Origin of the sequence: Asticcacaulis sp. AC460 (genome assembly GCF_000495795.1) — a bacterium.
Lineage (GTDB): Bacteria > Pseudomonadota > Alphaproteobacteria > Caulobacterales > Caulobacteraceae > Asticcacaulis.
The window spans coordinates 1-57671 of record NZ_AWGD01000036.1; the positions used below are offsets into that span (position 1 = coordinate 1).

Sequence of the window (57671 nt, forward strand, 5' to 3'; positions counted from 1 at the left end):
CAGGGCGCCGGCGCGTGGGCTAGCCCCGACGCTGAGCAGCGGCGCCTCGCGCGTGGCGCGGACCAGGGCGACAATATAGTCGAGATTGGCCGGGTTCAGCTTGACCGTCGCCACCGTGGCGATGGCCGCCGTAAGATCCTGGCCCGACAACACGGCAGAGACGCCCGCCGTCACCGGATCGGTCGCCGCCGAGGCATTGCCCGAGGAGTCGATGATACGCTTCTCCTCATCGACCGACGGATAGCCGAGGATATGCTTGAACAGAAAACGGTCCAGTTGCGCCTCGGGCAGCGGATAGGTTCCCTGCTGTTCGATCGGGTTCTGGGTGGCGATGACGGTGAAATGGCTGCCCAGGTCGTGGCGCACGCCATCCAGGGTAACATGGCGTTCCTGCATGGCTTCCAGCAGCGCCGCCTGGGTCTTGGGTGGCGTGCGGTTGATTTCGTCGGCCAGCAACAGGTCGCAGAAGATCGGCCCCTTCGACAGGGTGAAGGTCGAGGTCTGGAAGTTGAACAGGTTCGATCCGAGGATATCGCCCGGCAGCATGTCCGGCGTAAACTGGATCCGCCCGAACCGCAGCGACAGCGCCTGGCAGAAGGTCCGCGCCAAAAGCGTCTTGGCGGTGCCCGGAGGCCCTTCCAGCAGGATATGGCCGCCGGAGAACAGGGCGGTCAGCATCAGGTCGACCGTGTCGTGCTGGCCGACGATCACCTTGGCGATCTCGCCCCTCAGGCGCTGGGCCAAATTTTGAATGTCACTTATGAGCACGTTCGATCTCCGTCTTCCAGGCGTGCAATTTGAGCGTCACGTCGATGAGTTGATGGACGTTGGCAACCCGCGCCGCCTTGTCCTTGAGGTTCAGATAACTGTCGGCCGCGCCGTGGGTCACCCCGATCCGTTCGGCCAGATCGTCCAGGCTTTGCGACGGATCGACCTGCATGAAGCCGCGGCCGCGAATGACCTGGTCGCGCACCATGATGGCGTAGGCCGGCCCCAGCCGGCTTTCGTTGAAGGTGACCGCCATCAGGCGCGCGGCATTGTCGGCCAGGGTCTTGACCCCACGACCCAGAGGCGGCCCGGCCGGACTTTCCTGCGCCGGCCCAAAGCGGGCGAAGGCCGCCCACATCAGGGCCAGGCCCAGGATCAGCATGGCCACGGGCACGGCGACGAACGGCGGCCGGCTGAGGGCGTGCAGCAGGTCGCGGTCGAAGGTCAGACCGTTGAAGGTCATATTGAACACGACCTTGTAATTCTTCTTGCCGGCCGGCGTTACCTTGTCCAGCAGATCCAGTGCGGTCACGACCTTCTCCGGCTGGGCCAGGATCTGGTTGTTGAGCAGGTCGGGATCGCTCAGCAGATAGACCGGAACCTTGGTCGCCCCGCCCGGAATCACAACCCGCGACAGCACCGGACGGCCGTCCGCCGTCACCAGAACCGGCTGCAGGTTGGGACCGCTGATGGTCTGCAGGCCCGAAATCTTGCCGGCGCGCAAAGGCGCGACAAAGACAGCCTGGCCCGGCGCCGGATTCAGAACCAAGTCCTGGTCAATCGGCAGGTCCGGATCGGCCCGGTTGCCCAGAGCGACGACCGGATCGTTCTTCGGATTGGGTTTCTGCGGCTTGGCCGGCGCCGGACGGCTGTGGCGTTGGATGTCGTAAGTCACGACGTCAAAGCTGTAGGTCGTGTCCTCGCCGACATGAACCTTACGGCCTTCCACCTCCGCCGGACGGACGATCTTATCATCGTCGTCGTACAGGGTTTCGCTTTCATGGACCGGCGCCAAAACCTGCAGAACCTCGGAAATCGCCTTCGTGTCGCGCAGACTCGGCGCCTGGGCCCAGCGTGGATTTCGGGGATAGGTATGGGCATTCCACTTCGGCGCCACGACCAGGACGGCCTTGCCCAGCGGCTTGTGAAGAATGTGATTGACCCGGTTGGGCTCGGGCACCTCGCCGGTATTGCCGTCCAGGTAACGCGCCATCTGTTCGGGCGTGACGGGTCCGGCCGAGGACTGCGAACCGCCTTCGGAGCCCTCCGCCTCCTCCTCGTCGCGGCGTTCCTGCGCGTCCAGGGCGTCATAATTGCTGAGGAACAATCCCCCGGCGTCGTCCAGCATGATGATTTCCAGGTCCCCGCGCTCCGTCGGCCCGGTGTCCTCATAGCGGTTGATCACGGTGAAATGGCCGTCGCCGTCCAGCAGGCGGCGCAGACCGGCAAAGCCATGGGCGGAGACGGCCGTCGGCACCGCCGACGGTCCGCTTTTGGGATCGGATCCGACCTGGAACAGAACCAGGGCGGCAATCGCAAACATAGACAGGCACAGGAACAGGGCGACGGCCGGAAGCCAGCCCGACATCTTCCCGGGCGTCAGGCGCTCACGTAAAGTCTTTGGCGGAGTTTTCCTGCTGGCCGCCATCAGGTAATCCCTTCCGCGGCAATGAATTCGACATAGGCCTGACGGCAGGCGTCGAAGCCTTCCTTGCCGACCGGAATACCGGCGAAATAGCTGCGTTCGACCCAGGCGACGATCTTGCGGAAGGCCGGACGCGCCCCCTCCGGCAAGAGCGGGTGCGAACAGATGTCGCGCGAGGAATAGTGCTTGCGCACCAGGTCGGGACGGAAATTATTGATATCCGCCACCGAACGGACCAGCAGCAGGTGGACGGCTTCGTCGTATTTTCCCTGGGCGGCCAGGGCGTCGATATCCTGCAGCAAGGCCACGACGGCCTGTTTGGTCGGACGCCACGCAGCGTCGGCCTTCAGGCTGTCGCGCGAGAACAGGCGCTCCCACCGCGAGGTGATGAACATGCGCGCCACAGGCGACAAAAGGAGCAGTATGAGCGCTATCCCCAGGGCGTAAAACAGATAGGGCATGATCGGCGCCAGGGGCTGCAACAGCTCGCCGATACCCTTGAAAAAGTCAGTGATCCCCTGAAAGACCTTGCGCCACATTTCGGCGGTCTTGGGATCGATCTGGACTTCCGGCGCGAACTTGGTTTGCAGGTCATGGGCCTTATTGGCCTGCTCGATCAGGTCGCGGGCATGCTGAAGACTGGCGGCGCTACCTGAAGCCACTTCAGGCGCCACGCCCCTACTGGCGCTGTCAAGGCTGGCTGCGCCGGAATCGGCCACGCGTCGTCACTCCCCCATGAGTAGACGCGAGATTAGGAACGAAAACCGGACAAGGTCAAGCGCCAAAGGCTTTTTTCACTGGATGCGGACGGAGCCCGGGTGTGTTAGGCGTACAACCCAGAACGAGGCCGGCATAACGGCCCGCACCAAATCGGGGAAGACGCCAGTTGATAAGGGAAGCCACATGATCGAATCGAAAACCAAGGGCGTCGGCCGCCGCGCCATGATTGCCGGGGCCGCCGCCGGCATTGCCACCGCCACGACCGGAGCTCAGGCCGGGGCCAAATCCGGCGACAGCCGCAAAGCCTACGCCATTGTCGGCTGCGGCAGCCGCTCGCGCATGTTCCAGGAGGCTTTGTGGGGACCGCATAAGGACCACGGCCGCCTGGTGGCCATGTGCGACACCAATCCTGGCCGCATGGCCTATGTCGCCACCCGCGCCGTCAAGGCTGGCGCGCCCGCGCCTGCGGCCTATGCCCCCGGCGACTTCAGCCGCATGGTACGCGAAACCAAGCCCGACACGGTCATCGTCACCACCCCCGACGCCTATCACGTCGACTATATAATACAGGCGCTGAACGCCGGGCTGAACGTCATTACCGAAAAGCCGATGACCACCGACGCTGTCAAGGCCCAGGCCATCCTCGACGCCGTCAAGCGTACGGGCGGCAAGGTCCGGGTCAGCTTCAACTACCGCTATTCGCCCTTCCGCAGCCAGCTCAAGGAAATTCTGATGTCGGGCGCGATCGGCGACGTCCTGTCGGTCGACTTCCACTGGCTGCTCAATACGGTTCACGGCGCCGACTATTTCCGTCGCTGGCACAGCAACAAGTCCATTTCCGGCGGGTTGATGGTGCACAAGGCAACGCACCATTTCGACCTGGTCAACTGGTGGCTGTCCGACATGCCGGCCACCGTCTCCGCCACCGGCAAGCGCCACTTCTATACCCCGGACATGGCGCGCCGCCTGGGCCTGACCGGCCCGCACGAACGCTGCCACACCTGCCCGGAGAAGGCCGCCTGCACCTTCCATCTCGACCTGGCTGCCGATGCCGGCCTGAAGGCCCTTTACCTCGATAACGAGCAGTTCGACGGTTATTTCCGCGACCGGTGCGTCTTCCGGCCGGACATTTCGATCGAAGACACTATGAACGTCATCGTCGGCTACGAAGGCGGCGCCACACTCAGCTACAGCCTGAACGCCTTCAATGCCTGGGAGGGCTATCATGTCGCCTTCAACGGCACCAAGGGCCGGCTGGAGCATTTTCTGAACGAACAGGCGACCACCGCCGGCTCAGGCGCCGCACAAAGCGAAGCCGAACGCGGCGGCATCCGCCTGATCCCGCTGCGCGGGGCAGCCCAGGACATTCCACTGCGCACAGGCGCCGGCAGCCATGGCGGCGGCGATGATGTGATGCTGGCCGACATCTTCGATCCCGACGCGCCGGCCGATCCGCTGCTGCGGACAGCGGACGAACGCGGCGGCGCGGCGTCGATCCTGATCGGCGTGGCTGCCAATCGTTGCTTCGAAACCGGCCAGCCGGTGCGAATTGACAGCCTGGTCACCGGCCTGGGGCGCCCCGCCTATCCGCTCATGCCTGGCCACGATCTGCCGGTCCCCATGCCTGCCCGCGCATAGATAGGCGCTTCAAGAAATGTCCGCGCCCGACGGGTCCCCGCCCGGGCGCGGCCCCCCGCGCACGCTTCAACCCAAGCCGGCAGAGTGTAGCCGTTATGCAACGTATTGTGACGGCAGTGTAGTTTTCATCATAAACCCGCTGGCGTGGAAAGCGTTGTCATGTTAGCGGTATCGACAAGATATAAAGAGGCCGAGTCGACCGTCCCGCGGCGACTATGAGCTTCGTGTTTGGGAAGACATCGCGGAAGGGAAAAACCCCCATCGCTTCATAAGATTACTGCGGACCTGTGCGCTGTCGCGTGCGCGGGTATGCGGTTCAGTAGCTGTAACTCTGCATTCGACTGACGCAAAAAGGCGCAGCGGCAGGGGACAGAGAGTTATGTAAAAAACCTATGTTGGGAGGACCAAATGACTACAACTATATCGCGTAAAGGGGCCGGCCGAGTGGTACGCGCCGCTTTCCTGAGCGGCGTCTCCACCGTGGCTCTGTGCGCAATGGCGGCACCGGTGTTCGCTCAGGACGCCCCGGCTCCGGCGGCTGAAGAAGTTGTCACGATCCGCGGCTCGCTGCAGCGGTCGATGAACATCAAGAAGAATGCGACCGGTATCGTCGACGCCATCTCGGCCGAAGACATCGGCAAGTATCCGGACACCAACCTGGCCGAATCGATCCAGCGCATCCCGGGCGTCGCCATCAACCGCGTCAACGGCGAAGGTTCGGAAGTCACCGTCCGCGGCTTTGGCCCGGCGTTCAACCTGACGACCCTGAACGGCCGCACTCTGCCGACCGCCAACATCCAGGTTGTCGGCGCCGACACCGGCGACTTCGCCGGCGGCGGCACCCGTAACTTCGACTTCGGCAACATCGCCTCCGACGGCGTTTCCGGCTTCGAAGTGTACAAGACCGGCCGTGCCAACATCCCGTCCGGCGGCTTGGGCGCCACCATGAACATCAAGACCCTGCGTCCGATCGGCAAGGCCGGCTCGCAAGGCTCGATCACGGTCAAGGCTCTGCACGGCGACGGCATGGTCACCGGTGACGAATGGACCCCGGAAGTGTCGGGCGCCTATAGCTGGGCGAATGACTCGAACACCTTCGGCGTCTCGCTGTTTGGTCAGCATTCCGTTCGTGACGTGGCAACCCGTTCGTCGACCCAGAACTCCTGGAACCTGGACTACTTCGCGGCCCGTCCGGCCGGTATTACCGCCGGCGGCCTGTTCCTGCCCAGCAGCGCCGGTCGCCTGCGTTACGACGGCAACGGCAATCTGCTGACCCAGATCACCAACCGTCCGCCCGACACGGCCCTGGTCAGCTACCCGAACGACAGCCGCTATCACTTCTCGGAAAACCACAGCGAGCGCACCAACGTACAGTTGACCGCTCAATGGCGTCCGATGGAAAACCTGCTGCTGACCTTCGACGCCCTTTACGCCACCTCGGAAGTATCCGAACAGCGTAACGACCAGACCAACTGGTTCAACCGTCCGTTCGACAAGATCACCTTCGAAAAGGGCGATTCCGGCGTTTATAACGCGGTCTATCTGGAAGAAACCCTGTCGGGCACCAAGGACATCGGCTTCGAACAGCAGATGCGCGCCACCAAGGACACGCTCAGCTCGGTCGGCATCAACGCCGCCTGGGATCTGAACGATCGCATGACTCTGACCTTCGACCTGGCTCACTCCAAGGGTGAAGCCCTGCCGAACAATCCGAACGGCACGACCTCGACCATGGTCTCGATCGGCGCTCCGGTCATCCGTACGCACTCGGTCGATTTCCGCGGCGATATCCCCGTTCAGAAGTATACTGTCGTGGACTGCGCCGCCCAGAACGGCCGCGGTAACTGCAATGGCAAGCTGGACGCCGGCGACCTGGGTTCGCAGGTGGCTCGTAAGGCCGTCAACAGCCAGACGCATGAAATTGACGAAGCTCGCGTCGACTTCACTTACGATTTCGACGGCGAAAGCCGCTTCGACTTCGGCGCCGACTGGATCAAGTCGGAAATGACCACCACTACCGGCAGCACCTACCACGCGCTCGGCGACTGGGGCATCTCCAACCCGGGCGACGTTGCGCAATACGCACCTGGCCTGATCCAGACCTTTGACCTGGGCGGTCTGTTCCAGGACTTCACCCCGGGTCAGTCGAACATCGCCTTCCGGGCCAACGCCATCGATCTCTACGCCAAGCTGGCGCAGGGTTATAACCAGAACATCCCGAATGCCTCCCTCACGGCCAATACCATCGAGGAAGACATCAAGGCGGTTTATGGTCAGTTCACCATGAAGGGTGACCTGGTTGGCTTCCCGACCACGGTTGTCGGCGGCCTGCGCTACGAAAAGACCGATGTCACCGCGTCGGCCCTGCAAAGCATCCCGACCGCCATCCGCTGGACGGCTGACAACGACTTCGCCCAAAACTTCGGCACCGGTGTCGCCACCTACTCGCTGGAAGCCAGCTACGACAACTGGCTGCCGAACATCGACGTGGTGGTCAGCCTGACCGACCAGATCAAGGTCCGCGGTTCGTACTCCAAGACGATCGCCCGCGCGCCTTATGGCGCCATGTACGCGACGACGACGGTGAACAACCCGCCGCGTCCGACCCTGAACGGCGTCAACCCGACGGCTACGGTTGGCAACCCGGCCCTGCTGCCCTTCGAATCGTCGAACATCGACGTCTCGGCGGAATGGTACTATGGCCCGTCGAACTACGTGTCGATCGGCTTCTATAACAAGGACGTCGCCAACTTCATCACCTCGACGCGCGTTCAGGCCAACCACTTCGGCCTGCGTGACCCGTCGTCGGGTGCCAATGGTTCGCGTTCGGGTACCGCCCGCTCGCTCCTGGGCGGCATCAGCCAGAGCACGACCGACGTGAACCTGTTCACCATGACGGCCCTGCTGATCAAGCACAGCGGCAACAGCGCAGCTGCCACTTCCGAATACCAGGCAAACCTGGACGGCAGCGGCAACCTGACCCAGGCCTATGTCGACTCGATCCTGGCGGCCTACGACGTCGTGGCGGACTCGAACGACCCGCTGTTCGTGTTCGAAACCAACACAAACGTCAACTCCCGCAGCGGGAACGTCCACGGTATGGAACTCGCGTTCCAGCACTTCCTGGGCGACACCGGCTTCGGCCTTTCGGGTAGCCTGACCACCGTCAAGGGCGACGTCAACTTCGACAACTCGGCGCCTCCGGGCACCTCACAGTTCGCTCTGCTGGGCCTGTCGGACACCTACAACGTCACCCTGATCTACGACAAGGGCCCGCTGTCGGGTCGTCTGTCCTACAACTGGCGTGCCGAATACCTCGCCGGCACTGGTCGTGACGGCGCCGCCGGTAACCCGACCTATGTCGAAGAGTTCGGCGTGATCGACGCGTCCCTGAACTATCAGGTGACCCCGGCGATCCAGCTGACCTTCGAAGGCCTGAACCTGGGTAAGGAGCACCTCCGCACCCATGGCCGCGACAAGGTCAACATGTACTACGGTCAGGAACTGGATACGCGCTACCAACTGGGCGTGCGTTACAAGTTCTAAGCCTGAACGACGGTTCGCCGTCACGGGAAAGGCCGCGGTTCGCCGCGGCCTTTTTCTTTTATTTGAAACCCGGCATAACCGGGTTAAGCTCACAGAATCTCTGATTTTCCAACGTCTCGAAAGCCTGCCGCCATGCCTAACGCCGTCGCCCTCGATAACGTCCAGCACCACGACCTGAAGGTCCTTCCGGGCTATGGCGCGCAGTATGGCGACGCCATCAACGAGGTGGCGATCTTTGCCAACGAATTCGCCGACGCCCAGCGCGATTATCCGATCTATTTCCGCCGCGACGAGCGCGGTGGCCTCCAGGCCTATGCCTTGCTGGGGCTCGACAAGGGCGAAAACCTGTTCCTGGACGGCGACACATGGAAGGCCGGCTACGTCCCCGCCATGCAGGACCGCGGCCCGTTCATGATCGGTTTCCGCGAAAAGGAAGAAGCCGGCGAGGTCAAACGCGAGCCGACCATGGCGGTCAATCTCGACGACCCGCGCATCAGCCGCGACGACGGCAATGCCCTGTTCCTGCCCCAGGGCGGGAATTCTCCGCAACTGGAACGCCATGCACGGGCGCTGCGCACCATCCACACTGGCGTCGAAGCCAGCCGCGGCATGTTCGCCGCCTTCATCCAGGCCGGCCTGATCGCCTCGGTCCAGATCGAGGTCAAGCTGGACGACGCCACCGAATACAATATCCCGGAAATTTTCTCGATCAGCCAGGACGCCCTGAACAAGCTGGACGGCGCCACCCTGGAGCAGTTGAACAAGCAGGGCTATCTCGGCCTCGCCTACTATGCCCTCGCCTCCCTCGGAAATGTCCGCCGCATCATCGAGATGAAGAACCGGCGTCGGGCCGCTCAGGCTTAGCGGCGGACCGCCATGCCGGACATCACCAGAACCACGCGCGTCATCGCCGGGATTGCACCGGACGCGATCCCGTTCGACGACCTGATGGCCGAACAGTCTCCGGTTATCCTGGCGGGACTGGCGCGCGACTGGCCTCTGGTCCGCGAGGGCCGGGTATCGGCGCGCCGTGCTGCGGACTATCTCAAGACCTTTTACCAGGACAAGCGCGTCGTCGGTTACACCGGCGCGCCGGAAATCGGCGGCCGCTTCTTCTACAATGACGATATTAGCGGTCTGAATTTCCATGCCGAACGCGTGGCGCTGGACGAATTCCTGGAACGCATTCTGGCGGCGGCGGGAACCCCCGATGCACCCTCCTACTATATCGGTTCGACCGATCTCGGCATCTATCTGCCGGGGCTGAGCGACGCCAACGGTCTGACGCTCGACCACTCGATGTTCGCCCATAACCTGCTGAAAAGCATCTGGATCGGCAACCGCACCACGGCGACCTGCCATTACGACATGTCGCATAACATCGCCGTCTGCGTCGCCGGCCGCCGGCGCTTCACCCTGTTTCCGACCGACCAGGTCCATAACCTCTACCCCGGTCCGCTGGAGCCGACTCCCGGCGGCCAAGTGGTCAGCATGGTCGATTTCCGCAATCCGGACTACGACCGCTACCCACGTTTCCGCCTGGCGCAGGCCGCCGGCCAGGTCGCAGAGATGGAACCGGGCGACGTGCTTTTCTATCCCGCGCTTTGGTGGCACCATGTCGAGGCGCTGGAAGATTTCAACATCCTGGTGAACTACTGGTGGAACACGACGCCGGTCTATATGGACACGCCGATGACGACTCTGCTGCACGGCATATTGAGCCTGCGCGACCGGCCGGATCCTGAGAAGCAGGCCTGGCGCGAAATGTTCGACTATTACATTTTCGGCCCCGCCGACCACGCGGCGGAGCACCTGCCCGAAGCCGCGCGCGGCAATCTGGCGCCGATGGACGAGATGAAAGCGCGGCGTCTGCGCGCGACTCTGCTGAACAAACTGAACCGATAAAAAAACAAAGTGTTGGAGAAGACCGATGGATGGACAGGTGATTAAAAAGGTGGTCATCGCCGGCGGCGGAACCGCGGGATGGTGCGTCGCCGCCGCACTCAGCAAGATGCTCGGCACCCTGCTGGACATCACCCTGGTCGAGTCGACCGAGATCGGCATTGTCGGGGTCGGTGAAGCGACCATCCCGACCATAAAAACCTTCCACCAGTTGCTGGGCATCGACGAGCGCGACTTCATGCGCTCAACCAATGCCGCCATCAAGCTGGGCATCTCGTTCGACAACTGGACGCGGATCAACGACCACTATTTCCACTCGTTCGGCACGGTCGGCAAGGCCAGCTGGATGACGCCCTTCCACCACATCTGGATGCACGCCCGCGAGCAGGGGATTGCCGGTGACCTGGGCGACTACTGCCTGGAACTCCAGGCCGGAGAAGCGGGCAAGTTCGAGGTGGCGGAACGCTCGCGCCTCAACTACGCCTACCATTTCGACACAAATCTGTACGGCCCCTTCATGCGCCGGATCAGCCAGCCGCATGTCAACCGCATCGAAGGCAAGATCACCGGCGTCAACCAGGATGCCGAAACGGGCTTTGTGACGGCCATCGTCATGGAGTCGGGTCAGGTCATTGACGGCGACCTGTTCATCGACTGCACCGGTTTCCGCGGGATCCTGATCGAACAGACGCTCAAGACCGGCTACGAAGACTGGAGCCACTGGCTGGCCAATGACAGCGCCTGGGCCGCCCAGACCCCGACGGTCGGCCAGATCATGCCCTATACCAGCGCCATCGCCCACGACGCGGGGTGGCGATGGAAAATCCCGCTGCAAAGCCGCGTCGGCAACGGCCTGGTCTACAGCAGCAAGCACCTGTCGGACGATGCCGCCCACCAACGGTTCCTCGACCTGATCGATGCCCCGCCCCTGACGGAACCCAACCTGATCAAGTTCCGCACCGGCCGACGCCTGAAGATCTGGAACAAGAACGTCATCGCCTTCGGCCTGGCCTCGGGCTTCATCGAACCGCTGGAATCGACCAATATCCACCTGATGCAATCCTGCGCGACGCGCCTGGTCCAGCTGTTCCCGTTCAGCGGTATCCACGAGTCGATGGTCAACCATTTCAATGAGTTGACCCGTAACGAAGTCGCCCTGATCCGCGACTTCGTCATCATGCACTACAAGCTGACCGAGCGCGACGACAGCCAGTTCTGGCGCGACCGCCGCGACATGGAAGTGCCGGAAACCCTGGCGGCCCGGCTGGCCATGTACCGCGACGCCGGCCACGCCTACCAGGCGCCGGACGAGGTTTTCCGCGTCGATTCCTGGATGCAGGTGACGACCGGTCAGCGCCTCTACCCCAAGGGCTATCACCATGTCGGCCAGATGATTCCGCGCGACGACCTGGAGCAGGCGTTGAAGAACATGAAGGCCGATATCGACCGCAAGGTCGCCCAGATGCCGAAACACGAAGACTTTATCCGCCAATATAGCGCCGAAGCGGCGCCGGTGGGTTAGATGACCCGGCCCGTCAAAAAGGTGGTCATCGCCGGCGGGGGAACGGCGGGATGGTGCGCCGCAGTGGCGCTGAGCCGGATTCTGGGGCCGCTGCTGGACATCACCCTGGTCGAGTCCGACGATATCGGCATTGTCGGGGTCGGCGAAGCGACGATTCCGACCGTGCGGACCTTCCACCAGATCGTGGGGATCGACGAGCGCGAGTTCCTGCGCGCCACCAACGGCACCTTCAAGCTGGCCATTGCTTTCGAGAACTGGGCGAAACAGGGCGACCGCTATCTGCACGCCTTCGGATCGGTCGGGAAATCGACCTGGCTGGCGCCCTTCCACCATGTCTGGCTGCAGGCGAAGTCGGAAGGCTATGGCGGCAGCCTGATGGACTACTGCCTCGAACACCAGGCGGCCGAGGCGGGAAAATTCCAGCTGAGCCAGGGCGGCGGGCTGAACTACGCCTACCATTTCGACGCCGGCCTTTACGGTCAATTCTTGCGTAAACTCAGCGAAAAACAAGGTGTTAAGCGGATCGAAGGCCGGATTACCCAGGTCGATCAGGACGCGGAGTCGGGCTTTGTCACCGCCCTGCGCCTGGAGTCGGGCAAGGTCATCGAGGGCGACCTGTTCATCGACTGCACGGGTTTTCGCGGCCTATTGATCGAGGAAACCCTGAAGACCGGGTACGAGGACTGGACGCAGTGGCTGCCTATGGACCGGGCAGTGGCGGTCCAGACCCAGGCCCACGGCCCGCTCAACCCCTATACGCGGGCGATCGCGCATGACGCGGGATGGCGCTGGCGGATTCCGCTGCAGAACCGGGTCGGCAACGGGTTGGTCTACAGCAGCGCCTATATTTCCGACGATGCGGCGCGGGCGCAATTGCTGGGCGCGCTCGATGCGCCGACCCTGGTCGAACCGCGGGTGATCAGGTTCGTCACCGGCCGGCGGCGCAAGACCTGGAACAAGAATGTCATTACGCTCGGCCTGTCGAGCGGCTTTGTCGAACCGCTGGAATCGACCAGCATCCACCTGTTCCAGATCGGCGTGACCCGGCTAACCCAGATGTTCCCGTTCAACGGGATCACCGACACCTTGGTCAATCATTTCAATAAGCTGGCCCTGGATGAGCTGGAGATGGTGCGCGACTTCGTCATCCTGCACTACAAGGCCAACCGCCGCGATGACAGCCCCTTCTGGCGCGACCGCCAGGCCATGACGGTGCCCGACAGTTTAACCCACAGAATCAAGGTGTTTGAGGAAAACGCCATTGTCTGGCAGGCGTCGGGCGAGCTGTTCCGTCTGGACTCGTGGCTGCAGGTCATGTTGGGCCAGCGGATAAATCCGACGGGCTGGCACCGGCTGGGCAAGCTGATGAAGCGTCAGCAGGCCGAAGGCGTATTCCAGGATATGAAGGTCCATATCGACCGTACCGTGGCCGGCATGTTATCGCATGAAGCCTTTCTGCGGCAGCATCTGGGGCTTACTAACCGCACCTGACACGCTTTTCTTGTATTGAAACCAGACACATACGGGTTAAGCTGCCTACAGCTACCGCACCCAATCCTGAAAGTCTGATCCATGCCCAATGCCGTCGCCCTCGATAAAGTTCAACACCGTGACCTGAAGGTGATCGGCGGCCACGGCCCGCAATTCGGTGATATCACGAATGAGATTGAGGTCTTCGCCAACGAGTTCATCGAACTTCAGCGCGAATATCCGATCTATTTCCATCGTGACGAACGCGGTGGCTGGCAGGCCTATGCCATGCTGGGTTTCGACGACGGTGAAAACCTGTTTGTCGCAGATGGCGCCTGGCAAGGGCGCTACATTCCGGCCATGCTGGACCGCGGTCCGTTCCTGATGGGATTTCCCGGGAGCAAGGACGAGCCGGACGCCAAGCGAGAGCCTGTTATCGCCATCGATATGGAACACCCGCGCGTCAGCCGTGACCAGGGGGAGCTTCTGTTTCAGTCTGACGGAAGTGCTGCGCCACGTCTCGAACGCCACGCACGGGCCCTGAAAACCATCCACGAAGGCCACAACCCTACGCGCATCATGTTTGCCGCCTTTGCCGAATGCGGACTGTTGTCGCCGATCAAGATCGACATCCGCATCGACGATTCCACCATTTATAACGTGCCCGATGCCTATTCCATTAACCATGAAGCCCTTGTAAAACTTGATAATGAGCGATTGGGTCGGCTGCTGCGCGCTGGTTATTTGAACCTGGCCTATGCCGCGATCAACTCGCTCGGAAATATCCGCCGGCTGATCGACCTCAAAAACCAACGCAAGGCCGGCTAGGCCATCCGCCGGCGGAGTTCGGCCTCGGACAGGCGGTCGGCGGCGGGGTGCCATCGGTCGGGTCTGAGGCCCTGGCCGACCAGGACCGAGAACCATGACGCGTCGCGGAACAGGTCGCCGCCGCGAATGTGGACGTGGCCGGTGTGGCGGAAAATATCCAGACGATTCAACAGGCTGTCGGGAATGGTCATATTGCGGCAATGGCGCCAGAAAGGCGTGTCGTCGCGGTCCGTGACATGGTAGTGGGCAATCAGGAAGTCGCGCGTCGCCTCATAATCTTCAAGCATTTCAAGGTTGTAGCGCTCTATCATGGCTGGAACGAAGCCATTGCCAGGTAGCAGGGTGAGTAGCCGGGTAATACCCAGCTGCGCCAGGTGGATCGAGGTCGATTCCAGCGGCTCCAGGAAGCCGCTGGCCAGGCCGATGGCAACGACGTTCTTCTCCCAGACCTTGCGGCGGTGGCCGGTGACAAAGCGCAAAACCTTTGGGTCTTTCAAGGGTTTACCGTCAAGATTGGTCATCAGGGTGTCGATGGCGGAAGTTTCCGAAGTGAATCCGCTGCAGAAGACATGGCCGTTGCCGACACGGTGTTGCAGCGGAATGCGCCACTGCCAGCCGGCGTCGCGGGCGGTCGATCGGGTGTAGGGGGTGATCGGACCGGAAGGGCTTTCGCACGGTACGGCGACCGCCCGATCGCACGGCAGAAACTGCGTCCATTCCACAAATCCACACTTCAGGACTTCCTGAATTAACAGCCCCCGGAAGCCCGAGCAGTCGATGAACAGGTCGCCGGGGACGCTGTCACCGGATTTGAGCCGGACGGCGGTGATGAAACCGGAGTCGGGGTGTTGATCGGCGGACTGAATCAGACCCTCGATCCGGACGACGCCGCGCGCCTCGGCATAGCGGCGTAGGTACGCGGCATAGAGGCCGGCGTCGAACTGGAAGGCGTAGTTCAGGCCGGGCGTGACGCGGCGCGCGCGCATGGCCAGGGTCTCGGCATTGAAACGGCCGAAGTCCTCGTCGCGGGTCAGGTGCGACCAGCGCAGCCATTCGTGGTGGACATCCTGGCCGCCGAAGCTGCCGAACGGATGGACGTAGCTATGGCCGCGGGCGCGCCAGTCGACGAACTCGATGCCCAGCTTGTAGGTGGCCTGGGTCTCGCGCATGAACTCGGCTTCGTCGAGCCCCAGTATCCGGTTGAACAGTTGGATCGGCGGGATGGTCGCCTCCCCTACCCCGACTGTGCCGATGTCATCGGATTCGACCAGGGTGATGGTGTAGGGCTTGGCCAGGCTTTTCGCCAAAGACTTGGATAACATGGCGGCGGCCATCCACCCGGCCGTGCCGCCGCCGACAATGACGATATTGCGGATCATAAGGCAGCCACCTGTTCGTCGATGCGGGTGCGCAGGCGCGCCAAGCGCAGACGCAGGTCGGTTTCGGATGCCAGGCCGGCGATGGGATGCCAGGCGCGCGGGATGTAGCCCAAACCGGACAGGTGGGCGAACCAGTCGGCTTCGGTGAATATCTCGTGGTGCGGCACGGGGATGTGGCCGGCCAGGGCGAACATGTCGAGCCGGGACTTCAGGCGGTCGGAGATATCGCCAGTCCGCAGGCCAATGAAGTCGCTGAGTGCGTTCCAGGTTTCGGCCATGTCGGCATTGTAACGGTCGACAATGCTTGGGCGGATCGGGCCGGGCATGACTTCGCCCAGACGTTCGATGGCGGTCTGGATCAGGTGCAGGCCCAGATCGCCGAACGGCTCCAGCCTTGGCAGGGTGACGGTCTTGCCCTGCCAAGGGGTGAAGGTGGGTCTGGCGGTGGTTTGGCCGCACAGAGTATAGTCGCCCATAGGCGCGCGCCACGACCAGCCGTCGGGTTGCTTGGTGATGGTGGTGTAGAGTGCAGCATCGGGGCCCTCGGTCCAGGTGGTGACCTCGGGTTCGCGGGCGTCGATGTGAAGATCGCCTTGGGCATGGCCGGCGATCTCGATGTCAGGGAAGCGGCACCTGACCGACGCGATCCATTGGACGACATCGACATGATGGCCGTGGGTCAGGCCTTCCCCGAAGCGGCCGGCCTTGGCCGCCTGAGTCTCCAGGCTGAAACGGCCGGGATCACCGGCCTGAAGGCGCAGCCAGTAGTGATGGAAGCCGACGCCGTCCCAGTCTTCCCCGTAGCTGCCCAGCGGATGGAAGTAGTCGCGGCGCCAACCTGAATACAGCGTGCCCAGGCGCGGCGTGCCCACGACCTCGATACCCATCGCGCGGTTGAAGTCTGTAAACGACGACCGGGTGGCCAGAGCCGTCATAGCAGCGGGACCGTCCTCGACCACGGTGACGCCACCACCCCGGTGGGCAAACCAAGCCGCCGCCATCCAGGCGGCCGCTCCCCTGCCCGTAACGACAATGGTGGTCATGCCGTCTCCGGGGCACAGAAGATTTCGAGATAGGCGTCGTGCGAGGTCTGATCCTCGACCTGGGTCTTGATGTGGGCCAGGATGGATTTCAGGCCAAAGCGCAGGTCTTCGGGCGGGGTGGTGTCGACCTGCGGGTCATAACTGTCGGGGATGACGCTCAGGCCGGTGAACAGGGCCTGCCAGGATTCGAGCGGGAAGGTTTCCTCTTCCAGCAGGGGCACGATACCGCGCGCCCGGAACGTTTCCAGCTTATGCGAAGTTTCCGGTGACAGCTCGGCCTGGCGGGCGGCGTCCCAGGCGCGCGATCCGGCGCAGCGCTTCAGGGCATAGACCGCAGACTGGAAGTCGGCGATGCGGTCATAAACCTGGGTCATCAGGCCGTTATATTCGCTGCGTTCGGCTTGATAGTTCCCGTCAACCGGAAACAACGACAGGAGCTGAACCAGGCCGGTTTGCAGGGCCTGGAGCTCGACACCGCCGAATGGATCGAACACCGCGGCCGACGCGCCCAGGGCGATGCAGTTGTCGTCCCACACGGTGTCGCGGCGGCCGGGATGGATAGGTTCGACCACCGCGTCCTTCAACAGCAGGCCGGAGAAGGTGGCGGCGGTCTTGAGCGCCTCGTCGTCGCTCAGCCGTTCACTGGAAAAGGCCTGGACCAGATGGGTCTGGGCCTGGGTTGGAAACAGGCCCAGCCAGCCTTCGCGGTGGGCGCGGATCTGGGCATAGGCCGGGATCGAGGCGAAGCGCGGCGCCGCCGACACCAGGACGCGGTCGAAGGGGAAGCGGGCGCGCCAGGACATAGCGCGCCCGGCCCCTTGGCCGCCGCCGATGAGGAGGGCATCGGCGCCGGTCAGGTCGAGATAGAGATCACCGGCAAGCAACCGGCCGCTGTCGAGGATCAGGCTGGCAATGCCGGCTTCGTCGCGGTTGACGGTCAGGTCGCGGGCGTGATGGATGGCGATGCCGCGAGCCTGGGCCTGGGACTTGAGGAGGCGGCCATAGGCCTGGGCCGGCAGGTGGTAGCCATAGTCGGTGCGGGCAAAGGCGCCGGTCTGGGCGTCCGGAACGACGATGCGGCCGTGTTTGGCGGCGGCGGCGGTCAGGGAAAAGTCTTCCAGGGCGACGTTGAGGCCGTGGCGGCGCGCCTTCAGCCAGTGCGGGAAGAAGGCCTGGTTACGGATGGGCGCACCGAAGCTGCCGTAGGGATGGAAGAAGGCCGGGCCACCGGAGAAACCGAGCAGGTTCTGGCCGAGCGTGAAGGTGCCGCGCACGGCCTTGAGCAGGGCGGCTTCTTCAAGGCCGAGCAGGACGTGGAAGGCTTCGAGCGCCGGGAGGGTAGCGTGGACGTCCTGGGCGCGGGTTTGAGAGGGCAGTTCGATGACCTCGACCGTAACGCCGGATGGCGACAGGGCGGCGTGGAGGGCAAGCGCGGAAAGCCACAGGGGGGCATCGCGGCCGGCAAGGATCACGGTGGTCATGCCGGCATCTCCTCACGGGCCTCGGCAAAGTAGCTGACGAAGTCGCCATGGGCCGGCATGGCGGCAACCTGGCCGGCGATGCGTTCACGCAGGTCGGCCATCAAACGGGCGGTCTGGTCAGGGTCCAGGGCATCGGCCAGGCGGTCATAGTTTCCCGGCAGGATGTCCTGGCCGGCCAGAACCGACAGCCAGCTATCGGGCGAGAACAGACCGTCCTTATAGGCCGGGATATGGCCGCGGCGGCGGAACAACTCTATCTTGTGGGCCAGGCTGTCGGGGATGGCCATGTGGCGGACATCGTCCCAGAAGGCTTCGCCGGTGCGGCCGTTGGCGTGATAGTGCAGGATCAGGAAGTCGCGGATGCGTTCGTATTCGATGTCGCTGCGGCGGTTGAATTCGGCGGCCAGGCGTGGGTCGGTCGGGCCCGGCGTTGTCGGTATCAGTTCGGCCAGGGACAGGGCCCCCACCTGGATCAGGTAGATGCTGGTCGATTCCAGCGGTTCGAGGAAGCCGCTGGCCAGGCCGATGCCGACGCAGTTGCCGGTCCAGGCCTTCGGGCGGCGGCCGGCGCGGAAGCGCAGCAGGCGGGGGTCGGCCAAGCCTTGGGCGTTGGTATTCAGCGTGTCGTGGGCCTCGGTTTCGGTGATGTGGCTGGACGAAAAAACGTAGCCGGTGCCGGTGCGGTGTTGCAGCGGGATGCGCCAGGTCCAGCCGGCCGCTTGGGCGGTTGAGCGGGTGGCCGAAGCCAGGTCGCCGGAGCGGGTAACCGGCATGGCCAGGGCGCGGTCGCAGGGCAGCCAATGCGTCCAGTTCTCCCACGGGCTATTGAGCGCGCCGTCCAGCAGCAGGGCGCGGAAACCGGAGCAATCGACAAACAGGTCGCCTGAGATGATTGCACCGGACGCCAGGGTCAGGGTGGCGATGTCGCCGGTGGCGGTTTGGGTGACGTGGTCGATACGGCCTTCGATGCGTTTAACGCCGCGAGCGGTCGCCCATTCGCGCAGGAATTCGCCATAGAGGCCGGCATCGAAATGGTAGGCATAGGCATAGGTCGAACGGATCGACTTCTGGTCTTCGTTGGGAAATTCGAAGCGGCCCTGTTGGGCAGCCATGACGGCGTAGGAGTATTCGTTTAAGGGGGCGGGGTGTTGGTTCAGTCGCCGGGCGCGCGTCCAGTAGTGATGGAAGCCCAAGCCGCGCCAGGCTTCGCCGAAGGTGCCGAACGGGTGGATGTAGCGGTTGCCCTTGCGGCCCCAGTCGACGAACTCGATGCCCAGTTTGAAGGTCGCCTTGCAATTGCGCATGAAGCGGGCTTCGTCGATGCCCAGCATGTCGTTGAAGGTTTTTATGTGGGGGAGTGTCGCTTCGCCGACACCGACCGTGCCGATGTCGGCGGATTCGATAAGCGTGATGTCGTAACGGTCGCGGTCCAGGCGCCGGGCAAAAGCGGCTGCGCACATCCAGCCCGCTGTGCCGCCGCCGGCTATGACCACTCTGAGTTTTGACGTCATCTACTGGGCTTTCAGGATTGGCTTGAACCCGCCGCGCAGCGGCATTTTGTGGAAGTCTGGAACCACGGTTGAATGGGGATGAGGACAAGAGTTTTTTTACCACGGACCACGCGGACCACACGGACTTCGAGATGCCCTTGAACCCATCGCGCGGCGGCAATCCTTGGAAAATTAAAACCGCTGCGCGGCGTCAAGAACAACCTGAAGTCCGTGTGGTCCGTGTGGTCCGTGGTAAAAAATTCTTTGGCAGGTAACGCCGCTTCGCCGCGTCAGAAGAAGCATGAGAAGCGTCGGGGAAGGTTGAACCTCGGCAAGAAACCCCACCACCGCACCTCATTCACTATGGTCATCGGTCTACGACCTCAGACCTCCGTTCATTCGAGCGGTCCCCCTCCCCGACAAGCGGGGAGGAGCAAGATAAATCGATCTATCGTGATAGTTCTGGTCAATCTTGGGGAAACCACTGACAGTAACCCCTCACCCCAACCCTCTCCCCGCAGGCGGGGAGAGGGAGTCCAGTCGCGCCCGGCTACTTTGTCGGAGCGCGACTGGATGGGGCAGTTGGTTAGTACTTGAAGCGGACGCCGAACTGGAACCGGCGGTCGTTGCGGATCCAGGCCGAGTCCTTCTTCACCGAAGCCGCACCCGGCGTCGCCGCCGAGTCGCCCATCACCATCTGCTGAATCACCGTCGTCGTATCCAGCAGGTTGGAACCATCCAGCGACAGCTCGATATTGTCGTTCAGCTTGTAGCGGATCGACGCGTCGAGGAAGCCGTTGCCCTTCTGGTACATCGGCAGGCCGATACAGCAGTCCAGATTGGCCGTCAGGAAGTCCGAACGGTGCGAATAGGCCAGGCGCGAAGCGAACGGGCCTTTTTCGTACAGCACCACGATGTTGTAGGATTCATCGGAGATGCCGGCCAGGCGGTGCGAGTCGAAGACCGCCCCGTTGACCTGAAGGCCGCCGCCGAAGCCGATCGTCCCGCCCGCCGCGTAGCCCGGCTGGTTGGCCAGGTTGGAGTTGTTGATCCCCGACTGCTTGGTGCGGGTGTAGTTGGCCTGGAGACCCAGGCCATCAAACGGCGCCGGCAGGAAGTCGAAGAAGGTCTGGTAGGCCACTTCGAAGCCCTTCAGCGTACCGCCGCCGTCGCCATTACCCGGACCACGGATCAGCACCGGCTGCGTCACCCCGTTCAGGGTCACCGCACGCGGAATTTCGGCATAGGAGATGTCGCCGTTCAGCTTCTTGTAGAACAGGTCGAAGGTGAAGGACGAGGTCGAGTTGAAATAGTGCTCGTACGACAGGTCGAACTGATCCGCCGTCACCGGCGCCAGGGCGGCGTTACCCGAGTCGGCGTTGAACACGAAGTTGTAGCCCTTCACGTTCGCCGCGGTCTTGGGTCCGTTCGGATCCGTCCAGACGATGAACGGTGAGTTCGGACCGGTGTTGATCGCCGGCGACTGGATGGCGACGTAGTTGCGCAACTGGCCGAAGTCTGGACGCGACAGGGCGCGCGATGCCCCGAAGCGGATGAAGGTGTTTTCGGTCAAACCGAAGCGCAGGTTCAGGCTGGGGAGCCAGTTTTCATGCTCGGCTCCGTAGACGCTCTTGACCGCCGGCCCGCCGCTGAAGTTACGGATGGCGTCGGTCAGGTAGCACGACACGTTGAGCAGGTTGTTCGGCCCGGTCGGCGTGTTGCAGGGCGCCAAAGTGCTGTACCAGTTGGCGTTGTTGAAGGCGACGCCGCCATGACTTTCGACCTTGGTCTGGACGTAGCGGACACCGATATTGCCGTTCAGCGTGATGCTGGATCCGAAGAGCGTCTTGTCCGCCCCGCCGAACTTCAGCATGACGTAGGCGGCGTTGGTGGTTTCGTTGACATCCAGCATTTCCGGATCGACGAAACAGCCTTCGGTGTTGTTGGCGCGCTGGCACAAAGGCGTCCAGCCCAGCGGCGAGTTGGTCGTCGCCGAGGACAGGCCGGCAACATGGCGGTCGTAATCGGCCAGGACGTCGTTCGACAGCCAGGCCATGGCGCCCGGATTGAATACGTTACCATTGTAGAAACCGTCACGCAGCGGTTCCGACACCCACATATCCTTGCCGTAGCCCTGGAAGGTGCGGCCGGGGTTGCAGGTGTAGGGGGCGGGCGTGGTGTTATCCAGGTTGAAGCCCGGGCCGTTACACGCATTCCACGGCTGGACCACCGGCGACCAGTTGTAGGCCGAGTAGCGGACCTTTTGATCGCGTTCGGCATGGCGCACGCCGGCGCGCAGGGAGTTCAGCCAGCCGCCGTCGTCGAAGCGGTATTCCAGGTCGGCGCGGGCCGAGAACTGGGTGGCATCGTTGTCTTCCCAGTGATCCTGGATGAAGGGGATGTACCAGTTGTGGGTATTGGCCAGGAAGCCCGGGGCGTAGTTGACATTGGAGCCCGGCAGCAGGTCGATGGTCGGCGTACCGTCTTCGTTGGTGCTGTACTTGACGTTGGCCAGGGTGTTGGCAGCGACCAGGATGTCGTAGTTGTTGGTCTCGGCCTCGACGTACTGCACGTCGAAATTGGCGCTCAGCTTGTCGCTGACCTCCCATTTCAGGTTGGCCGCCAGGTCGCGGGTGGCTTCTTCGTGGTTGAAGATACGCGACTCGTTCGACACCGTTGTGCCCTGGCGGGTGGTGGTGCAGCCGCCACCGCCGCAGTAGTTGACGAAGGGCTTGCCCGGAACGGCGGAGCCGATGTCCATGGCCACCTGGTCCGACCAGCCCCAGCCGCCCGACGGCCCGGTGATCACGCCGGAATCGAGCATGCCGTCGGCGCCGAAGGCGAAGGCCGGGGTGCCGTCGGCCGGTCCGACCACGGCCGTTGTCTGGGGCGAGAAGGCCGGCGCCGCCCACAGATCGAAGAAGCCGATATTGGAGGAGCGCTCCATCCAGGCGTTCTTGTAGTAGGTGTCGTTGTACTGCAGGCTGAACTCGATGGTGCGTTCGTTGTTGCGGTACTGCAAGGCGGCGGCGGTGCCGCGGCGGTCGCGGTCGTATTTCACCTGCGAGAAGTTGACCTGACGGGGCATATAGACCCAGCCGGATCCGCCATAGGGGTTGGCGGTACAGGCGACGGTGCCGTCGGCATTGACATTGGCGGCGTTGGACGTGCCGAAGCCGGCCGAGCAGAAGGCGCCGATGCGCTGCATGACCACGCCTTCGGTCTGGGTCAGGACATTGCCCTGGGCGAAGTTCAGCATGACGCCGAATTCACCAGCTTCGGTTTCCCAGCGGTTGGTGTAGATGCCGGAATATTCGAAGGTGGTGTCTTCGGAACGGTCGCCGTAATTGGCTTTGACCGAAGCCGAGATGACCTGGCCTTTCGAGTCGAACGGCATACGGGTGCGCAGGTTGACGGAACCGGCGATGCCGCCTTCGATCATTTCGGCGGTCAGGTTCTTGTAGGAGTCGACGCCGGCCATCAGTTCCGGCGAGACGTCGTTGAAGTTCAGCCCGCGCGCCCCGTCGGCAGTGAAGGTGTCACGGCCGTTGAGTTCGGTGCGGACGAAGGTCAGGCCGCGGATCAGGACCTGGGCCGGTTCGGCCGAGAAGTGGGTCGAGTCGTCGCTGGACTGGAAGCGCGATACAGTGATGCCCGGCACGCGTTGCAGCGCTTCGGCCACGGACTTGTCCGGGAAGGCGCCGATGTCGGTGGCGGTGATGGAATCGACGTGGGTGTCGGCGTTTTTCTTGATGGTCTGCGCCGTTTGCAGCGCGCGGCGGGTGCCGACGACGACGACGGCCTGGCCGTCTTCGGCGGCGGGCGCGTCCTGTGCCATGGCCACGCCTGTGCCCAGGACCGCCATGGCGGCCAGTGTCACCAGGGAGACACTCCCCCTGAGCATGACGCTGCGTTGACCCGTGTTCAATTTTTTCATTCTGTTCTCCCTTGAGGCCTCGGTGTCGAGACCCACGTTGCTGGTTACCGGACCGCAATCGTCCCGCCCGCGCCAGCATAGGCCTGCGCAGGGTGACCGTGACGGTCCGGACAGTCGTTTCCCAACATGGACAGGAGTTGTGTTCCGCCCCCGGACGCGGCGGGGAATGCCCCGCCCCTTCAGCGAACTCCTCTCTGTTATCGTGCCACCGGTTTGGGTGGCTTCCCACGTCATGATCGCGCGGGTTTTATGAAACTGCGTCTTTCGATTCGGCTTTTTGGCCGTATCAAATGATGGACATAATTTCATCGGCTTTGCATTATATTATACACGTCATATTATGCAGCCATGTTTTTATTATACATAATAAGGTTTTGTGAGGAAGAGATTCGAAACGCCTGTTAAAAATTTTCAGACAAATTTGCAAATTTGCAACAAATAGTAACATGCCATGGGCGAAAGCGCCAGTCCGACGGCATCTGCAGCTTACCCGTAACCTGCCGCGCAGCGGAGTCTACGCAAAGAGGTTGAAACACGAAACAACGTTCGGCGCAGCCAATGGCCACGAATGGACACGAATAAGGAAGGAAGTGCAGTGCCTGCCCAATGGGAGACTGCATTCTTCTTCGCGTCTTCGCGTCTTCGCGTGAGTCCTCTTTCTACCTTTAATTAGGCACGCCGTTTTGGGCGGTCACCCATCTCCAAGGGAAGTAAAATTTCACGCGAAGACGCGAAGACGCGAAGAAGAAAGTTAAAGGTGGCATCGACCGGTGAGGCTGATTTATTCCTTCTTATTCGTGTCCATTCGTGGCCATTGGCTGCGCCGAACGTTGTTTCGTGTTTCAACCTCTTGCTGTCGAATGCCGCTCCGCGGCTGGTTCAGGACGACCGCAAACAGGTATGATATTGGACTTGCTTTGGACGCATATTGGCGATAGCTGTTCAGGCAACCGCACATGATAAGGAAACACGGGATGAGCACGCGCACGGCTTTCTTTTCCGCCCTCTGTCTGGGCGCCGCATGGCTGGCGTTTCCGGCCGCCGCCGAGCCCGTCGTCGCCACCTACTATTACCCGTCCGGCGGCACTCAGGAAGCGCTGAAGCGCCCGTCGGTGCAGAAGTTGACTCACCTGGTCTATTCGTTTGTGCCGGTGTGCGGCGACAGTCCGGCCTTCGACGCCGATGAGAAGAAGGCGCGCGAACCGATCTGCGCCGGCGCGGCCGATTACGCCATCACCTTGCCCGACACGCCGCAGATCCGCGCGGAACTGGCCGCCATGGCTGAGTTGAAGCAGCGCAACCCGGGCCTGAAGGTCATAGCTTCGGTCGGCGGGTGGGGCATGCCGATGTATCCCGAAGTGGTTGTGTCTGCGGCGCGTCGAAAGGCCTTTACGGAGTCGGCCGTGGCTTTGTTGACGAAGTATCCGGTGTTCGACGGGCTCGACATCGACTGGGAATATCCCGGCGGCGGGGACGAGGCGCGCGCTCTGTTGTCCGATGCGGCACGTGTACAGGAAGCCGCAGACCATCGCGCTCTGGTCGAGGGTCTGCGCGGGGCGTTCGACGGGTTAGAGGCGAAGGATGGTCGCGAGCGGTTGTTGACCACGGCCGTTGCCGGCTATGCGCGCACGGTGGCGGGTATCGACTGGAAGGGCGTCGAGGACGACTTCGACCTGGTCTTCGTCATGACCTATGATTTCACGCCGGAGAAGTCGTTCCAGCGGATCGGCGACTATTCCGGCGGCGGCGGATGGCCCGGCCATCACACCAATCTGGTCGCCGGCCCGACGACGGATGGCTATGGCTCGGACGACATGATCCGCAACCTGGCGGCGGCCGGGGTGCCCAAGGGTAAGATGGTGCTGGGCGCCGGGTTCTATGCCCGGGAATGGAAGAACGCGAAGTTCGATGACGGGCGTTTTCCGGCCAGCGGATCGGCCGGCGAATTGGCAGGCATGGCCTCATGGACAGAGGTCCAGGCGCTGGGGCTGGAAGCCAAGGGCTGGACGGCGGGTTATGACGAGGTGGCCCAGGCGGCCTATCTGTATGATGAGAAGACGGGTGGTTTCCTGTCGCTGGATACGCCGCGCAGTTTGGCAGCCAAGGGGCGCTATGTGCAGCAGGAGGGCTTGGCCGGGCTGTTTGCCTGGGAACTGAGTCAGGACGACGCGACCTTGGTCGACGCCATGGCCGCGGCGGTGAAGGACAAAGCGGAGTAGGTTTGGCGCCGGCAAAATGACAGCGGGCCCAATCCCCCACCGTCTCATTTGCTAACCGCAAATGATCCACCTCCCCGTATAACGGGGAGGGATAAAGTATTGGCAATATTGCTTTTTCTGAACCTAACTCCCAATTCAGTTTTTGAGGTAGGCCAGTTTCAGTTCCTTTTTCAGGCGCTCGCGCAAGGCCGGCGTCATGGAACCGAGGACGCCCTTTAGGTCTGGCGGCAAATGGGCGGTGGCATCGTCGCCGGCTTTGAACACGTAAGCGTCGAACATGGCCTTCCAGTAGGCGCGTTCGCCCGGTGGTAGGGCGCCAAGCGCCAAGAGGGCCGTCAGGAAGGCGTCGCTGGCGCGTTCTAAACCCGTGGCGTAATCGCCCCACCAGTAGTTGACCATGACATTGTACGGCTCCAGCGACGTGACGTGATGCCACCAGTATTTCGGCATGAACAGCGCGTCGCCAGGTTCGAGATGGGCGATGACGGCGGATGCCATGGCTTCGCGGAATTTGGGGAAGCGGTCGTAGTCGGGAGCTTCCGGGTCCACCAGGGACAGCGGTGGTGGATTGTCCAACGGCCCGACATAGAGGTTGGCGACCTGGTCCGGCGGAAACAGCAGAAAGCGCCTGCGGCCTGCGACGACACAGGCCAGGTTATGGTCGCGGTCGTTGTGGGTCTGGGTTTTCAGCTTGCCGCCGATCCATAGCCGCGGTGTGATCTGCGGCGGCATCAGGGGGAGCGGGTTGTCAGCGATAAAGTCCGGCAGGATGGTGAGCGGCAGCATCTGGACCGCGACGAAGGGCGGATTGTCGAGCGCCAGGTTGCGTTCGATCTGGTCCAGGGTTTCCGCGAGGCCGCGATTGCGTTTGGCGAAGTTGAACTCGCGCAGGTCGTCGCCGTAGATGTAGCGGCCTCCGGAAGAGGCCGGGGCTTCCATGACGGGGACCAAAGCGCCGCGGTCTATGGCTTTGAGGTAGGCGTTCAGGGTGGCGGGGTTCGTGCCGGCGGCGACGGCGGGCCAGTGGGCGATCAGGTTTTTGAAGATGACCGGCTGTTCGGCGGCCAGGATGCGGCCGAAATCATTGGCGGCGACGGCGGGCAGTGTTGGGACATGCGGAAGATTTTCGAACATAGGCGCGCCCCTGTTTTCTTCAGGGTAGCAGGGTCAGCGCATCAAGGAAGGTGAACGAAACCGGGGTGCATACGTATTCAGTCGGGTGGTTAGCCGTCCTCGGAAGGCCCCTCACCCGATCGCGTTCACTTTGTTCCGCTCTCGTCCTCTCCCCTCTTTGGAGGGGAGAGGGAAGTAGTGAGCGCTCTCATCTGGCTTAGGAAAACAGGTAGGCCGTGGTGTCGGCAATGATCTGGCGCAGTTCCTCGCGGCTGGCGCCGGCGCGAGCGCGCATGCCGATGTTCGCCGTCAGACCCACCATCATCTGCGACAGGACCTTCGGGTCGGCTTCGGGGCGCAGGTGGCCGTAGCGTTTTGCGCCAGCGAAGAATTCCTCGAAGCGCTGGTCGAAGCCGGCAATCGCGTTTTGCACCATATCCATGATCGACTCATGGCGCGGGGCCTCATTCACCGCCGTGCTCATGAAAGCGCAGCCCAGGCAGCTTTCCGAATGGCCGGTATAGGTGTCGATCATAACGTCGAAATAGCGCCGCACGATCGACAGCAATGTGCAGCCGTCGCCCTTGCAGGTCAGGACCGTGTCCAGTTGTTCGTTGATACGTTGGCGGTAGAGCTCGATCGACTTGATATAGAGCTGCTCCTTGTCGCCGAAGGCCGAGGCCAGGCTGGGGCGGCTGACCCCCGTGGCGGCGGCGATGTCGTCCAGCGAGGTGGCCGCAAAGCCGCGCTCCCAGAACAGTTCCAGCACCTTTTCCAGCACGGCATCCGGATCGAAGGCGCGCGGACGGCCGCGGCCGCGCTTGACCATGCCGCACGCCTGGGCATCCAGCCCTTCGCTTCCGCAGACCAGCCCGCCCTCTTCCAGAATTTTCAGATCGTCCATGGTACGCTTAACTCCTGAACGCACGCCCTGCTGACAGTTTCCGGCCTTTGGCCACCTTATATAACATCACCTTAGCGCCGTTCCCGGTCCTTGGCCAGAGCCAAGAGATCGTTGGGTTTTTGCGCCCTGATTTGGGGCTTAGCATATTTATTTGCGAATTCGCATAAAAATATGTTTACAAAATGTCGCGGCGCACTATTTTATGCAGGTCCGCAATTAAATAGGACTTCGCAGCGTTCCCGCAAGTCCCGCCCCCTCCTTTCTCCCCAAAGGACATCCGTTATGTTCGATCCTGTCATCTCTTCGCTGTCGCTTGACCGCTATCGCAAAATCCTCGTCGGCACGGCCGCCGCCGCCGTTCTCGTCACCGCCGCCGGTATCGGCGTCGTCGCCACCAACCGCGCCCAGGCCCAAGACCCCGCCCCCGCGACGCCCGTCTCGGTTTCCGTCGTGAAGCTGCAGGAGGTCGCCCAGTGGGACGACTTCTCCGGCCGGCTGGAAGCCGTCGATCGGGTCGAGATCCGGCCAAGAGTCGCCGGCGCCATCAAGGCCGTCCATTTCCGTGAAGGCGCTTTGGTCAATAAGGGCGACCTGCTGGTCACCATCGATCCTGCGCCCTACCAGGCCGAGGTTGCCCGCGCCCAGGCCGATGTCGCCGCCGCCCAGGCGCGGTTGACCCTGGCCACGTCGGAGCAGGCGCGCGCCCAGCGGCTGTGGGCCGACCACGCCATCGCTCAGTCGGACGTCGAAAGCCGCACCAATGATTTAAAGGCGGCCGAGGCCTCGCTGGCGGCGGCACGGGCGCAACTGCAAAGCGCCAGTCTGAATTTGAGCTACACCCAGGTGCGTGCACCGGTCTCCGGCCGCGTCGGACGGATTGAAATCACCGCCGGCAACCTGGTCGGCGCCGGACCGCAGTCGCCGGTCTTGACCACCCTGGTGTCGGTCAGCCCGATCTATGCCAGCTTCGATGCCGATGAGGCGGTGATCAAGCGGACCTTGGCCGATTTGGGAGGCAGCGCTTTGGACTCTGTGCCGGTGACGGTCGAGACCGACAATGGCGAGGCGCCGATCGAGGGTCATCTGCAGCTCATCGACAATCAGTTCGACGGCGGCAGCGGCACCTTGCGCGCCCGCGCCGTGTTCAGCAATGCCGATGGGCGGCTGATCCCTGGCCAGTTCGTGCGCGTCCATATGGGCTCGGCGCGGACCAAGCCGGCCTTGCTGGTGTCCGAATTGGCCCTGGGGACCGATCAGAACAAGCGGTTCGTCTACGTCGTCGGCGCCGATCATAAGGTCGTCTATCGCGAAGTCGTGCTGGGCGGGACGGTCAACGGTCAGCGCATCGTGACCTCCGGCCTGAAAGACGGTGAACGAGTCGTCGTCAGCGGCGTCCAGCATGTCGGTCCCGGGTCTGTGGTGGCCGAGAAGGTGGTCGCCATGACGCCCACGTTTGGTTTGCCGGACGCGTAAGAAAGATACCCCTCCGTCGGCTTCGCCGACACCTCCCCACTTCGTGGAGAGGAGGAGATTTCCATATTCCCCGTTGTCTGCCGCGTCTCGTGTGAGGCGCGGACAGGGACGGCTGTACCCGAAAGGGCGTTCACATGAACCTCTCCAAATTCTTTATCGACAGGCCGATCTTCGCCGGCGTGTTGTCCCTGCTGATCCTTCTGGCAGGCCTGCTGTCGCTGCGGGTCCTGCCGGTGTCGGAATATCCCGAAGTCGTCCCGCCCCAGGTGGTCGTGCGCGCCTTCTATCCCGGCGCCAGCCCGGCCGTCATCGCCGAAACCGTCGCTGCTCCCATCGAGGAAGCGGTCAACGGCGTCGAGAACATGCTCTACATGTCGTCCCAGGCGACCGCTGACGGTCAGATGACCTTGACGGTCACTTTCAAGCTGGGGACCAATGCCGACCTGGCCCAGCAAATGGTGCAGAACCGGGTCAGCCAGGCCGAGGCGCGCTTGCCCGGCGATGTCCGGGCCTTGGGGATCACCACGCAGAAGTCGCAGTCGTCCCTGCCGTTGGTGGTGCACCTGACCTCGCCGAACGGCCGCTATGATGTGACCTATCTGCGCAACTATGCCCTGTTGCACGTCAAGGATCGGCTGCAGTCGATCAAGGGGGTTGGGCCCATCCAGATGTTCGGTGGCGGCGAGTACGCCATGCGCGTATGGCTGGATCCGCAGAAGGTCGCCGAGCGCGGGTTGTCGCCGGCCGATATCACCAACGCCATCCGCTCGGAAAACGTCCAGGCGGCGGCGGGTACGGTCGGTGCTTCGCCGGGCCTGCCCGACGTGACCGTGCAGATGCCGGTCAACGCCCAGGGCCGGCTGTCGACCGAAGAGGACTTCCGCAACATCATCGTCAAGACCGGTGCCGACGGCGCCGTGACCTATCTGGGCGATATCGCCCGGGTCGAGTTGGGCGGGTCGGATTATGCGTTGCGGTCCTTGCTGGACAACAAGAATGCCGTGGCCATCCCGATCTTCGAGACCGCCGGCGCCAATTCGCTGCAGCTGTCGAAAGAAGTCCACGAGACCATGGAGACGCTGAAAAAGCAGATGCCGGAAGGCGTAGACTACGCCATCGCCTACGACACGTCGGAATATGTCCACGAGTCGATCGACTCGGTGATCCATACCTTGCTGGAAGCCATCGCTTTGGTGGTGATCGTGGTCATCATCTTCCTGCAAACCTGGCGGGCGTCGCTGATCCCGCTGCTGGCCGTGCCGGTGTCAGTGATCGGGACCTTTGCCGTCATGCACCTGTTCGGGTTCACGATTAATGCCTTGACGTTGTTCGGGTTGGTTTTGGCCATCGGGATCGTGGTCGACGACGCCATCGTGGTCGTCGAAAACGTCGAGCGCAATATCGAGGCCGGCAAGAGTCCGCGCGAGGCCACCTACCAGGCCATGCGCGAAGTGTCAGGGCCCATCATCGCCATTGCTTTGGTGCTGGTCGCCGTGTTCGTGCCGCTGGCGTTTATTACGGGTCTGTCGGGTCAGTTCTATCGTCAGTTCTCGCTGACCATCGCCATTTCGACGGTGATTTCGGCGATCAACTCACTGACCCTGTCGCCGGCCTTGGCGGCCCTGCTGCTGAAGGGCCATGACGCCCCGAAGGACGGGTTGACACGGTTCATGGACCGCTGGTTCGGCGGTTTCTTCGCCTGGTTCAACCGTTCGTTCAAGAAAAGCGGCGACGCCTACGGCAAGACGGTCGCCAAGACCGCCACGCGCAAGGGATTGATGCTGGGTCTCTATGCCGGCCTGGCCGGGTTGGCGTTCGTCATGTTCCACATCGTGCCCGGCGGGTTCATCCCGCAGCAGGACAAGGCCTATCTGGTCGGCATGGTGCAGCTTCCGGATGGGGCGACTTTGGATCGGACTGAGGCTGTGGTGCGCAAGGTCAGCGAAATCGCCGCCAAGGAACCGGGCATCAAGCACGCCATCGCCTTCCCGGGCCTGTCGATCAACGGCTTTACGATTTCGGCCAATTCGGCGGTGGTGTTTATGCCGTTGACCTCGTTCAAGGAACACCGGCCGTCGGCCGGCGCCATTGCCGGGTCGCTGAACGCCAAGCTGGCCGGCATCCAGGAGGCCAATGCCATCATGTTCCCGCCCCCGGCCCTGCTGGGCCTGGGCCAGACCGGCGGCTTCAAGCTGCAACTGCAGGACCGCGGCGGGCTGGGCTATGCCGAGTTGGACAAGGCGACCAAGGCCTTCGTTGCTAAGGCCTACCAGACCAAGGAACTGGCCGGCGTGTTCAGCGGCTACCAGATCAATACGCCGCAGCTGTACGCCGATATCGACCGGACCCGCGCGCGTCAGCTGGGCGTATCGGTGGACGACATCTTCCAGACCATGCAGATCTATCTGGGTTCGCAGTATGTCAACGACTTCAACCGCTTCGGCCGGACCTACTCCGTCCGTGTCCAGGCCGACGCTCAGTATCGCGCCCGGCCGGAGGATATCGGCAAGCTGAAGGTGCGCTCGTCTTCGGGTGAGATGATCCCGCTGGCCGCCGTGCTGAAGGTCGAACCGTCGTTCGGGCCGGTCACCGCCGGACGCTATAACGGTTATCTGGCAGCCGACGTGACGGGGGGACCGGCGCCGGGCTTCTCGTCCGGCCAGGCCCAGGCGGCGATCGAACGCATCGCCAAGGAGACCCTGCCCGCCGGTATCGAGTACGAGTGGACCGAGCTGACCTATCAGCAGATCCTGGCCGGGGATTCCTCGACCCTGATCTATCCGCTGGTCATCCTACTGGTGTTTTTGGTTCTGGCCGCTCAGTACGAGAGCATGGTGCTGCCGCTGTCGATCATCCTGATCGTGCCCATGGGCCTGCTGTCGGCCATGGTCGGGGTCTGGCTGTCGGGAGGCGACAACAACATCTTCACCCAGATCGGGTTGTTCGTGTTGGTCGGGCTGTCGGCGAAAAACGCCATCCTGATCGTCGAGTTCGCCCGCGAGCTGGAAATGACCGGGTTGAACCCGCTGGAGGCGGCCATACGGGCGTCCCGGTTGCGGCTGCGGCCGATCCTGATGACCTCGATCGCCTTCATCATGGGCGTCCTGCCGCTGGTGTTGAGCCACGGCGCCGGGGCCGAGATGCGCCACGCCATGGGGGTCGCCGTCTTCGGCGGCATGATCGGCGCCACCGTCATCGGCCTGTTCATGACGCCCTTCTTCTATGTGCTGCTGCGGGCTCTGTCGGGTAACCGGCCGCTCAAGGCGCACGCCTCGACCCTGGGTGGTGAAGATGAGCCGGTTCACGATGAACCAAAGCCTGCGACCCAACCCGTCAAACTCAAGCCGGAGGCCTTCTGATGCGCATCCTTGCTCTTTCCCTTACCGCTCTGTTGCTGAGCGGCTGCGCCACCGGACCGTTGCAACAGGCACAGGTGGAAACACCTGTCGCCTTCACCGGGGCGGACAACGGAGCCACCTTGTCCGCCCCGGTGCCTCAAGTGGGTGCGTGGTGGCTGGTCTTCCGCGATGATGTCCTGAACGACCTCATCGCCCGGGCCAGTGAAAACAACCACGACATCCGCATCGCCGCCGGGCGCCTGGAGCAATCCAGGGCCCTGATGTGGTCGGCACGGTCGGGCCTGTGGCCGCAATTGGGGGCCAGCTATGCCGCCAGCCATGGCGCAGAGGTGGGCCAGTCGAAGCCGGCGACGGGTCATGCGTTGGGCGCTGAGCTGTCGTATGAGGTCGACCTGTTCGGCCGGCTGCGCGCGGCGTCTCAGGCGGCGGAGTTCGATGCGGTAGCCAGCGAGAACCTGCTGCGCGATACGCAACTTCTGATCCAGTCGCGGGTGGCAGAGACCTATTTTACCTTGCGGGGTCTGGATGAGGACCGGGCGATCGTCGCCGATACCCTGACGGCCTATCGCGGGACTTTGTCGGTGACGCAGCGCCGGTTCGAGGCTGGCGATGTCGCTGAGTTGGATGTGGCGCGGTTGCAGGCCGAGGTCGCAGCGACCGAAGCGCAGGCGGCGGCTTTGGACCAGCGCCGGGCCCAGGTCGCCCACGCCTTGGCGGTGTTGCTGGGTGAACCGGCCAGTAGCTTCGATGTGGCGGCGGCTTCGTGGAGCGACCAGGCCTGGGCCGAGGCCGTGCCGGTGATCCCGGCCGGTATTCCAGCCGAGGTGTTGAAGCGCCGGCCGGATGTGCTGGCGGCGGAAGCGGCCCTGTATGGTGCCCAGCGTCGTGTCGGGATTGCCAAGGCGGCGTGGCTGCCGGCATTGAGCCTGACGGCAGATGGCGGCTATGCGTCCGGCGACTTGGGGGACCTGTTCGAGGATGCTGCCAAATCGTGGTCTTTGACCGGGATCTTGTCGCAGGCCATCTTCGACGGCGGCCGTCGTCAGGCCGGGGTGGAATATGCCAAGGGCGGGCTGGATGTGGCGTTCGCGTCGTATCAGCAGACGGCGCTGGTGGCCTTTGCCGATGTCGAGGACCAGTTGTCGGACCTGACCTGGTTGCGGCAGCAGGAAGCGGCCCAGGACCGGGCTGTGGCGGCGGCGACGCGGGCCCTTGCCATGTCGCAGTCGCGTTATACCAACGGGTCGGCGTCGCAGTTGGAGGTGCTGGATGCCCAGCGCCAGTTGCTGGCCATCCGGCGGCAATCTTTGGCGGTGCGATCGGCGCAGTATCAGGCGACGGTCGGACTTATCCGGGCGATAGGCGGTGGATGGGGGTGACGTAGGAGGTACGGTGGCCCAGGACCGTATTACGGCATGAAAGGAATCGTGTGGAAAAACATCCTATAGGATGTTACATATACTTATGCTGAGAGTCGCCCTCGATACATCGGTTCTGGCCACCGCCCTCAGAAGTCGGACGGGAGCAAGCTTCGTGCTTCTGCGTGCCGTGCAGTACGAGAAGCTGAAGTTGCTGGCTACACCGCCACTTTTCTTTGAGTATGAGGACGTCTTGAAGCGGCAAAGCCAGCGGCAGGTGTCGGGTCTTACGTTGGAAGATGTCGACCGGTTTCTGGTCGAATTGGCCGCCGTCGTCGAGCCTGTCGATGTTCATCTGAGCTGGCGACCGCAGTTGCGCGACCCTGATGACGAACTTGTCTTGGAAGCGGCTATCAATGGGCGCGCGGACGCCCTGATAACCTATAACATGCGGGATTTTATTGGCGCGCCCGAACGTTTCGGCATTCGTCTTCTGAGCCCGGCCCAACTTTTACAGGCGTTAGTGACATGAGCAAAGCTACCTACCCCCTTAAGCTGCCGAACTCCATAAAAGCCGCCGCCGCGCGTCTGGCCAAAGAGGACGGCGTGAGCCTCAATCAATGGATCGCTGCCGCAGTTGCACAAAAGGTCGGTGTCGTGGAGACCGCAGCAGAGTTTTTCAAACGACGCGCAGAGGGTCATGCGCCGGGTGGTTTGGGCCAGATTCTCGACAAGGTGCCCAACCATTCCCCTGAGCCCGGCGACGAGCTTCCTGAAGCATGGTCGCTGGACAGGCTGAAGTGAACTTCACGCCGCCTGCCCTCGGTGTCGCTCCAACCAGGCGGCGGCAAGGTCGGGCCAGGCCGATTGGCTGCCGTCCAGTTCGCGTAAGGCAAACCCATGCCGCGCTTGGCCGAAGATATGCGCATCCAGGTCCAGGTTCAGATCACGCGCCGTCTTAATGAAGTTTAGCGCGTGCTCCACCGGCACCGATGTGTCGTGCAGGGCATAGGCCAGGAACACCGGACATTTCGGCACGCCGTGCGGTTCGGCCGCAATGCCGATCGGCCAAGCATTGTAAAAGGCCTGCTTTTCCGGCGGCGGGAAGTCTGGCTTGCCCGCCGGGGCCTTGTAATCCTTATGGTTGGCGTTGACCGGCGCATAGGCGATGACCGTGCCTTTTAGGTTCAACGCGGTTGGTTGACAGGCCAGAGTGCCGGCCAGGTGGCCGCCCGACGACAGGCCGACCAGGAAGAACGGCAGGCTCCATTCGCTCAGGGCCGTCATCGCCGTCAGACCGTCGCGCAGGGCGATATCCGCCGGGTGTACCCCGCCGTTTCCGTCAGGCTGACCCGGCAAACGGTGGGCCAGAACATAGGCATTGTAGCCGAGGGTGTTGAGCCATCCGGCGACCTCTATGCCTTCTTTTTCGAACACCAGTTTCAGGTAACCACCGCCGGCGAAGACCAGGGCCATCCCTTTCGGGTTGTCGATCTCGAACACGTGCAGCTCGCAGCGCGTCACGTGGTCAAGGGAGCGGTTGGGAGCTTCGCCCGTAAAGACGTTAGGTTCGCCGTGGCTTAAAGCTATGACCGTCATTGTACCTCCGGAGCATTGAGCCCCTCAGACGTTGGGCCCCTCACCCGATCGCGTTCACTTCGTTCCGCTCTCGTCCTCTCCCCGTAAACGGGGAGAGGGGAAAAGGGAAGCGGCCTTAGCGTCAGTCGAGGCGGACGACCACGACGGACTTGGACGGGATGTCCAGGGTCAGGGTCGAGCCCGTCACCTTGCCGCCCTTGTAGTCGACAGGAACCACTTCAGGCTTGGCGCCCGGACGGTTCAGCGAGTCCATCTTCGGCGCCGTCAGCACCTGGCCCGAAACGCCCTTGGCCTTCAACGCGCCCAGGTCGATCGTCAGGTTCAGGCCATCGACCGGGTTCATATTGGCGATGCCGATATAGACATGGCCGTCCTTGGCCTTGGCTGCCGAGGCGTTGAACGACGGGATGGTCTTGCCGCCCAAAGTGTAGGCCGGGGCCTGCACGTCCAGCGGGATCATGGTGGCGTCCTGGAACGGCACGTACATCTTGAAGGCATGGTAGGTCGGCGTCAGGGCCAGCTTGTCGCCGTCCGTCAGCACCATGGCCTGCAGCACGTTGACCGTCTGGGCGATCGCCGTCATGCGGACGCGGTCGGGGTATTTGTGGAAGATGTTGAAGTTGGCCGCGGCCACGACACCGTCGCGCAGGGTGTTGAGCTGATACAGGTGGCCAGGATTGGTGCCCGGCTCGACATCGTACCAGGTGCCCCATTCATCGACATAGAGGCCGACCTTCTTTTCGGGATCATGCTTGTCCATGACAGCGATGTGCTTTTGCAGCAGTTCGTCCATGCGCAGGGTCTGGGCGAAGGTATCCACCCATTCCTGTTGGCTGAAGTTGATCGAGGCGCCCTTCTTGCCCCAGTCGCCGGTCGGCAGGGTGTAATAGTGCAGCGAGATGGCGTCCATGCGGCGGTTGCCGACCACCTTCATCACCACGTCGGTCCAGTTGGTGTCGAAGGAGTTGGCGCCCGAGGCGACGCGGATGGCCGAATTGTCGCTGTTCTTATGGAAGAATTCCTGGAAGCGACGGTATTCGTTGGCGTAATAGTCCGGCGTCATGGCGCCGCCGCAGCCCCAGCTTTCGTTGCCGATGCCGATCACCGGCACCTTGAACGGCTTGTCGCGGCCGTTCTTGCGGCGCTCCTGGGCCAGGGTGTCGTCACCCGGCGAGGTCAGGTATTCGATCCATTCGCGCATCTCGGTCGGGTTGGACGAGCCGACATTGATCGAGACATAGGCTTCGGAATCGATCTGTTCGACGAAGTCGAAGAATTCGTGCGTGCCGAAGGTGTTGGGCTCGGGCGAGCCGCCCCACCAGTTGTTCTTGCGCGACGGGCGTTGGTCGCGCGGGCCGATGCCGTCGCGCCAGTGGTATTCGTCGGCAAAGCAGCCGCCCGGCCAGCGGATCAGGGGCACGTGCAGGTCCTTCAGCGCGGCGACGACGTCGTTACGGATGCCGCGGGTATTGGGGATTGGGGAGTCTTCGCCGACCCAGATGCCGGGATAGACGCCGGCGCCCAGGTGCTCGGAGAACTGGCCGTAGACATATTTGTTGATGACTGCGCCGGGGGCGTCGGATTTCAGCGTGCCCGAAGCCTTGGTGGTTTCTGCATGCGCCAGCGGTGCGGCAAGCATGACGGCGGCCACGCTGGCGGCGGCCAGCAAGGTTTTGGCGAACATGGGTGTCTCCTGCTCTCTGTGATATTATTGTAGGACAATTACAGTGTCCCCAGGGATAGCAGAAAGGGTTTCAAGGCGTCAACCGGCAAAAGAAGGCAGAAACCGGCCTTTTTTACTCTGACAAATCGAGGCCCCGGCGTGCAATCGTCCTCGAAAGGCCCCTCACCCGATCGCCCACGCTTCGCTCGGCTCTCGTCCTCTCCCCGCTTGGGCGGGGAGAGGTAAGATACTACGCAGCCTGCGTGGCTTTTGCCTTGGCTTCCTTGCGATAGCGGTGCAGGACGAACTCGGTGTAGCCATTGGGTTGGGTGCGCCCTTCCAGAACCAGGTCGCGGGCGGCGCGGAAGGCCAGGCCATCGCAGGTCGGCGCCATCGGAACATAGGCCGGGTCATCGGCGTTCTGGCGGTCGACCACCGCCGCCATATGGCGCAGGCGTTGCTCCACCTGGTCGATCGTGATCAGGCCGTGGCGCAGCCAGTTGGCGACGTGCTGGCTGGAAATCCGCAAGGTGGCGCGGTCCTCCATCAGGCCGATATCGTGGATGTCCGGCACCTTGGAACAGCCGACACCGAAATCGATCCAGCGCACGACATAGCCCAGTATGCCTTGCAGATTGTTGTCCAGTTCTTCCTGAATGTCGGCATCGGACGGGCGTTCCGTCATCACCGGCGGGGTCAGCAGGTCGTCCAGCGAGGCCGGCGTGCGTTGGCGGATGGCGGATTGCTGTGTGGTGACATCGGTCAGGTGGTAGTGGATGGCGTGCAGCACCGCCGCGGTCGGCGACGGCACCCAAGCGGTCGAGGCGCCCGACTGCGGATGGCCGATCTTCTGGCTCAGCATGTCGTTCATGCGGTCGGGGGCCGCCCACATCCCCTTACCGATCTGGGCATGGCCCGGCAGGCCGCAGATCAGGCCGGCATCGACATTGGCATTCTCATAGGCCGTGATCCAGGCGGCCTTTTTCATGTCGGCCTTACGGACGACCGGGCCGGCTTCCATGACCGAATGGATCTCGTCGCCGGTCCGGTCCAGGAAGCCGGTATTGATGAAGAAAACCCGGTCGGACGCGGCGCGGATACAGGCCTTCAGGTTGGCGCTGGTACGGCGTTCCTCGTCCATGATGCCGATCTTCAGGGTGCCGTGTGGCAGGTCCAGCAATTGTTCGGCGCGGGCAAAGGTGGCGACGGCAAAGGCGACCTCGTCGGCGCCGTGCAGCTTCGGCTTGACGATGTAGGCCGAGCCAGCGCGCGAATTGGCGCCGCCGTCATGGCGGGCGATCAGGGCGGTGACGATCAGGTCGACCAGGCCTTCGGGGACCGGGTTCCCCTCCCCGTCCAGCACCATATCGCTGTACATGTGCAGGCCGACATTGCGCGCCAGCATCAGGCTGCGGCCATGCAGGGTCAAGGGCGAGCCGTCCGGAGCGGTGTAGGCGCGGTCGGGATTGAGACGGCGTTCGATCGTTTTTCCGCCCTTGGTCAGGGTTTCGCTCAGGTCACCGCGCGTCAGGCCCAGCCAGTTGCGATAGACCGTGACCTTGTCGTCAGCGTCGACGGCGGCGACACTGTCCTCCATGTCCATGATGGCCGACAGGGCGGCTTCGACGACGATGTCGGCCAGGCCGGCCGGATGAGTAGCGCCGATCGGGTTGCTGCGGTCGATAACCAGTTCCAGATGCAGGCCATGGTGGCGCAGCAGGATGCCGCCGGGGCGATGGCCGGCATATTGGCTCGGGTCTTTCAGGGTTTTAGGACCGGTGGGGGTATCGGCTGTTAAGGTGTTGCCGGCATGGTAGGCGGTGACGTCGGCGTGGGAGGCGTCATTTAAGGGCGCGAAGGCGTCCAGCCATTGCCGCGCATGGTTCTGGACCTGGGCGCCGCGGGCGGGGTCGTAGGTTTTTGGCGGGTTCGAGCCAAGGGCGTCGGTGCCATAAAGCGCATCGTACAAACTGCCCCAGCGGGCATTGGCGGCGTTCAGGGCATAGCGGGCATTCGACACCGGCACGACCAATTGCGGGCCGGCCAGACGGGCGATCTCCTCGTCCGTGTTGGCTGTGGTAACGTCGAACGGGTCGGGTTCAGCGGTCAGATAACCAATGTCACGCAGGAAGGATTGGTAGGTTTGCGGGTCGGGCGTGGGGTGGTCGCGGTGCCAGTTGTCCAGCTGGATTTGCAGGTCGTCACGATGCTTCAGCAGGTCATGGTTGCGGGTGGTGTATTCGGTCAGGAGCGTCGTCAGGGCGTTGAGTGCCTGCGTGTAATCGATGCCGCTGCCGGGGATGGCATCCTCGGTGATGAAGCGGTGCAGGGTTTGCGCGACCTGATAGCCGTTGACGGAAACATAAGTCATGGCGACCTCCTTTGATCCTTGAAGGATAAGGGTTTGTCGCAAGCGGGTCAATTTTTCCGGAAATTATTTCCAAAAATTGGAAAAATAATCAAAACACTGATTTATAAAGCTTTTCATATTTCCATTCCACGGCCACAGAAAAATGGCGACGGAAGATAACAGCGGGCCAAATCCCCCACCGTCTCATTTGCTTCCAGCAAATGATCCACGGCACGGGCCGCCCCGCTCCCCGTATAACGGGGAGGTATTATATTATTTTAATTCAGTCTTTGCTTACCAGTTCCACAGGGTGCCGTCTTCGAGACGGGCGACAGGGAGCTGGGCCGGCTTGTACGGATATTTCGCCGCCAAAGCCTCGTCGATGTCGACACCATGCCCCACAACCTCGCCCGGGTGCAGGCGGCCTTTCTCAAACCTATAGGCGTGCGGGAAGACCGCGTCGGTTTCATCGGTGTGGCGCATATATTCCTGGATGCCGAAGTTCGGCACCCACATGTCGAACTGCAAGGCCGCGCCCATCGTCACCGGTGACAGGTCGGTGGCGCCGTGCGAACCGGTACGCACCTGCCACAGGGCGGCGAAGTCGGCCACGCGGCGCAGGTGGGTGATGCCACCGGAGCCCACGATCGTCATGCGGATATAGTCGATCAGCTGGTTCTGGATCAGATCCTTGGCGTCCCAGATGGTGTTGAAGATCTCACCCACCGCCAGCGGCGTCGTCGTATGGCTACGGATATGGCGGAAGGCCTCCTGGTTCTCCGCCGGTGTGATATCCTCCAGCCAGAACAGGCGGTAGGCTTCCAGGTTCTTGCCCAGTTGCGCCGCTTCGTTGGGCGTCAGGCGGTGATGGCCGTCGTGCAGCAGTTCATGACCGTAGCCGTAGTTGGAGCGCAGAGCGTCGAACAGCTTGGGGCAGAAGTCGAGATATTTCGGCGTGCTCCATACGGTTTCGGTCGGAAGCGTCGCATCGGCGGGCTCGTAATGCAGCGTGCCGCGGCCGACGCCGTAGGCCAGCTTGATGCCGGGAATGCCCGACTGGGCGCGGATGGCGGTGTAGCCGAGGTCGATATATTTGCCGACCGCGTCGATGGTGCCTTCCAGATCGGCGCCGTTGGCGTGGCCATAGACCAGGACCGAGTCGCGCGACGCGCCGCCCAGCAGGTCGGTGATCGACATGCCGGCCATCTTGCCCTTGATGTCCCAGAGGGCGACGTCGACGGCGGCGATGGCGCGCATGGTCACCGGGCCCCGGCGCCAATAGGCGCCACGGTAGAAGTATTGCCAGATGTCCTCGACGCGGCGGGGATCTTTGCCGATCAGGGCGGGAATGACGTGCTCTTCGAGATAGGCGACCACCGACAACTCACGCCCGTTCAGGGTGGCGTCACCAATGCCGTAAACGCCCTGGTCGGTTTCGATCTTCAGGGTGACGAAATTACGGCCCGGGCAGGTGACGATGACTCTGGCAGCGGTGATTTTCATGCAAGCGATCCCGAATTCTGGTCTGATCTACGAAGTGACGGCCGAGCTCACATCCGCCTCAACGAGGTCGTGTTCACACATGGGCACATTGGTCTGACCTCTTAAACGCCCCGTCGCATTTTTCAATGTTTTTTCCTGGGCCTATTCGTGCCGCAGGGTCTTTCCGGGCGATGAGCCTGCGGCTTTCCAGGTCAGTCCGCTCACTGTCATCACGGCGATCAGCAATGAGACACCGGAGCCCGTCAGGAAAAACACCGGACTTAAGGGCACGCGGTCGTCGAAATGTCCGAACCAGCGGTCCAGCACCCACCAGGCGATCGGCCAGGCCAGCAGGTTGGCCAGGATGACCGGCCGCAGGAACTGAGCCACCAGCCGTCCGGCGATACGGGGCCGTGAGCCGCCCATGGCCTTGCGCAGGCCGATTTCCACCGAACGGGCCGAGGTGCTGAAGGCCGCCATGCCATAGAGGCCGATGACGCCGATCAGTCCGACCAGGCAGGCGCCCATGACAAACAACCGCGTCATCCGGCGGTCGGCGTCGTAATAATAGTCCAGGGCTTCGCTGCCGGAGGTCAGGTCCAGAGGCATGTCCGGCGCCAGGCGGCGCCACACCGAGATCATGCGCGCCCTGATGACGTCTTCTGAAACGTTTTCGTATTTGACTATGGTCGGCATGGTGGACGCCATCTGGTCGATGCAGAGATAGACGGTCGGGCGGACCGGGTTGGATGGCCAGTCGAGGCGTTGGTCGCCGACCACGCCGACCACATGCAAGGTCGTCCGGGACACAACGATATCCTGGCCGACAGCGGCCTGGGCCGTGACGAAGCCGAAGGCGCGGACGGCGCTGTGGTTGACAACGACATTGACCTGGTCGACGCCCTGGCCGAGCGGCCCCGCGGTCAGGCCGGCATAGCTGTCGCTTTCGACCAGGGGACGCCCGGCCAGGACAGGGGTAGCGAAGACAGTGAAATAGTCGTCCCCCACCAGGACGGCGGCTGTCGCCACAACGGGCTGCGCTTGTCCGGCGCGGCCCATGCTGAAGATGCTCTGCGAAAAATACCGTCCGGGTGTGACGCCGCTGGTGATCGATACCACGTTCGGCAAGGCGACCCATTGCGCTGTGATGGCGCTGACCTTGCCGGGATCGAGGCTGCTGTTGATTAGGGCATTTGTCATCAGCAGGCCGTGGCGGTCGAAGCCGATATCCGACGTCTGGAGGTGGCGTATCTGGGCGGTAAATCCCAGGACCACGATCAGGAAGGCGCTGACCAGAGTGAATTGCACGAAGACCAGGACTTCGCGCAGGTGCAGGGTCAGGCGACCGCCCGACGGCGACCGCGTCGAGGCAAAGACCTTGGCCGGCTGGTAGGCGGCGATGATAAAGGCCGGATAGAGGCCCGCCGCCGCACCGCACGCCAGCACCGCCAGACTGAGCCAGCCGAGCAGTGGCCAACCTTGAAGGTAGTGCAGGCGCAGCGGCGTGCCGCCCAGTTGGTTGATCAACGGCAGGGCCAGTTCGACGAAGCTGAAGCCCAGGATGAGCGAAACCAGCGACAGCAGGACCGTCTCGCCGAGAAACTGCAGGCGCAACTCGCCCGTCGTAGCGCCCAGTGTCCGGCGCAGGGCGGCTTCGCGTGCCCGTATGATGGTACGGGCCGTCGCCAGATTGACATAGTTGACCAGGGCGATGACAAAGGCCAGGCCGCCCAGAATGCCGAGGGCGAAGACAGCTGCCACCACCTTTTGATCGGAGAGGTGCTCGCCGCTTAAAGGCACCAGACGCAGGCTGAGGTGGTCATGCCTCGGTGTGCCGGCGAACTGGGAATCGACGAAGACGCTGCGCCCGTGGCTGTCGATCAGGCGGTCGAACTGCGCATTCATCTGCGCCACCTGCTGCGGCCGGTCGATGGCGACGAAGGTGCGGTGGATTGAGCCCTCCCAATTGTCCCAGTTGCGGTACATCGCGATCCGCTCAGGCGTCAGCAGGCGGATCGAGCGGAAGTGGAAGCTGGAATTTGGCGGCGGGTCGCGGACGACGGCCGTGACAGTGTAAACGCGGCGATCCGAAGCGCCCTCGGGCACGTTCACCACGCCGCCGACCAGATCGCGCAGGCCGATGCGGCGGCCGACCACGTCGGTATGGCCGAAATATTTGCGCGCCATGGCTTCGCTCAGGACGATGGTGTCAGGACGCAGAGCGCCGTCCTTTCTGCCCGCGGCCAGCGGCAGGTCGAGGACATCGAACAGATTGGCGTCGGCCAGGTATTCCTCCTCCTCGATCGGATCTTCATCGAGCTGGAAGATGGAATAGGTCCGGGTCATGCGGGTGACGCGCAACTGCGGCATGACCTTGATCATGAGGTCTTTGGCTATGCCGGCGCTGGCATAGACCGGCGCGTCGGCGCCAGGCCGGCCGGTATGTTTGGTGCTGACCTCGTAGATGTGCGCGGCACGGGGCATCCATCCGTCGAAGGTCGCTTCGAAATGGACATAGAGGCTGATGATGATGAAAACGGCGATGCCGAAGGACAGGCCAAGGACATTCAGCACGGCATACAGCGGATGCCGGGCGCTGTTGCGGTAGAAGGCGATCAGGAAGGAGCGGAGCACGCCTTACACCGCCCGCGTTACCGACAGCAGCAGCCGGCCGTCCAGCATGTCGACCTGGCGCGATGCCTGGTCGGCCTGGGCGCGGGAGTGCGTCACCATCACAATCGTCGAACCCGCCGCGTTCAGGCCTTTCAGAATCGACATGATCTGCGCTCCGTTTTCGCTGTCGAGGTTCCCTGTTGGCTCATCGGCCAGAATCAGGTCGGGCGAACCGGCAATGGCGCGGGCAATCGCCACGCGCTGCTGCTGGCCGCCGGAGAGCTGGTTCGGAAAGTGGCGCGCCCGGTGGGCCAGCCCGACGCGATCCAGCGCCGCCTCGACCAGGGCCCGGCGCTGGCCCTTCAGGTCCTTGCGGTACAGCACGCCCAGTTCGACATTTTCCTGCACGGTCAGGTCGTCGACCAGGTTGAAGCTCTGGAAGACGAAGCCGAGGTGCCGGGCACGAAATTCGGCCAGGCGCGATTCGTTCAACGCCGTCAGGTCCTGGCCGTCATAATGATAGCTGCCCGTGGTCGGGCGGTCGATCGCCCCCAGTACGTTCAGCAGGGTCGACTTGCCGCAGCCCGACGGCCCCATGATGGCCAGGAATTCACCCTTGGCGATGGTCAGGTCGATATTGCGCAGCGCCGCCGTCGAAACCTCGGCCGAGCGATACAGGCGGGTGATATTCTTGAGGTCGATCATGAAGGCGGGCACCGGCGGTCACTGGGGTAACGTCACTATCACGGCGCGCGCCCACGGCGTAAGCCAAAAGGCCTGCCCGTTGACGTGATCCGGCGGAGACCCCCGTCTCCGCCGCGATCAGTCCCCCTCCCGGCGCCCCCCGCTGGAAGTCCGCTGCCTCACAATCCCACAGGGGCGGGGGCGTGGTGCGCGGATCCGATTATAACTTAACACAGTTTTTACAAAGACCATAAATACCAGATTTTATTTGACTTTTTGGAATTTTCCTGCCACTTTACGGCCACAAACCACCCTCTGAGTGTCCGAAATCGAACATGTCCGATACCCGTCGCAAAGCGCTTTTTCTCGATGATGACGCCGATATCCTGGCGGCGGCCGACCTGGCCCTGCGCCGGCACGGTTACGACATGACCGGCGCCCAGAGCCCGGACGAAGCACGCGCCCGGCTGGCCGACACGAAGTTCGACATCCTACTGCTGGATCTCAACTTCCGGCGCGGCGACACCTCGGGCGAGGCGGGCCTGACCTTTCTGGAAGAACGTAAGCGAATCGATCCTCACACGCCGGTGGTGGTCATTACCGGCCACAGTGGGCTAAGCATCGCCGTCCAGGCCATGCGGATGGGCGCTGAGGACTTCGTCGTCAAGCCGTGGCACAATGACCGGCTGATCGCCACCCTCAACGCCGCCATCGAGCAGCCGCGGGTGGTACCGCCACCACCACCGCCGGCCGACCTCAACCTGGAACGGTCCGAGCGCGAACTGATCCGCGAGGCACTGAGCCGGCACGCCTTCAACATCTCGCACGCCGCCAAGGAGTTGGGGCTGACACGGGCCGCCCTGTACCGGCGCATGGAAAAGCATGGCCTCTAAAAACGTGACCTTTAAAAACGTGACCCGAAAATATGGACTTTAAGGTCTGGCTCCGGCTCGGCGCGGCCCAGGCCGGCGTCTTTGCCTGCGGCGCCCTGTGCTGGGCCGCCGCCGCGGCGGGCCATGTGGCGACGGCCATAGTCTGCGCCGTCGCCGGCCTGATCCTGGTCAATATCCTGCTGCTGAGCCAGCGCCGCCGCCAGTCACCCGTCCAGCGCGCGCCCGACGCCACCTTCGCCTCGGAACAGAGCCGGCGCAGGCTGACGGCTCTGGTTGACGAAACCCCCTCCCCTCTGTTGCTGCAGGAGGAGGACGGCCGGCTGATCGCCGTCAACCGCGCCGCCCGCCAGATGTTCGACGCGTCGTCGGAATTGCCGGTGGCGACGCGGTGGGCGCTGCTGGGGCCCGGCGACCGGCTGGACAGCCTGCGCGGCCAGATCGACTGGCGCGGCGGCCGTTACGCCATTCACAAGGCGAAACTGGACCACGCCCTGCTGGCCATCCTGATCGATATCACGCCCGAAGTCCGCGCCGCCGAGGCGTCGGCTCTGCGCGACCTGCTCAAGGTGCTGAACCACGAGCTGATGAACGCCCTGACGCCGGTCGCCTCGATGAGCCGCAGCGCGCTGGAGCTCATCGACGACAATACCGCCGAGAGCCTGAACCTCGCGCGCGGGGCGTTGGGGACCGTGGTCGCCCGGACCGAAGGCCTGGTCGGTTTTGTCGATTCGTACCGCGTCCTGACACGGTTGCCGCCGCCGGATCTTCAACGGGTGGCCCTGGCGCCGTTTGCCGGCGAGATCGAGCAGGCCTTCCGGGCGCAATGGCAGCCGCGCGGCGTCGCGCTGGAACTGAGCGCAGAGGTCGCCGCCGCTATCGTGGTGATGGACGCGGAACAGGTGCGGCTGTGCCTGACCAACCTGTTGAACAATGCCGCCGAGGCCGCGATAGACAGCCCGTCACCGCGCGTGAGGCTGGGGTTCAGCCTGGGCGAGCGGCATGTCGAGGTCTCCGTCGAAGACAGTGGCCGCGGTATCGAACCGGCCATGGCCGAGACCATCTTCCTGCCCTTCTACACGACCAAGGCGACGGGAACGGGGGTGGGTCTGAGCCTGGCGCGGCAGATCCTGCAGGGGCACGGCAGCAGCCTCGTGCTGCGTCCCGACGGAGAGCTGGGCGGGGCGCATTTCTGTTTTACGCTGCAGCGGCCGGAAAACGCCGCCAATCCCTGGGAAGGCAGCTGAGTCCGCCTTATCGAAGTTTTACGATCCCGCTGGCCATAGGGATAATAATCTTACCCGCAGACTCGTACTGTCGCCTTTCCAGGCAAAGCTTTCATGACAGTATCGGAGTCTTCCATGGCCGCCACACAGCGACCTGCGCAACATAACGATTCTCTCGATGTTGACCAGAAACGTGCCGACCAGGGTGAAACCTTGCGAAACAAGGCCGGCGCCCCGCGTAATCCGCACACTGGCGCAGGCCATGATGAACGCGGCCAGTACGGCAAGAGCAGCGCCAATCCTGAAACCCACCAAAGTCAAACCAAGCGCTAAAAGGAGTTCGCCATGCGCAACATGTCCCCTCCCCCGCACAAACAAGACAATGGAATGGACCGGACCCACAAGGCCATGAGCCCAAGGATCCATCGCGATAATGACCATGATCGCGAGACCCATAAGGCTGCCCCAGCCAGCGAGACCGGCAACGCAAGCGAACGTCGCCAGCCGGAACCGGCCGTCGGCGGGCGTTTCGGCGCCCACCATTACAGCGGCGATCAGGACAAGCGCGGCTACGAACGCTCTTACCAGCGTGAGCACAACCAGATTGGCCGCTACGAGCGCAGCGCCCACGACCTTCAGAAGGACGGCCGCCAAAATCGTGAAGATTAGGGCCGCAAATATTAACCCCAGAGGAGAATGCCTATGATCGTCATTACCGCCATACGGTCGTTCGTCGACGGCTTCCTTCGTGGCCCCGTCGGCCGCAAGAAATACCTGCGGGCCGAGAAAAAGCAGATCAACGACCTGAACGAAGATCAGATCGACTCGATGATCGACGACACCTTCCCCGCCAGCGATCCGCCTGGCACCTACTAGATACAGGAGGTTCCCATGCTTGTCCGGGATATCATGACCACAAAATTCCATCTCGTCTCGCCCCAGACGAGCCTTGGTGAGGCCGCCAAACTGATGCGCGATGGCGACTTCGGTTACCTGCCGGTCGGCGACAACGACCGGCTGAAAGGGGCCGTCACCGACCGGGACATGGTCATCCGCGGCCTGGCCGAGGGACGCGGTCCCAATGCAACGGTGGCAGAGGTCCTGTCGGAACAGATCGTCTACTGCTTCGACGATGATGAAATCGCTGAAGCGGCCGACATTATGAAGCTGGAACAAATCCGGCGGTTGGCCGTGTTGAACCAGGACAAACGCCTGGTGGGCGTGGTTACCTTGGGCGATATCGCCCGGATCACTGAAGACAAACGGCTGACCGGCGACATAGAAACCCAGGTCGCCCAACCGAATTGAGAAAAGGACGCTCCGATCGGGGCGTTCTTTTTTTAGAGCCTGTTATGAAAATCCGTTGGGCCGAGCCGAAAAGGGCTGGTTTCGAGAACCGGAGCGGAGCGTACCGTGCTCAAAGAGCGAAGCGTTAGCACAACTTAAAATGCAGTACGTGAGCACCGGAAGCGCAGAAAACGGACCTTTGCAGGCTAGCCCAACGGATTTGCGAACAGGCTCTTATGCGACGAAGAAAAAAGCGGAATAGACCGTAACGCACAGGGCGGCCACGCCCAGCAACAGCAGGCCCATGCGGTTATCATCGGCCTGAGGTTTTTCGCGATCATCGTCGCGGTCGTGATGATGAAGACTAAACACACATGTCTCCTGAAATCCCGTGACCAGCCTCCCCGGCAGGTGAACCTTCAGCCTTGCCCGTATCGCCATAATATTGCGCTGCGGGAGACTTAAGCCCGATATAAGCAGGTGATAAGTGGCGGTCAGTGGACCGAGGTGGCGGACAAAGACGAGGCCTCTTCAGCGGACACGACGTCGGCAGGCACTTCGACAACGGACTCAGCCGGCGTTTCGTCGAAGGTGTGTTCCTTGATTTCAAACTTCGACTTCAGGAAATAGAAGGCGATCGCCAGGTGCACGATAATCAGGGCAAGCAGCACGAGCCCGATGATCAGGGCAATCAGGCAGCCCGGGTGCATTTTCTTGTTCGTCGCCATGGATACCCCCCTTTAAAACGACCGCGACATCCTGTTTACCCTGTCCATGCCCCTGGCTCAAGACATTGCTGCCTGCACGGTTTGCGCCGCCCATCTGCCGCAGGGGCCGCGCCCGGTGGTGCGCGCCGGTGATCCGCGGGCGCGAATCCTCATCATCGGCCAGGCGCCCGGGACGAAGGTCCATGCCTCGGGCGTGCCGTGGGACGATGCTTCGGGGACGAGATTGCGCCAATGGCTGGGGGTGACGGCAGACCAGTTCTATGATGAAGCGCGGTTCGCCATCATGCCGATGGGGTTCTGTTATCCCGGCCGCGGAAAGGGCGGCGACAATCCGCCGCGTCCCGAATGTGCGCCATTGTGGCATGATCGGATTCTGCAGACCTTGCCCGAGATTCGGTTGACCGTGCTGATTGGCGCCTACGCCCAGGCGCGCTATCTCGGTGACCGGCGCAAAGCAACCTTGGGCGAAACGGTGCGGGCCTGGCGCGACTATATCGGCGAAGGTTTTCTGCCGCTGGTCCACCCCAGCCCACGCAACGGCATCTGGCTGCGCAAAAATCCGTGGTTCGAGGCGGAAATTGTGCCACATCTGCGGGCCGAGGTGGCGAAAGGAATGGAAGGCGATGTGCGGACAGTTTGACGTGCTGACAGATCCAAATGTCTTGGCTCTGTTCATCGAATTGGGAAGCAGGGACAAGATTATCTCAGGCGACCGGCTCACGGTGGTCCCCACGCTTGCAGCGCCCGTAATTGTCGAAGATTCGGAAACGGGGACGCTGGGATTTCTACCGGCGCGGTTCGGGCTGGTACCGCACTGGTACACGGGGTTTCTGAAGGATTGGAAGGCCAGTACCTTCAATGCCCGCCTGGAAGAGGCCGACGAGAAACGCACCTTTCATGGCCCCTGGCGATATCGTCACTGCGTTGTGCCGGCGGAGAGTTTCTTCGAATGGTCTGGACCCAGGTCCGACCGGCAGAAATGGCGGATCACGCGCGGGGATAACCAGCCTTTGGCCTTTGCAGGGATTTGGGACGAGGCGCGGACGCCCGAGGGCGATGTCTTCAGTTTTGCCATTTTGACCCGGCCGGCAGGTCCGGATATGCAGGCCATTCATGAGCGTGAACCCGTGGTGCTGGGGCCGGACGAATGGGACGCCTGGTTGCGGCGGCGACCGGTCGGATTGCGGCGGTATTCGCCGCTGAAGATGCAGAACCTGACCCAGCAAACCTCGCTATTTTGACGCCGGTTTGCGCAGGTCGGCGGTGCGGTCAGCGACAGGTGCCAGCGGCGGCAGGCCGTTTTCCGGCCGGTCGAGATAGAACCACGCCACTGCCGAAACGTCGTCGCTGCGGTAGAAGTTGGTCCAGCCGTCGGGCAGCGACGGATCGCTCAGCGGTTTGCCGCTGTCCAGCAGTTGCGCGAAACCCTTGCGGCCGCCCGGATCGATGGTCACCGGAATCAGTTTCGCCCCCTGTTTCTGCAAACGGATAACGTCGGGTTTCATCGCGCCACCGATCTGTTGCAGGGTGACGCGCGCGTTGCCCGCGAAAAAGACCGGGTCCGGTATGTGGAAGCGGTAGAAGCTCCAACGGCCGGTCGTTTCGTCCGCCACCGGTGCCCCTTGATAGCGGTTGATATAGGCGCCCATGCCCCAGCCCGTACCGGCATAGTCTTCGGCGCCGGTGCCGTTCAACGTCGGGTGGGTCGTATCGCCGTCCAGCCAGATCTTGACCTCGCCCTCGCCCCACCAGGTCTTTTCGTAGGCGGTGTTGCTCTGGACATTGACCGAAGCGCCGAGAAAGCGGCCGCGCCCCGTGACCTTCGGCAGGATTTCGAAATCCTTGCCGAGTTCGGTCGCCCGGTCGCGATGCCACCAGGCATGGAAATACAGAGCGTCGTCCAGGACGGCGACGGCGCGGTAATCGACGTCGTAGAAGAACAGCGGCACCTCGGTTGCCGACTCGTTGGTGACGACGATGCGGGCCCCCTTGCGGAACGGCATCGGGATATAGCTGATGAAGGAGCGGCCTTCCGGGCTGCTGAACAGGGCTGTGTCCAGGGTCACCATCTGGCCGGCGTTCTGCAGGAAGAAGTCACCGAACGGCACGGAAACGGCCGGCGTCTTGGCACCGTCCCAGTAGATGTCGAGCCGCAAACTGCGCAAGCGTTCGGGCGAACGATCCTGCAGGGTCAACCACATCCGGTCGATGATGCCCGGCCCGGTGATGTCGGCCAGAACCAGGGACTGGCCCTGCGCGATGGTCTCAAAAGCATGGCCCTTGGCGCCACGGTTTTTCTGGCCGCCCGCGCCGGGTTGGGCTTTCGCGTTTTCCGGACTGGCCCAGCGCGGCGCCTGATCGGCTTTGAAGGTGTACAGGTCGTCGGCATGGGCAGCCGCAGGAAGCAGCCAGGCAATCAGGATCAGCAAAGCGCGCATCATTGCTCTCCGAAAAACTCACGCTGGGTCTTTTCCAGCTCTTCGGCGTAGCGCCGGTTGACATAGCGTTCCGTCAGCAGGCCCAGGAGTTTGTGGTCCTCATTGACCACCGCCAGGTCGTCAACGGCGAAGTGTTCGAACATGCGCAGGATGGCGACGATGTCCATGTCCGGCCGGACATAGACCTCGGTCTGTTGGGTCACGCTGCTGAGCGGCGCCGCGAGATCAAGCTTGTCCTGATAGGCGTCCGCCGTCGGCAGGATACCGCGGTAATCGCCATTGCCGTCGACCAGCAGCACTCGCGCCGTCGATCCCAGCGGGACCTGTTCGCGCAAATCGGCGACGCTGAGGTCGTCGCGCAGGGTGGTATGGTTGCGCCGCATCAGGCTTTGGGCGGTCAAGGATTTCACCCAGCCGACGTCGCGGGCGGAACGGATCGACTGGCCACGAAGATGCAGGCGCCAGGTCGAGAAGGAATAGCCAAACTTGTCGCGGACGATGGCGGCGCTGACCAGGGCGGCGGTGACCACGGCGGCGGTCAGGGCGAAGTCGTGGGTCACTTCCAGCACCATGAACGACATGGTCATGGGGCCGCCGACCACGGCCACGGCCAGGGCGCCCATGCCGACCAGGGCGGCGTTGGTGGTGTCCAGCATGGCGGCCGGATAGATGTAGTTGACTCCTTGCGCGAAGGCCGCGCCGATCAGCGAGCCTAGAAACAGCGAGGCAAAGAACAGCCCGCCGCGGAAGCCGAAGGCCAGCGAAATGACCGAGGCCATGACCTTCAGGGCGAACACGGCCAACAGGGTGGTGACCAGGGGTTGCTGGTCGAGATAGAGGTGCATGGCGCCGTGGCCGGACGACAGGACCTGGGGGAAGATGAAGGCCAGGGGCATCAGCAGGATGCCGCCGGCGACCGGCCGCCAGATCTCGCCGATCGGCAGCTTGCGCACAACGATTTCAGCCAAGGCGACCAGGCGCATGATCAATATGCCCAGGCCGGCGCAGATGATCCCAAGAACGGCATAGAGCAGGTAGCCCTGGATATCGATGGCGCGGCCGATGGTGCTGGCCATAACGAAGGGTTCGTTGTGCATCAGGGCGGCGGCCAGGACGGCCATGAGCGAGGCCGCCGCCACGGGCGCCAGGGTGGCCGGGGTGTAGGCGCCCAGCACGATTTCGAAGGCATAGAAGGCGCCGGCCAGAGGCGCACCGAAGGCGGCACCGATGGCGCCCCCTGCACCGGCACCGACCAGGGTGCGAAGCGAGGCGCGTTTCAGCTCCAGCCATTGCCCGATCTTGGAAGCGATGCCGCCGCCCATCTGGGCGAAGGCGGCTTCGAGCCCGACCGAGGCGCCGAAGCCGTTGGAAACCAGGGTCTGCAGCGAGACGATCATGCTATCGCGCGCCGGGATGCGGCCGCCGTGCAGGGCATTGGCCTCGACGGCGTCGATGGGCGCGCGGGTGCGCCTGGGAAAGGCAAAGCGGATCATCGCCAGGACCAGCCCCCCGGCCGGCAGGGCCAGAATGTGCCACCAGTCGAGCTGAAGTTGGCCGCTGAGGCGCAGGTCGGGCGAAAAGCCGTAGAACAGGACCTGCATGGCATGGGCGACGTGGGCCAGGGCGGCCGACATCACCCCGGCCAGCAGGCCGACGCCGGCGGCCAGAAGGATGAACAGCAGGTCGGATGTTTGCAGGATACGGCGGATACGCGCGGCGCCGCGCACCACCGGGCGGGTCACGGCCTTGCCGATATCCCGGCCCAAATCCTGGTCATTCTGAAGCGCCATCTGCGGCCCCGGTGACTCACCTGGCACAAGGTAGGCCGGGACCGCCGATTATGCCAGCAATTCCCGCAGCATCGCCTTGGCGGAATCGAAAGCGTGGGTATCGCGCCGCATCTGTGAGGTGAGGACCGCCCCCTGGAACAAAAGATTGATCCGGCGGCCGGTTTCCCTGGGGTCGGCGAAGCCGGCGGCGCCGGCCAGTTCGGCAAACCGCGTCTCGACATAGTCTGCCGAAGCCTGGCCGCGGGCGGTGATGCCGTCATGCTTGCCGGCAAATTCCTGGGATGCGCGCATGGCCAGGCAACCGCGATAGCAAGCCTGCGACTCCATCAGTTCGCGCCGGATATCGAAGATGGCGGCGATCTGCTCACGCGGGTCGGTGCTGCGCGCCAGGGCCGGCGCGAACAGGGTATCCTGGGCTTCGCAGCCATATTGATCCAGCACCGCCTCGATCAGGTCTTCCTTGGACGGGAAGTACTTATAGAGGGTGCGCTTGGAAATGCCAGTGTCCGCCATGACCGCATCGATGCCGGTGGCGTGGAAACCGCCCTGCTGGAAACGGTCCAGCGCGCGATCGATAATCTCCTGTTTCTTGCTCATGAATTTTTTCTACCAGATGCGCTTGACAATGTAAACTGATCTGTTTACATCACCCCATGTAAACAGATCAGTTTACATCTAAACGCGCCGCCCTAACCGACGGCCTCATCAATAGGAGAACGTCATGTCCCATATTTCCAACAAGACCGTCCTGGTCTCCGGCGCCAACCGCGGCATCGGCGCCGCCACCGTGCGCGAACTGCTCAAGACCGATGTCAAGAAAATCTATGCCGCCGCCCGCAAGCCCGACAGCCTGCCCGACTTCGGCGATGCCCGTGTGGTGCCGCTGGCGCTCGACATCACCAACGACGCCTCGGTAACGGCCGCCGCGGCAACCGCCTCCGACGTCGAGGTGCTGATCAACAATGCCGGCACGGCGGTGTTCGCCGGCTTCCTGGAAAGCCCGACCGAACTGATCGAGGGCGATATGAACACCAACTATTACGGCACGCTGAGGGTCATTCGCGCCTTCACGCCCCACCTGGTGGCCCGCGGCTCAGGCGTCATCGCCAATGTGGTCAGCGTGGTCGGTTTGACCTCGGCGCCGGGCCTGGCCGGTTATTCGGCCTCGAAAGCGGCGCTGCAGTCGCTGACCCAGACTCTGCGGGCCAACCTGAAGAGCTCGGGCGTGAAGGTACTGGGTATCTATCCCGGCCCGATCGATACCGACATGGCGCGCGACATCCCCATGGACAAGGCGTCGCCGGAACATGCCGCAGCGGAAATCGTGCGGGGCGTCGCCGAGGGCGAAACCTATATCTTCCCGGATCCGGTCGCCAAGCAGATCGGCGCCCTGTGGGAAAAGGACGGCCGGACCCTGGATACGGCCCTGGTCGGAGAATAAGGGTAGAGGCCGGGTGGAAGCCCGGCCTTTTTCTTAGGTCAACGACGTTAAGGCTTGATCCAGCGGGGTGTGGGGCACCGGGCCGATGACCTCGGCCAGCCGGTCGTCCTTCAATCCGTGCGGCACATCCCACAGGTACAGCATTTCGATCGTCGCCTTCATGAACGGGTCGAACAGCCCCATCACCGAGAAGACGAACCGCGGCATGCGCGATAGTTTGACCTTGGGTCCCGCCGCCCGCGCCAGATCCCGCATGGTGGCGTTGTGGCCTTCGAAATGGAAGACCTCATAGGCCCCCAGTTGCGCTTCTACCCCGGCCAGCCGCACCACCGCCTGCGCCAGATCCGGCAGATAGGCCCAGGCATGCATCACGTCATAACCGCCCGGTGACACGATCTTGCCCTGAGCCAGGTCCTTGGCCACCAATTGCTGCATCCAGCTATTCTTCGCCACGCCCCCGAAAACATCGCCGGCGCGCACAACGATCGTCTTCAGCCGCCCGGCCTCAGCGCGTTCGCGCAGCATGGCTTCGATGGCCACGCGGATACGGCCCTTTACGGTCGTCGGCGCGAAGGGAGTCTGCGGCGTCAGGTCCTGCGGCATGCGGGCGCCGAAATTGTAGACACTGCCCGGATAGATATGCCGCGCCCCCAGGACCTGCGCAACATCGGCGGCGGCTTCGTACAGCGGCAGGGCCTGGGTTGACCATACCGGATAGGGCACGTTCAGGCCGTTGAAGACGATATCGACCGGACCGCAGGCCTGCGCCACACCGGCGGCGTCGAACAGGCTGGCGCGGATAGGCGCGATCCCCTCGCCGGCCTCACCCGAGCGCACCAGCCCCAGGACTCTCCAGCCCACCTGGCGAAACGCCTGAGCCACTGCCTGACCAATACCGCCGCGGGCGCCCAGAACCAGAACCGATTTCATGAAGCCATCTCCTTGTGAACGGCCTCAAATTAAGATATCCATTATTGCATGATAATTGCTATAATATGCATATATGGCATGCAAATATGAATGACTGGACGCATTGGCAATCCTTCCTGGCCGTTATCGACAGCGGTTCGCTGTCGGCAGCAGCCACACGACTGGGCGCCACCCAGCCGACCCTGGGGCGGCACATCAAGGCGCTGGAAGACGATCTCGGCGTGCCGCTGTTCCAGCGTACCGTCCGGGGACTGGAACCCAACGCAGCCGCCTTGAGCCTGGTCGAAGACGCCCGTGTCATGGGCATGGCTGCCGGACGATTGGCGCTGAAGGCCGCTGGGAAAACCGAAACCCTGGCCGGGACCGTGCGCATCACCGGTTCAGTGGTGGTGTGCAACCTGGTGCTGCCCGCCATCATCGCCGACCTGCGTCACGAGGAGCCGCTGATCCAGGTCGAGATCGTGGCGTCGGACCGGTCGCAGAACCTGCTGCGCCGCGACGCCGATATCGCTGTGCGCATGTTCGACCCGACCCAGCAAGCGCTGGTGGCGCGCAAACTGGGTGAAACGCCCCTGGGCCTGTACGGCGCCCAATCCTATCTCGAAGGGCGGGGCCGTCCGCGCAATCTCGATGAACTGATGGGCCATGACATCATCGGTTTCGATCGCGAAGACGCCATGGTGAAAGGGTTTGCTGCCCACGGATACCCCGTCACGCGCGAACAGTTTCCCGTGCGCTGCGACGACCAGATGGTCGATTGGCACCTGCTGCTGGCCGGGGCCGGGCTGGGGATTGCCCAGCGCCGTCTGGGTGATGCCCAGCCACACCTGGAACGGATCGAGGCCGGGTTGATCCTGCCGGTTCTGCCCATCTGGCTGGTCATGCATGAGGATGTCCGCAACAACGCCCGCATCCGCCGGGTCGCCGACTTTCTGGCACAGGGTATCGGCGCATGGCTAAAAGTAGCAACGTAGATGCGTTAACATAATACCTCAGTCGTACAAGCCTCTGAGTTTTCACCTTTATTTTTACAAAAACAGGCGTAACCTCGCCGACAAAATTACAGGGGCGAATGTAATGAACGCAAATGTGTTTCAGGGCCGGCGCGGTGTATGGGCTTTTGGCCTGGGCTGTATTGCGGTCGCCCTCGGAGTCGTGCTGCACTTTCCGATGTACTGGATGGGCAAGGACATGGGCTTTGCCCTGGTTGGCATGCCGATGGACGCGCCCATGCTGTGGGGCATGTTCCTGATCGTCGCCGGGATCGCCACCGCTGCCTATGGCCTTTTGCCGGACAAGCTGACCGATCAGGTCAGGGCGGCCTCGAAGATCGCCGTCGCCGCGCCCGAAGACGCCAAGCTCAGTCCCGCCCATGCTCTGTTGATGGTGGTTCTGGTTGTCGCCCTGATCATCGATGTGATGAAGCCAGCCTCGCTGGGTTTCGTCATGCCGGGCCTGGTCTCGGAATACGACGTGCCGAAAAAAACCGCCGCCCTGGTGCCCTTCTTCGCCCTGATCGGCACGGTCACCGGCTCGATCCTGTGGGGGATTCTCGCCGACATCTACGGCCGCAAGGCGTCGATCCTGCTGTCGGCTGTGGTCTTTGTCGGTACGGCCATCTGCGGCGCCATGCCGTCGCTGGAATGGAATATCGGCATGTGCTTCCTGATGGGCGCCGGCGCCGGCGGCATGCTGCCGGTGACCTATGCGCTTCTGGCCGAGACCATGCCGTCGCGCCATCGCGGCTGGGCCCTGGTTCTGGTTGGCGGGCTGGGCGCCGTCGGCGGCTATTTCGCCGCTTCGTTTTTCTCGTATCTGCTGGTGCCGACCTTCAGCTGGCGCATCCTCTGGCTGCTGAACCTGCCGACGGGCCTGATCCTGATTCTGATGGGTGGGCTTATCCCGGAATCGGCCAAGTTCCTGTTGTCGCGCGGCCGCGACGCCGAGGCGCACAAGATCATGGCCCGGTTCGGCACCACCAGCCACCGCCTGAGCGAGAACGAGGAAGACACCGACGACACCTTCGCCCATCACCATGCCAAGCATGACGGCAGCGAACCGAAACTGTGGACGCCCGGCCTGATCGGTAAGACGGCGGCCTTGACGATTGCCGCCCTGGCCTGGGGGCTGATCAATTTCGGCCTGCTGTTGTGGCTGCCCAACGATCTGGTCGCCAAGGGCCATTCCATGAAAGATGCGTCGCAGCTGTTGGCGGCGTCGTCGCTGATCGCTTTCCCGACCGTGTTTGTCTGCACCTGGATCTACAGCCAGTGGAGCACCAAGTGGGCCTTCACCACCATGGTGATGCTGACCCTGCTGGGCCTGCTGTGGGTGCTGGCGTTGGAGACCTTGGGCGGCAATCCTGTTTTCCCGGTCGCCCTGCTGATCATCGGCTCGAACGGCATTCTCGCCATCCTGCTGCCCTATGCGTCGGAAAGTTATCCGTTGCGAATACGGGGACGGGCGACAGGTTGGGTCGCGGCCTGCACCAAGGCCGGCGGGGTCATGGCCCAGGCGCTTAGTATCACCGCTTTGGTGCCTCCTTTGGGCATTGCCGCCGGCATGATCATCCTGCCGATCCTGATCACACTTGGGCTGTTCGTCAAATACGGGACCGAGACCAAGGGGCTGGACCTGCGCGATCTGGAGAAGCACTAGCGCGACCGCCCTCCCCGTGGCATAAACAAATCAAATATAAGAATTCGGGGACGGCAAAATGAAGATCAACGTCACAGGTGTGTTTATCGCCAGCCTG

Annotated in this window: 47 protein-coding genes (1 of these 47 running past the window's edge); 25 read left to right on the top strand and 22 right to left on the bottom strand. The window is 62.9% G+C overall.

What is annotated here, in order from left to right:
• The 3 genes from ABAC460_RS43210 to ABAC460_RS43220 all read right to left on the bottom strand — a co-directional run.
• The coding region (locus tag ABAC460_RS43210) for an AAA family ATPase (RefSeq protein WP_031237338.1) at positions 1-768 on the bottom strand (768 nt) is incomplete at its 3' end.
• On the bottom strand, positions 755-2356 hold the full coding sequence (locus ABAC460_RS43215; RefSeq protein ID WP_023455071.1) for a hypothetical protein: 1602 nt from the start codon (positions 2354-2356) through the stop codon (positions 755-757). The genes ABAC460_RS43210 and ABAC460_RS43215, both read right to left, overlap by 14 nt.
• Before the next feature lie 59 nt (positions 2357-2415).
• The gene (locus ABAC460_RS43220; protein ID WP_031237339.1) at positions 2416-3132 is read right to left on the bottom strand and encodes a hypothetical protein; all 717 of its coding nucleotides are present in this window, start codon (positions 3130-3132) and stop codon (positions 2416-2418) included.
• A 184-nt stretch (positions 3133-3316) separates the two neighbouring features.
• Between ABAC460_RS43220 and ABAC460_RS43225 the strand changes: the two genes are divergently transcribed.
• The 7 genes from ABAC460_RS43225 (at position 3317) to ABAC460_RS43255 (ending at position 14039) form a co-directional block, all read left to right on the top strand.
• Positions 3317-4771 carry a Gfo/Idh/MocA family protein gene (locus ABAC460_RS43225; protein ID WP_023455073.1) on the top strand — a complete coding sequence of 485 codons (1455 nt, stop codon included), beginning with the start codon at positions 3317-3319 and terminating at the stop codon, positions 4769-4771.
• 408 nt (positions 4772-5179) lie between these two features.
• On the top strand, positions 5180-8317 hold the full coding sequence (locus ABAC460_RS43230; protein ID WP_031237340.1) for a TonB-dependent receptor: 3138 nt from the start codon (positions 5180-5182) through the stop codon (positions 8315-8317).
• Positions 8318-8449: 132 nt separating this feature from the next.
• Positions 8450-9181: a SapC family protein gene (locus ABAC460_RS43235; RefSeq protein ID WP_023455075.1), complete on the top strand. Its 732-nt coding sequence runs from the start codon at positions 8450-8452 to the stop codon at positions 9179-9181.
• 12 nt (positions 9182-9193) lie between these two features.
• The gene (locus ABAC460_RS43240; RefSeq protein ID WP_023455076.1) at positions 9194-10222 is read left to right on the top strand and encodes a cupin-like domain-containing protein; all 1029 of its coding nucleotides are present in this window, start codon (positions 9194-9196) and stop codon (positions 10220-10222) included.
• A 25-nt stretch (positions 10223-10247) separates the two neighbouring features.
• Complete coding sequence (locus ABAC460_RS43245) at positions 10248-11741, top strand: tryptophan halogenase family protein (protein ID WP_023455077.1); 1494 nt, start codon at positions 10248-10250, stop codon at positions 11739-11741.
• Positions 11742-13232: a tryptophan halogenase family protein gene (locus ABAC460_RS43250; RefSeq protein ID WP_023455078.1), complete on the top strand. Its 1491-nt coding sequence runs from the start codon at positions 11742-11744 to the stop codon at positions 13230-13232. It abuts the gene before it with no gap.
• 81 nt (positions 13233-13313) lie between these two features.
• A complete protein-coding gene (locus ABAC460_RS43255; RefSeq protein WP_023455079.1) occupies positions 13314-14039 on the top strand; it encodes a SapC family protein in 726 nt (241 codons plus the stop codon).
• On the opposite strand, the gene ABAC460_RS43260 is transcribed toward ABAC460_RS43255, so the two are convergent.
• The 5 genes from ABAC460_RS43260 to ABAC460_RS43280 all read right to left on the bottom strand — a co-directional run bounded on the left by ABAC460_RS43260 (position 14036) and on the right by ABAC460_RS43280 (position 23369).
• Positions 14036-15418, bottom strand: coding sequence for a tryptophan halogenase family protein (locus tag ABAC460_RS43260; RefSeq protein WP_023455080.1), 1383 nt, complete (start codon positions 15416-15418; stop codon positions 14036-14038). The two genes, ABAC460_RS43255 and ABAC460_RS43260, sit on opposite strands and share 4 nt — an antisense overlap.
• On the bottom strand, positions 15415-16461 hold the full coding sequence (locus tag ABAC460_RS43265) for a tryptophan 7-halogenase (RefSeq protein ID WP_023455081.1): 1047 nt from the start codon (positions 16459-16461) through the stop codon (positions 15415-15417). The genes ABAC460_RS43260 and ABAC460_RS43265 overlap by 4 nt, the downstream gene beginning before the upstream one ends.
• Complete coding sequence (locus ABAC460_RS43270) at positions 16458-17942, bottom strand: tryptophan 7-halogenase (RefSeq protein WP_023455082.1); 1485 nt, start codon at positions 17940-17942, stop codon at positions 16458-16460. The genes ABAC460_RS43265 and ABAC460_RS43270 overlap by 4 nt, the downstream gene beginning before the upstream one ends.
• Entirely contained in the window at positions 17939-19453 is a 1515-nt protein-coding gene (locus ABAC460_RS43275) for a tryptophan halogenase family protein (RefSeq protein ID WP_031237341.1), read from the bottom strand. Before ABAC460_RS43275 ends, ABAC460_RS43270 begins: the two co-directional genes overlap by 4 nt.
• Positions 19454-20018: 565 nt before the next feature.
• Positions 20019-23369 (bottom strand): TonB-dependent receptor, encoded by a 3351-nt coding sequence (locus ABAC460_RS43280; RefSeq protein ID WP_023455084.1) that lies wholly within the window; start codon positions 23367-23369, stop codon positions 20019-20021.
• A gap of 974 nt (positions 23370-24343) precedes the next feature.
• On the opposite strand from ABAC460_RS43280, the gene ABAC460_RS43285 reads away from it, so the two are divergent.
• A complete protein-coding gene (locus tag ABAC460_RS43285) occupies positions 24344-25588 on the top strand; it encodes a glycoside hydrolase family 18 protein (RefSeq protein ID WP_023455085.1) in 1245 nt (414 codons plus the stop codon).
• Between the two features lie 135 nt (positions 25589-25723).
• Here the strand turns inward: ABAC460_RS43285 and ABAC460_RS43290 are convergent, their stop codons facing one another.
• Both ABAC460_RS43290 and ABAC460_RS43295 read right to left on the bottom strand, forming a co-directional pair.
• Positions 25724-26722 (bottom strand): cupin-like domain-containing protein, encoded by a 999-nt coding sequence (locus tag ABAC460_RS43290; protein WP_023455086.1) that lies wholly within the window; start codon positions 26720-26722, stop codon positions 25724-25726.
• 196 nt (positions 26723-26918) lie between these two features.
• The gene (locus tag ABAC460_RS43295) at positions 26919-27605 is read right to left on the bottom strand and encodes a TetR/AcrR family transcriptional regulator (protein ID WP_023455087.1); all 687 of its coding nucleotides are present in this window, start codon (positions 27603-27605) and stop codon (positions 26919-26921) included.
• Between the two features lie 282 nt (positions 27606-27887).
• On the opposite strand from ABAC460_RS43295, the gene ABAC460_RS43300 reads away from it, so the two are divergent.
• From ABAC460_RS43300 to ABAC460_RS43320, 5 genes are all read left to right on the top strand, one after another.
• Positions 27888-29078 carry an efflux RND transporter periplasmic adaptor subunit gene (locus ABAC460_RS43300; protein WP_023455088.1) on the top strand — a complete coding sequence of 397 codons (1191 nt, stop codon included), beginning with the start codon at positions 27888-27890 and terminating at the stop codon, positions 29076-29078.
• A gap of 134 nt (positions 29079-29212) precedes the next feature.
• The gene (locus tag ABAC460_RS43305) at positions 29213-32437 is read left to right on the top strand and encodes an efflux RND transporter permease subunit (RefSeq protein WP_023455089.1); all 3225 of its coding nucleotides are present in this window, start codon (positions 29213-29215) and stop codon (positions 32435-32437) included.
• Positions 32437-33816, top strand: a complete 1380-nt coding sequence (locus tag ABAC460_RS43310) for an efflux transporter outer membrane subunit (protein ID WP_023455090.1) — start codon at positions 32437-32439, stop codon at positions 33814-33816. Before ABAC460_RS43305 ends, ABAC460_RS43310 begins: the two co-directional genes overlap by 1 nt.
• An 85-nt stretch (positions 33817-33901) precedes the next feature.
• On the top strand, positions 33902-34327 hold the full coding sequence (locus ABAC460_RS43315) for a putative toxin-antitoxin system toxin component, PIN family (protein ID WP_031237344.1): 426 nt from the start codon (positions 33902-33904) through the stop codon (positions 34325-34327).
• Positions 34324-34599 carry a toxin-antitoxin system HicB family antitoxin gene (locus tag ABAC460_RS43320; protein WP_023455092.1) on the top strand — a complete coding sequence of 92 codons (276 nt, stop codon included), beginning with the start codon at positions 34324-34326 and terminating at the stop codon, positions 34597-34599. Before ABAC460_RS43315 ends, ABAC460_RS43320 begins: the two co-directional genes overlap by 4 nt.
• A gap of 3 nt (positions 34600-34602) precedes the next feature.
• Here the strand turns inward: ABAC460_RS43320 and ABAC460_RS43325 are convergent, their stop codons facing one another.
• From ABAC460_RS43325 to ABAC460_RS43350, 6 genes are all read right to left on the bottom strand, one after another.
• Entirely contained in the window at positions 34603-35394 is a 792-nt protein-coding gene (locus ABAC460_RS43325; RefSeq protein ID WP_023455093.1) for an alpha/beta hydrolase, read from the bottom strand.
• 121 nt (positions 35395-35515) lie between these two features.
• Positions 35516-37078, bottom strand: a complete 1563-nt coding sequence (locus tag ABAC460_RS43330) for an alpha-N-arabinofuranosidase (protein WP_023455094.1) — start codon at positions 37076-37078, stop codon at positions 35516-35518.
• A 229-nt stretch (positions 37079-37307) separates the two neighbouring features.
• Positions 37308-39428 carry a malate synthase G gene (locus tag ABAC460_RS43335; RefSeq protein ID WP_023455095.1) on the bottom strand — a complete coding sequence of 707 codons (2121 nt, stop codon included), beginning with the start codon at positions 39426-39428 and terminating at the stop codon, positions 37308-37310.
• Positions 39429-39701: 273 nt separating this feature from the next.
• Entirely contained in the window at positions 39702-40910 is a 1209-nt protein-coding gene (gene manD / locus ABAC460_RS43340) for a D-mannonate dehydratase ManD (protein WP_023455096.1), read from the bottom strand.
• A 141-nt stretch (positions 40911-41051) separates the two neighbouring features.
• Positions 41052-43523 carry an ABC transporter permease gene (locus ABAC460_RS43345; RefSeq protein ID WP_023455097.1) on the bottom strand — a complete coding sequence of 824 codons (2472 nt, stop codon included), beginning with the start codon at positions 43521-43523 and terminating at the stop codon, positions 41052-41054.
• A gap of 3 nt (positions 43524-43526) precedes the next feature.
• Positions 43527-44207: an ABC transporter ATP-binding protein gene (locus ABAC460_RS43350; RefSeq protein ID WP_023455098.1), complete on the bottom strand. Its 681-nt coding sequence runs from the start codon at positions 44205-44207 to the stop codon at positions 43527-43529.
• Between the two features lie 314 nt (positions 44208-44521).
• Between ABAC460_RS43350 and ABAC460_RS43355 the strand changes: the two genes are divergently transcribed.
• The 6 genes from ABAC460_RS43355 to ABAC460_RS43375 all read left to right on the top strand — a co-directional run bounded on the left by ABAC460_RS43355 (position 44522) and on the right by ABAC460_RS43375 (position 47610).
• Positions 44522-45079: a response regulator transcription factor gene (locus tag ABAC460_RS43355; RefSeq protein ID WP_023455099.1), complete on the top strand. Its 558-nt coding sequence runs from the start codon at positions 44522-44524 to the stop codon at positions 45077-45079.
• 32 nt (positions 45080-45111) lie between these two features.
• Positions 45112-46323 (top strand): sensor histidine kinase, encoded by a 1212-nt coding sequence (locus ABAC460_RS43360; RefSeq protein WP_023455100.1) that lies wholly within the window; start codon positions 45112-45114, stop codon positions 46321-46323.
• 114 nt (positions 46324-46437) lie between these two features.
• On the top strand, positions 46438-46635 hold the full coding sequence (locus ABAC460_RS43365) for a hypothetical protein (RefSeq protein WP_023455101.1): 198 nt from the start codon (positions 46438-46440) through the stop codon (positions 46633-46635).
• A gap of 54 nt (positions 46636-46689) precedes the next feature.
• Positions 46690-46971, top strand: a complete 282-nt coding sequence (locus ABAC460_RS43370; protein WP_023455102.1) for a hypothetical protein — start codon at positions 46690-46692, stop codon at positions 46969-46971.
• 33 nt (positions 46972-47004) lie between these two features.
• Positions 47005-47178, top strand: a complete 174-nt coding sequence (locus ABAC460_RS50540; protein WP_023455103.1) for a hypothetical protein — start codon at positions 47005-47007, stop codon at positions 47176-47178.
• Between the two features lie 15 nt (positions 47179-47193).
• Positions 47194-47610 carry a CBS domain-containing protein gene (locus ABAC460_RS43375; protein ID WP_023455104.1) on the top strand — a complete coding sequence of 139 codons (417 nt, stop codon included), beginning with the start codon at positions 47194-47196 and terminating at the stop codon, positions 47608-47610.
• Positions 47611-47823: 213 nt separating this feature from the next.
• Here the strand turns inward: ABAC460_RS43375 and ABAC460_RS49980 are convergent, their stop codons facing one another.
• Together ABAC460_RS49980 and ABAC460_RS43380 are read right to left on the bottom strand one after the other, a co-directional pair.
• A complete protein-coding gene (locus ABAC460_RS49980) occupies positions 47824-47961 on the bottom strand; it encodes a hypothetical protein (RefSeq protein ID WP_023455105.1) in 138 nt (45 codons plus the stop codon).
• Between the two features lie 122 nt (positions 47962-48083).
• Positions 48084-48317: a hypothetical protein gene (locus tag ABAC460_RS43380; protein WP_023455106.1), complete on the bottom strand. Its 234-nt coding sequence runs from the start codon at positions 48315-48317 to the stop codon at positions 48084-48086.
• Between the two features lie 46 nt (positions 48318-48363).
• Here ABAC460_RS43380 and ABAC460_RS43385 point away from each other — a divergent pair, with 46 nt between their 5' ends.
• Both ABAC460_RS43385 and ABAC460_RS43390 read left to right on the top strand, forming a co-directional pair.
• Complete coding sequence (locus ABAC460_RS43385; RefSeq protein ID WP_023455107.1) at positions 48364-48957, top strand: uracil-DNA glycosylase family protein; 594 nt, start codon at positions 48364-48366, stop codon at positions 48955-48957.
• Positions 48958-48979: 22 nt separating this feature from the next.
• Positions 48980-49558 (top strand): SOS response-associated peptidase, encoded by a 579-nt coding sequence (locus ABAC460_RS43390; protein ID WP_235075846.1) that lies wholly within the window; start codon positions 48980-48982, stop codon positions 49556-49558.
• On the opposite strand, the gene ABAC460_RS43395 is transcribed toward ABAC460_RS43390, so the two are convergent.
• The 3 genes from ABAC460_RS43395 to ABAC460_RS43405 are packed head-to-tail and all read right to left on the bottom strand — an operon-like array spanning position 49550 to position 53142.
• Positions 49550-50755, bottom strand: a complete 1206-nt coding sequence (locus tag ABAC460_RS43395) for a glycoside hydrolase family 172 protein (protein ID WP_023455109.1) — start codon at positions 50753-50755, stop codon at positions 49550-49552. The two genes, ABAC460_RS43390 and ABAC460_RS43395, sit on opposite strands and share 9 nt — an antisense overlap.
• Positions 50755-52545, bottom strand: coding sequence for a chloride channel protein (locus tag ABAC460_RS43400; RefSeq protein WP_023455110.1), 1791 nt, complete (start codon positions 52543-52545; stop codon positions 50755-50757). The genes ABAC460_RS43395 and ABAC460_RS43400 overlap by 1 nt, the downstream gene beginning before the upstream one ends.
• 48 nt (positions 52546-52593) lie before the next feature.
• Complete coding sequence (locus ABAC460_RS43405) at positions 52594-53142, bottom strand: TetR/AcrR family transcriptional regulator (protein ID WP_023455111.1); 549 nt, start codon at positions 53140-53142, stop codon at positions 52594-52596.
• A gap of 124 nt (positions 53143-53266) precedes the next feature.
• Between ABAC460_RS43405 and ABAC460_RS43410 the strand changes: the two genes are divergently transcribed.
• On the top strand, positions 53267-53986 hold the full coding sequence (locus ABAC460_RS43410) for an SDR family oxidoreductase (protein WP_023455112.1): 720 nt from the start codon (positions 53267-53269) through the stop codon (positions 53984-53986).
• 33 nt (positions 53987-54019) lie between these two features.
• On the opposite strand, the gene ABAC460_RS43415 is transcribed toward ABAC460_RS43410, so the two are convergent.
• Entirely contained in the window at positions 54020-54916 is an 897-nt protein-coding gene (locus ABAC460_RS43415; RefSeq protein WP_023455113.1) for an NAD-dependent epimerase/dehydratase family protein, read from the bottom strand.
• An 86-nt stretch (positions 54917-55002) separates the two neighbouring features.
• On the opposite strand from ABAC460_RS43415, the gene ABAC460_RS43420 reads away from it, so the two are divergent.
• From ABAC460_RS43420 to ABAC460_RS43430, 3 genes are all read left to right on the top strand, one after another.
• On the top strand, positions 55003-55890 hold the full coding sequence (locus ABAC460_RS43420; protein WP_023455114.1) for a LysR family transcriptional regulator: 888 nt from the start codon (positions 55003-55005) through the stop codon (positions 55888-55890).
• A gap of 103 nt (positions 55891-55993) precedes the next feature.
• Positions 55994-57574: an MFS transporter gene (locus ABAC460_RS43425; protein WP_023455115.1), complete on the top strand. Its 1581-nt coding sequence runs from the start codon at positions 55994-55996 to the stop codon at positions 57572-57574.
• A 58-nt stretch (positions 57575-57632) separates the two neighbouring features.
• Positions 57633-57671, top strand: partial view of a sugar porter family MFS transporter gene (locus ABAC460_RS43430; protein WP_023455116.1) — the 5' portion only. Its footprint extends 1254 nt past the window's final position; only the first 39 of its 1293 coding nucleotides appear in the window; the start codon lies at positions 57633-57635; its stop codon lies beyond the right edge, outside the window.

Excerpts from the sequence above, each read along its gene's own strand:
- ABAC460_RS43215 (WP_023455071.1), bottom strand. The coding sequence starts at position 2,356 with ATGTCGGGCTGGCTTCCGGCCGTCGCCCTGTTCCTGTGCCTGTCTATG.
- ABAC460_RS43225 (WP_023455073.1), top strand. The coding sequence starts at position 3,317 with ATGATCGAATCGAAAACCAAGGGCGTCGGCCGCCGCGCCATGATTGCC.
- ABAC460_RS43230 (WP_031237340.1), top strand. The coding sequence starts at position 5,180 with ATGACTACAACTATATCGCGTAAAGGGGCCGGCCGAGTGGTACGCGCC.
- ABAC460_RS43235 (WP_023455075.1), top strand. The coding sequence starts at position 8,450 with ATGCCTAACGCCGTCGCCCTCGATAACGTCCAGCACCACGACCTGAAG.
- ABAC460_RS43240 (WP_023455076.1), top strand. The coding sequence starts at position 9,194 with ATGCCGGACATCACCAGAACCACGCGCGTCATCGCCGGGATTGCACCG.
- ABAC460_RS43245 (WP_023455077.1), top strand. The coding sequence starts at position 10,248 with ATGGATGGACAGGTGATTAAAAAGGTGGTCATCGCCGGCGGCGGAACC.
- ABAC460_RS43250 (WP_023455078.1), top strand. The coding sequence starts at position 11,742 with ATGACCCGGCCCGTCAAAAAGGTGGTCATCGCCGGCGGGGGAACGGCG.
- ABAC460_RS43255 (WP_023455079.1), top strand. The coding sequence starts at position 13,314 with ATGCCCAATGCCGTCGCCCTCGATAAAGTTCAACACCGTGACCTGAAG.
- ABAC460_RS43260 (WP_023455080.1), bottom strand. The coding sequence starts at position 15,418 with ATGATCCGCAATATCGTCATTGTCGGCGGCGGCACGGCCGGGTGGATG.
- ABAC460_RS43265 (WP_023455081.1), bottom strand. The coding sequence starts at position 16,461 with ATGACCACCATTGTCGTTACGGGCAGGGGAGCGGCCGCCTGGATGGCG.
- ABAC460_RS43270 (WP_023455082.1), bottom strand. The coding sequence starts at position 17,942 with ATGACCACCGTGATCCTTGCCGGCCGCGATGCCCCCCTGTGGCTTTCC.
- ABAC460_RS43275 (WP_031237341.1), bottom strand. The coding sequence starts at position 19,453 with ATGACGTCAAAACTCAGAGTGGTCATAGCCGGCGGCGGCACAGCGGGC.
- ABAC460_RS43280 (WP_023455084.1), bottom strand. The coding sequence starts at position 23,369 with ATGAAAAAATTGAACACGGGTCAACGCAGCGTCATGCTCAGGGGGAGT.
- ABAC460_RS43285 (WP_023455085.1), top strand. The coding sequence starts at position 24,344 with ATGAGCACGCGCACGGCTTTCTTTTCCGCCCTCTGTCTGGGCGCCGCA.
- ABAC460_RS43290 (WP_023455086.1), bottom strand. The coding sequence starts at position 26,722 with ATGTTCGAAAATCTTCCGCATGTCCCAACACTGCCCGCCGTCGCCGCC.
- ABAC460_RS43295 (WP_023455087.1), bottom strand. The coding sequence starts at position 27,605 with ATGGACGATCTGAAAATTCTGGAAGAGGGCGGGCTGGTCTGCGGAAGC.
- ABAC460_RS43300 (WP_023455088.1), top strand. The coding sequence starts at position 27,888 with ATGTTCGATCCTGTCATCTCTTCGCTGTCGCTTGACCGCTATCGCAAA.
- ABAC460_RS43305 (WP_023455089.1), top strand. The coding sequence starts at position 29,213 with ATGAACCTCTCCAAATTCTTTATCGACAGGCCGATCTTCGCCGGCGTG.
- ABAC460_RS43310 (WP_023455090.1), top strand. The coding sequence starts at position 32,437 with ATGCGCATCCTTGCTCTTTCCCTTACCGCTCTGTTGCTGAGCGGCTGC.
- ABAC460_RS43315 (WP_031237344.1), top strand. The coding sequence starts at position 33,902 with ATGCTGAGAGTCGCCCTCGATACATCGGTTCTGGCCACCGCCCTCAGA.
- ABAC460_RS43320 (WP_023455092.1), top strand. The coding sequence starts at position 34,324 with ATGAGCAAAGCTACCTACCCCCTTAAGCTGCCGAACTCCATAAAAGCC.
- ABAC460_RS43325 (WP_023455093.1), bottom strand. The coding sequence starts at position 35,394 with ATGACGGTCATAGCTTTAAGCCACGGCGAACCTAACGTCTTTACGGGC.
- ABAC460_RS43330 (WP_023455094.1), bottom strand. The coding sequence starts at position 37,078 with ATGTTCGCCAAAACCTTGCTGGCCGCCGCCAGCGTGGCCGCCGTCATG.
- ABAC460_RS43335 (WP_023455095.1), bottom strand. The coding sequence starts at position 39,428 with ATGACTTATGTTTCCGTCAACGGCTATCAGGTCGCGCAAACCCTGCAC.
- manD (WP_023455096.1), bottom strand. The coding sequence starts at position 40,910 with ATGAAAATCACCGCTGCCAGAGTCATCGTCACCTGCCCGGGCCGTAAT.
- ABAC460_RS43350 (WP_023455098.1), bottom strand. The coding sequence starts at position 44,207 with ATGATCGACCTCAAGAATATCACCCGCCTGTATCGCTCGGCCGAGGTT.
- ABAC460_RS43355 (WP_023455099.1), top strand. The coding sequence starts at position 44,522 with ATGTCCGATACCCGTCGCAAAGCGCTTTTTCTCGATGATGACGCCGAT.
- ABAC460_RS43360 (WP_023455100.1), top strand. The coding sequence starts at position 45,112 with ATGGACTTTAAGGTCTGGCTCCGGCTCGGCGCGGCCCAGGCCGGCGTC.
- ABAC460_RS43365 (WP_023455101.1), top strand. The coding sequence starts at position 46,438 with ATGGCCGCCACACAGCGACCTGCGCAACATAACGATTCTCTCGATGTT.
- ABAC460_RS43370 (WP_023455102.1), top strand. The coding sequence starts at position 46,690 with ATGGACCGGACCCACAAGGCCATGAGCCCAAGGATCCATCGCGATAAT.
- ABAC460_RS50540 (WP_023455103.1), top strand. The coding sequence starts at position 47,005 with ATGATCGTCATTACCGCCATACGGTCGTTCGTCGACGGCTTCCTTCGT.
- ABAC460_RS43375 (WP_023455104.1), top strand. The coding sequence starts at position 47,194 with ATGCTTGTCCGGGATATCATGACCACAAAATTCCATCTCGTCTCGCCC.
- ABAC460_RS43380 (WP_023455106.1), bottom strand. The coding sequence starts at position 48,317 with ATGGCGACGAACAAGAAAATGCACCCGGGCTGCCTGATTGCCCTGATC.
- ABAC460_RS43385 (WP_023455107.1), top strand. The coding sequence starts at position 48,364 with ATGCCCCTGGCTCAAGACATTGCTGCCTGCACGGTTTGCGCCGCCCAT.
- ABAC460_RS43395 (WP_023455109.1), bottom strand. The coding sequence starts at position 50,755 with ATGCGCGCTTTGCTGATCCTGATTGCCTGGCTGCTTCCTGCGGCTGCC.
- ABAC460_RS43400 (WP_023455110.1), bottom strand. The coding sequence starts at position 52,545 with ATGGCGCTTCAGAATGACCAGGATTTGGGCCGGGATATCGGCAAGGCC.
- ABAC460_RS43405 (WP_023455111.1), bottom strand. The coding sequence starts at position 53,142 with ATGAGCAAGAAACAGGAGATTATCGATCGCGCGCTGGACCGTTTCCAG.
- ABAC460_RS43410 (WP_023455112.1), top strand. The coding sequence starts at position 53,267 with ATGTCCCATATTTCCAACAAGACCGTCCTGGTCTCCGGCGCCAACCGC.
- ABAC460_RS43415 (WP_023455113.1), bottom strand. The coding sequence starts at position 54,916 with ATGAAATCGGTTCTGGTTCTGGGCGCCCGCGGCGGTATTGGTCAGGCA.
- ABAC460_RS43420 (WP_023455114.1), top strand. The coding sequence starts at position 55,003 with ATGAATGACTGGACGCATTGGCAATCCTTCCTGGCCGTTATCGACAGC.
- ABAC460_RS43425 (WP_023455115.1), top strand. The coding sequence starts at position 55,994 with ATGAACGCAAATGTGTTTCAGGGCCGGCGCGGTGTATGGGCTTTTGGC.